Annotated in this window: 51 protein-coding genes, 1 rRNA gene, 1 pseudogene, 1 riboswitch and 1 other annotated feature; of the genes and pseudogenes, 13 read left to right on the top strand and 40 right to left on the bottom strand. The window is 31.5% G+C overall.

The window, feature by feature from the left end; all coding sequences use genetic code 11:
- Positions 1-63: 63 nt before the first annotated feature.
- Both ltrA and LGK97_RS15370 read right to left on the bottom strand, forming a co-directional pair.
- A complete protein-coding gene (gene ltrA, locus LGK97_RS15375) occupies positions 64-930 on the bottom strand; it encodes a group II intron reverse transcriptase/maturase (protein WP_413228444.1) in 867 nt (288 codons plus the stop codon).
- A 490-nt stretch (positions 931-1,420) separates the two neighbouring features.
- Positions 1,421-2,860 carry an NAD(P)/FAD-dependent oxidoreductase gene (locus tag LGK97_RS15370; RefSeq protein ID WP_226260630.1) on the bottom strand — a complete coding sequence of 480 codons (1,440 nt, stop codon included), beginning with the start codon at positions 2,858-2,860 and terminating at the stop codon, positions 1,421-1,423.
- 243 nt (positions 2,861-3,103) lie between these two features.
- Between LGK97_RS15370 and LGK97_RS15365 the strand changes: the two genes are divergently transcribed.
- Entirely contained in the window at positions 3,104-4,129 is a 1,026-nt protein-coding gene (locus LGK97_RS15365; RefSeq protein ID WP_226260629.1) for a DUF346 domain-containing protein, read from the top strand.
- Positions 4,130-4,228: 99 nt separating this feature from the next.
- Here LGK97_RS15365 and LGK97_RS15360 read toward each other — a convergent pair whose 3' ends face one another.
- The 14 genes from LGK97_RS15360 to LGK97_RS15295 form a co-directional block, all read right to left on the bottom strand.
- Positions 4,229-5,071: a class I SAM-dependent methyltransferase gene (locus LGK97_RS15360; protein ID WP_226260628.1), complete on the bottom strand. Its 843-nt coding sequence runs from the start codon at positions 5,069-5,071 to the stop codon at positions 4,229-4,231.
- 74 nt (positions 5,072-5,145) lie between these two features.
- The gene (locus LGK97_RS15355; protein WP_226260627.1) at positions 5,146-5,811 is read right to left on the bottom strand and encodes a YczE/YyaS/YitT family protein; all 666 of its coding nucleotides are present in this window, start codon (positions 5,809-5,811) and stop codon (positions 5,146-5,148) included.
- Entirely contained in the window at positions 5,811-7,181 is a 1,371-nt protein-coding gene (locus LGK97_RS15350; RefSeq protein ID WP_226260626.1) for an MATE family efflux transporter, read from the bottom strand. The genes LGK97_RS15355 and LGK97_RS15350 overlap by 1 nt, the downstream gene beginning before the upstream one ends.
- A 254-nt stretch (positions 7,182-7,435) precedes the next feature.
- Entirely contained in the window at positions 7,436-9,397 is a 1,962-nt protein-coding gene (locus LGK97_RS15345; protein ID WP_226260625.1) for a sensor histidine kinase, read from the bottom strand.
- Positions 9,375-10,076 carry a response regulator transcription factor gene (locus LGK97_RS15340; protein WP_226260624.1) on the bottom strand — a complete coding sequence of 234 codons (702 nt, stop codon included), beginning with the start codon at positions 10,074-10,076 and terminating at the stop codon, positions 9,375-9,377. Before LGK97_RS15340 ends, LGK97_RS15345 begins: the two co-directional genes overlap by 23 nt.
- Positions 10,077-10,125: 49 nt before the next feature.
- Positions 10,126-10,749 (bottom strand): hypothetical protein, encoded by a 624-nt coding sequence (locus tag LGK97_RS15335; RefSeq protein ID WP_226260623.1) that lies wholly within the window; start codon positions 10,747-10,749, stop codon positions 10,126-10,128.
- Positions 10,750-10,890: 141 nt separating this feature from the next.
- Complete coding sequence (locus tag LGK97_RS15330) at positions 10,891-11,424, bottom strand: HD domain-containing protein (RefSeq protein ID WP_226260622.1); 534 nt, start codon at positions 11,422-11,424, stop codon at positions 10,891-10,893.
- Positions 11,425-11,694: 270 nt separating this feature from the next.
- Positions 11,695-13,047, bottom strand: a complete 1,353-nt coding sequence (locus tag LGK97_RS15325) for a D-serine ammonia-lyase (RefSeq protein WP_226260621.1) — start codon at positions 13,045-13,047, stop codon at positions 11,695-11,697.
- A 155-nt stretch (positions 13,048-13,202) separates the two neighbouring features.
- The gene (locus LGK97_RS15320) at positions 13,203-13,595 is read right to left on the bottom strand and encodes a bacteriohemerythrin (RefSeq protein ID WP_226260620.1); all 393 of its coding nucleotides are present in this window, start codon (positions 13,593-13,595) and stop codon (positions 13,203-13,205) included.
- 147 nt (positions 13,596-13,742) lie between these two features.
- Positions 13,743-15,017: a serine--tRNA ligase gene (serS, locus tag LGK97_RS15315; protein ID WP_226260619.1), complete on the bottom strand. Its 1,275-nt coding sequence runs from the start codon at positions 15,015-15,017 to the stop codon at positions 13,743-13,745.
- A 355-nt stretch (positions 15,018-15,372) separates the two neighbouring features.
- Positions 15,373-18,306 carry an ABC transporter substrate binding protein gene (locus LGK97_RS15310; RefSeq protein WP_226260618.1) on the bottom strand — a complete coding sequence of 978 codons (2,934 nt, stop codon included), beginning with the start codon at positions 18,304-18,306 and terminating at the stop codon, positions 15,373-15,375.
- Positions 18,307-18,512: 206 nt separating this feature from the next.
- A complete protein-coding gene (locus LGK97_RS15305; RefSeq protein WP_226260617.1) occupies positions 18,513-19,361 on the bottom strand; it encodes a bifunctional 5,10-methylenetetrahydrofolate dehydrogenase/5,10-methenyltetrahydrofolate cyclohydrolase in 849 nt (282 codons plus the stop codon).
- Positions 19,362-19,482: 121 nt separating this feature from the next.
- Positions 19,483-21,159 carry a formate--tetrahydrofolate ligase gene (locus LGK97_RS15300; RefSeq protein WP_226260634.1) on the bottom strand — a complete coding sequence of 559 codons (1,677 nt, stop codon included), beginning with the start codon at positions 21,157-21,159 and terminating at the stop codon, positions 19,483-19,485.
- Positions 21,160-21,465: 306 nt separating this feature from the next.
- Entirely contained in the window at positions 21,466-21,921 is a 456-nt protein-coding gene (locus LGK97_RS15295) for a DUF441 domain-containing protein (protein WP_226260633.1), read from the bottom strand.
- Between the two features lie 299 nt (positions 21,922-22,220).
- Between LGK97_RS15295 and LGK97_RS15290 the strand changes: the two genes are divergently transcribed.
- Positions 22,221-22,847 carry a flavodoxin family protein gene (locus LGK97_RS15290; RefSeq protein ID WP_226260616.1) on the top strand — a complete coding sequence of 209 codons (627 nt, stop codon included), beginning with the start codon at positions 22,221-22,223 and terminating at the stop codon, positions 22,845-22,847.
- Between the two features lie 143 nt (positions 22,848-22,990).
- Here the strand turns inward: LGK97_RS15290 and LGK97_RS15285 are convergent, their stop codons facing one another.
- From LGK97_RS15285 to aroB, 6 genes are all read right to left on the bottom strand, one after another.
- Positions 22,991-23,488: a shikimate kinase gene (locus LGK97_RS15285; protein ID WP_226260615.1), complete on the bottom strand. Its 498-nt coding sequence runs from the start codon at positions 23,486-23,488 to the stop codon at positions 22,991-22,993.
- 6 nt (positions 23,489-23,494) lie between these two features.
- The gene (gene aroE, locus LGK97_RS15280) at positions 23,495-24,301 is read right to left on the bottom strand and encodes a shikimate dehydrogenase (protein WP_226260614.1); all 807 of its coding nucleotides are present in this window, start codon (positions 24,299-24,301) and stop codon (positions 23,495-23,497) included.
- A gap of 29 nt (positions 24,302-24,330) precedes the next feature.
- On the bottom strand, positions 24,331-24,597 hold the full coding sequence (locus tag LGK97_RS15275; protein WP_226260613.1) for a chorismate mutase: 267 nt from the start codon (positions 24,595-24,597) through the stop codon (positions 24,331-24,333).
- Positions 24,598-24,669: 72 nt separating this feature from the next.
- Positions 24,670-25,740: a chorismate synthase gene (gene aroC / locus LGK97_RS15270; RefSeq protein WP_226260612.1), complete on the bottom strand. Its 1,071-nt coding sequence runs from the start codon at positions 25,738-25,740 to the stop codon at positions 24,670-24,672.
- Positions 25,718-26,995 (bottom strand): 3-phosphoshikimate 1-carboxyvinyltransferase, encoded by a 1,278-nt coding sequence (gene aroA, locus LGK97_RS15265; protein WP_226260611.1) that lies wholly within the window; start codon positions 26,993-26,995, stop codon positions 25,718-25,720. The genes aroC and aroA overlap by 23 nt, the downstream gene beginning before the upstream one ends.
- Positions 26,996-27,016: 21 nt before the next feature.
- On the bottom strand, positions 27,017-28,069 hold the full coding sequence (gene aroB / locus LGK97_RS15260) for a 3-dehydroquinate synthase (RefSeq protein WP_226260632.1): 1,053 nt from the start codon (positions 28,067-28,069) through the stop codon (positions 27,017-27,019).
- A gap of 272 nt (positions 28,070-28,341) precedes the next feature.
- Here aroB and lexA point away from each other — a divergent pair, with 272 nt between their 5' ends.
- Positions 28,342-28,950: a transcriptional repressor LexA gene (lexA, locus tag LGK97_RS15255; protein WP_226260610.1), complete on the top strand. Its 609-nt coding sequence runs from the start codon at positions 28,342-28,344 to the stop codon at positions 28,948-28,950.
- A 139-nt stretch (positions 28,951-29,089) separates the two neighbouring features.
- On the opposite strand, the gene LGK97_RS15250 is transcribed toward lexA, so the two are convergent.
- Both LGK97_RS15250 and LGK97_RS15245 read right to left on the bottom strand, forming a co-directional pair.
- A complete protein-coding gene (locus LGK97_RS15250) occupies positions 29,090-30,370 on the bottom strand; it encodes an aminotransferase class I/II-fold pyridoxal phosphate-dependent enzyme (RefSeq protein WP_226260609.1) in 1,281 nt (426 codons plus the stop codon).
- 25 nt (positions 30,371-30,395) lie between these two features.
- Positions 30,396-30,602: a hypothetical protein gene (locus LGK97_RS15245; RefSeq protein WP_226260608.1), complete on the bottom strand. Its 207-nt coding sequence runs from the start codon at positions 30,600-30,602 to the stop codon at positions 30,396-30,398.
- Positions 30,603-30,916: 314 nt separating this feature from the next.
- Here LGK97_RS15245 and LGK97_RS15240 point away from each other — a divergent pair, with 314 nt between their 5' ends.
- Entirely contained in the window at positions 30,917-31,105 is a 189-nt protein-coding gene (locus tag LGK97_RS15240; RefSeq protein ID WP_226260607.1) for a hypothetical protein, read from the top strand.
- An 88-nt stretch (positions 31,106-31,193) separates the two neighbouring features.
- On the opposite strand, the gene LGK97_RS15235 is transcribed toward LGK97_RS15240, so the two are convergent.
- The 6 genes from LGK97_RS15235 to LGK97_RS15210 all read right to left on the bottom strand — a co-directional run bounded on the left by LGK97_RS15235 (position 31,194) and on the right by LGK97_RS15210 (position 36,469).
- The gene (locus tag LGK97_RS15235) at positions 31,194-32,315 is read right to left on the bottom strand and encodes a DegT/DnrJ/EryC1/StrS family aminotransferase (RefSeq protein WP_226260606.1); all 1,122 of its coding nucleotides are present in this window, start codon (positions 32,313-32,315) and stop codon (positions 31,194-31,196) included.
- 87 nt (positions 32,316-32,402) lie between these two features.
- Positions 32,403-33,584, bottom strand: coding sequence for a DegT/DnrJ/EryC1/StrS family aminotransferase (locus LGK97_RS15230; protein ID WP_226260631.1), 1,182 nt, complete (start codon positions 33,582-33,584; stop codon positions 32,403-32,405).
- A gap of 43 nt (positions 33,585-33,627) precedes the next feature.
- A complete protein-coding gene (locus LGK97_RS15225; RefSeq protein ID WP_226260605.1) occupies positions 33,628-34,830 on the bottom strand; it encodes a MerR family transcriptional regulator in 1,203 nt (400 codons plus the stop codon).
- Between the two features lie 192 nt (positions 34,831-35,022).
- A complete protein-coding gene (locus tag LGK97_RS15220; RefSeq protein ID WP_226260604.1) occupies positions 35,023-35,475 on the bottom strand; it encodes a DMT family transporter in 453 nt (150 codons plus the stop codon).
- A gap of 13 nt (positions 35,476-35,488) precedes the next feature.
- Complete coding sequence (locus LGK97_RS15215) at positions 35,489-35,911, bottom strand: DMT family transporter (RefSeq protein ID WP_226260603.1); 423 nt, start codon at positions 35,909-35,911, stop codon at positions 35,489-35,491.
- Between the two features lie 231 nt (positions 35,912-36,142).
- Entirely contained in the window at positions 36,143-36,469 is a 327-nt protein-coding gene (locus tag LGK97_RS15210) for a hypothetical protein (protein ID WP_226260602.1), read from the bottom strand.
- Positions 36,470-36,764: 295 nt separating this feature from the next.
- Here LGK97_RS15210 and LGK97_RS15205 point away from each other — a divergent pair, with 295 nt between their 5' ends.
- Positions 36,765-37,382: a DUF975 family protein gene (locus LGK97_RS15205; RefSeq protein WP_226260601.1), complete on the top strand. Its 618-nt coding sequence runs from the start codon at positions 36,765-36,767 to the stop codon at positions 37,380-37,382.
- A gap of 140 nt (positions 37,383-37,522) precedes the next feature.
- Here LGK97_RS15205 and LGK97_RS19965 read toward each other — a convergent pair whose 3' ends face one another.
- Both LGK97_RS19965 and LGK97_RS15195 read right to left on the bottom strand, forming a co-directional pair.
- On the bottom strand, positions 37,523-38,317 hold the full coding sequence (locus tag LGK97_RS19965; RefSeq protein WP_319001574.1) for a methyl-accepting chemotaxis protein: 795 nt from the start codon (positions 38,315-38,317) through the stop codon (positions 37,523-37,525).
- 137 nt (positions 38,318-38,454) lie between these two features.
- Positions 38,455-39,900: a DEAD/DEAH box helicase gene (locus LGK97_RS15195; protein WP_226260600.1), complete on the bottom strand. Its 1,446-nt coding sequence runs from the start codon at positions 39,898-39,900 to the stop codon at positions 38,455-38,457.
- Between the two features lie 360 nt (positions 39,901-40,260).
- Here LGK97_RS15195 and LGK97_RS15190 point away from each other — a divergent pair, with 360 nt between their 5' ends.
- The 6 genes and pseudogenes from LGK97_RS15190 (at position 40,261) to uvsE (ending at position 45,751) form a co-directional block, all read left to right on the top strand.
- Positions 40,261-41,313, top strand: coding sequence for a tRNA-dihydrouridine synthase (locus LGK97_RS15190; RefSeq protein WP_226260599.1), 1,053 nt, complete (start codon positions 40,261-40,263; stop codon positions 41,311-41,313).
- Between the two features lie 73 nt (positions 41,314-41,386).
- Positions 41,387-41,536, top strand: a pseudogene (locus LGK97_RS15185) (DNA-3-methyladenine glycosylase I); the annotation flags it as partial.
- A gap of 80 nt (positions 41,537-41,616) precedes the next feature.
- The gene (locus LGK97_RS15180) at positions 41,617-42,078 is read left to right on the top strand and encodes a DUF4342 domain-containing protein (protein ID WP_226260598.1); all 462 of its coding nucleotides are present in this window, start codon (positions 41,617-41,619) and stop codon (positions 42,076-42,078) included.
- Between the two features lie 177 nt (positions 42,079-42,255).
- Positions 42,256-42,939: a response regulator transcription factor gene (locus tag LGK97_RS15175; RefSeq protein WP_226260597.1), complete on the top strand. Its 684-nt coding sequence runs from the start codon at positions 42,256-42,258 to the stop codon at positions 42,937-42,939.
- Positions 42,932-44,422 (top strand): sensor histidine kinase, encoded by a 1,491-nt coding sequence (locus LGK97_RS15170; RefSeq protein ID WP_226260596.1) that lies wholly within the window; start codon positions 42,932-42,934, stop codon positions 44,420-44,422. The genes LGK97_RS15175 and LGK97_RS15170 overlap by 8 nt, the downstream gene beginning before the upstream one ends.
- A gap of 366 nt (positions 44,423-44,788) precedes the next feature.
- Entirely contained in the window at positions 44,789-45,751 is a 963-nt protein-coding gene (uvsE, locus tag LGK97_RS15165) for a UV DNA damage repair endonuclease UvsE (RefSeq protein ID WP_226260595.1), read from the top strand.
- A gap of 94 nt (positions 45,752-45,845) precedes the next feature.
- Here the strand turns inward: uvsE and tyrS are convergent, their stop codons facing one another.
- The 3 genes from tyrS to LGK97_RS15150 all read right to left on the bottom strand — a co-directional run bounded on the left by tyrS (position 45,846) and on the right by LGK97_RS15150 (position 48,813).
- On the bottom strand, positions 45,846-47,066 hold the full coding sequence (gene tyrS, locus LGK97_RS15160) for a tyrosine--tRNA ligase (RefSeq protein ID WP_226260594.1): 1,221 nt from the start codon (positions 47,064-47,066) through the stop codon (positions 45,846-45,848).
- Positions 47,067-47,141: 75 nt separating this feature from the next.
- Positions 47,142-47,421, bottom strand: a binding site (T-box leader).
- A 175-nt stretch (positions 47,422-47,596) separates the two neighbouring features.
- Positions 47,597-48,283: a DUF554 domain-containing protein gene (locus tag LGK97_RS15155; protein WP_226260593.1), complete on the bottom strand. Its 687-nt coding sequence runs from the start codon at positions 48,281-48,283 to the stop codon at positions 47,597-47,599.
- A gap of 110 nt (positions 48,284-48,393) precedes the next feature.
- Positions 48,394-48,813, bottom strand: a complete 420-nt coding sequence (locus tag LGK97_RS15150) for a hypothetical protein (RefSeq protein ID WP_226260592.1) — start codon at positions 48,811-48,813, stop codon at positions 48,394-48,396.
- 119 nt (positions 48,814-48,932) lie between these two features.
- Here LGK97_RS15150 and LGK97_RS15145 point away from each other — a divergent pair, with 119 nt between their 5' ends.
- Positions 48,933-50,954, top strand: coding sequence for a peptide ABC transporter substrate-binding protein (locus LGK97_RS15145; protein ID WP_226260591.1), 2,022 nt, complete (start codon positions 48,933-48,935; stop codon positions 50,952-50,954).
- Between the two features lie 83 nt (positions 50,955-51,037).
- Here LGK97_RS15145 and LGK97_RS15140 read toward each other — a convergent pair whose 3' ends face one another.
- The 3 genes from LGK97_RS15140 to LGK97_RS15130 form a co-directional block, all read right to left on the bottom strand.
- Entirely contained in the window at positions 51,038-51,178 is a 141-nt protein-coding gene (locus LGK97_RS15140; protein WP_226260590.1) for a hypothetical protein, read from the bottom strand.
- 122 nt (positions 51,179-51,300) lie between these two features.
- Positions 51,301-51,747, bottom strand: coding sequence for a DUF1499 domain-containing protein (locus tag LGK97_RS15135; protein ID WP_226260589.1), 447 nt, complete (start codon positions 51,745-51,747; stop codon positions 51,301-51,303).
- Between the two features lie 51 nt (positions 51,748-51,798).
- Positions 51,799-52,254: a MarR family winged helix-turn-helix transcriptional regulator gene (locus tag LGK97_RS15130; RefSeq protein WP_226260588.1), complete on the bottom strand. Its 456-nt coding sequence runs from the start codon at positions 52,252-52,254 to the stop codon at positions 51,799-51,801.
- 61 nt (positions 52,255-52,315) lie between these two features.
- A riboswitch (cyclic di-AMP (ydaO/yuaA leader) is annotated at positions 52,316-52,443 on the top strand.
- 3 nt (positions 52,444-52,446) lie between these two features.
- Between LGK97_RS15130 and LGK97_RS15125 the strand changes: the two genes are divergently transcribed.
- Positions 52,447-53,214 carry a LysM peptidoglycan-binding domain-containing protein gene (locus LGK97_RS15125; RefSeq protein ID WP_226260587.1) on the top strand — a complete coding sequence of 256 codons (768 nt, stop codon included), beginning with the start codon at positions 52,447-52,449 and terminating at the stop codon, positions 53,212-53,214.
- Positions 53,215-53,284: 70 nt separating this feature from the next.
- Here the strand turns inward: LGK97_RS15125 and LGK97_RS15120 are convergent, their stop codons facing one another.
- Together LGK97_RS15120 and LGK97_RS15115 are read right to left on the bottom strand one after the other, a co-directional pair.
- A complete protein-coding gene (locus LGK97_RS15120) occupies positions 53,285-53,785 on the bottom strand; it encodes a dihydrofolate reductase (RefSeq protein ID WP_226260586.1) in 501 nt (166 codons plus the stop codon).
- 293 nt (positions 53,786-54,078) lie between these two features.
- Positions 54,079-54,282: ribosomal RNA gene (locus tag LGK97_RS15115) — 16S ribosomal RNA — on the bottom strand; the annotation flags it as partial.

Here is a 54,282-nt window from a genome sequence, read left to right as displayed (position 1 = left end):
AAATCTCCACCTGCATGGCGATTTCGGAGGGCCTTCCTCCATCATCTGTATAGCACAGCTATATTAAGCCACTCTTACGAGTTGCTTACCACGCTTTCGTGGCGCACAGTCGTCGGCATACCTACAGAAATGCAGTCCCCGATTCTCCAATTCTTTATCCAATTCATTTAACATGATGTTACTAAGCAATGGCGAAAGATTGCCACCTTGCGGTACGCCTTTTTGAGAAGTATTGAAGATACCTTTTTCAATTACTCCAGCTTGTAGATATTTCCTTATGAGAGCTATTACCCTAACATCTTTTACTTCCCTATAAACCAATCCTATTAATTTGTCATGATTTACTGTATCGAAGTATTTCTCTAAATCAATATCCACTGCCCACTTGTAACCTTTATCCATGTATTCTTTGCATTTCAAAATTGCTTGGTGTGCGCTTCTATTCGGTCTAAATCCATAACTATTGTCTGAAAATTTCTCTTCAAATATTGGACTTAAGACTTGAGCGATAGCTTGTTGTATTACCCGGTCTACAGCTGTTGGTATTCCTAGTGGTCGTTTCTTTCCATCAGGCTTAGGTATTTCTACTCGCCTTACTGGGTTAGGTTTATACTTACCTTCCAATAGTGATTGCCGAAGGCTGGCGCCATTTTCTTTTAGGTACCGTAGAAGTTCATCTACCTTCATACCATCAATTCCATGACTGCCTTTATTGGCTTTAACTTTCTTAAATGCTTGATTTAAGTTGTTTCTGTCAATAATCCTTTCAAACAGTCCATTGGTGTATTTATTTTTGGCGTTCTGTTGTTTTTCTAACGTCAATGAAATGCTCGGCGCTCCTACATACTCTTCGAGTTCCACTCTATCCTTTTGTAGGTAACCTTCATTATGAAGTTGTCTGCTGTTATAACATTTCTTTGTGTTGTTCAAAATTTCAAAACCTCCTATCGTTCAGTCCTTCACCGAAGGTTCATGACCCCTCTGCTACTATGACCTCTGCTGACTTCTTAGATTTCAGCTTTACATCACTGTAAAGGTTGTTATTTCAAAATTCATTTCTATAACATATACCTAAGATCTCCCCAGGTAAGAACGCAATCTTTCACTCCATCTATCTGCTACATTTACACCGCCTGTTTCGAATAGTTTAGGGCTTCGTTTTGTATTGCAAACTTACCCACAGACATATGCCTTATATGTAGTTTCTGTTCGTCAGACCAGAGTTTTGCCGCCGACTTCCTTCAGATTCCACGTCACCATGGACACCCTTGTCTTAAGCTATGCACTTGGCACTATCAACCTGTGCTAGGGACTTTCACCCATTAGATTGCGCCCATGCTGGGCGCACTAAAAATAAAAAAAGTGGTTTTCACCACTTTTTTTATTTTAATTAAATTGTTAAATATCTATTTACTTATTATTAAAGTTTCCTAATTCCGCTTATTTCCACTTTGGTTGGCGCTTTAGAAACACCATCACCTCTTACCGTCACTTTATCTTCCATAATATTTAACTCTCTTGAAATTATATGTTTTACCCTGGCTTCACAGAAGTTCCCTTGACAAACACCCATTCCCGCTCTGGTTCGTCTTTTAATAGCATCTGTAGAATTAATAGGTATGTTTCTATGAATAGCATCTACAATCTCTGACTCTGTAACCTGTTCGCACCTGCATATTATATTTTTAGCTGGATTTTCATCATTTACTTTACCATGAAAATTATTATCCTTCCTCACCATTATAGCTTTTCTGCATGGATTAAAGTTTTCCTTCTCAACAAGCTTCAATCCCGATTTATTAAGTATATCTATTACCATTGTAGCTATTGCTGGGGATGCTGTAAGCCCTGGAGAATCTATGCCTGCAACGTTTATAAACCCTTTAACTACGCTTTCTTCAATGATAAAATCTCCTGAGATTGTTGTTGGCCTTATTCCAGAAAAGGTAGTTAATGCTTTTTTAATATCAAAGGCTGGTATTGATCTCCTAGCTGTCTTAACCACATATTTCAAAGAATCGGTAGTAGTTGCTACATCATCCTTGTGGCTAACTTCTTCAGCATTTGGCCCTATCATAAAATTGCCATGATATGTTGTGGTAACTAATATTCCCTTCCCTTTTTCTGTAGGCACTTGGAAGATAACCGTATTCACAAGATGTCCTTGATCTTTTCCCATAAGAATATATTGGCCTTTTTTTGGTATTATCTTAAAATCATTAATCCCTACCATATTGGCCACTTTGTCACTGTAACGTCCAGCTGCATTTATAATATATCTTCCTTCAACCTTATCTTTATTTGTATGCAAAATAAACTTGGTTTCTTCTTCATCTATAGATATTACTTCATTCAAAAGTTTAAGCTCGACACCATTTTCTATAGCATTTTCTACTAATGCAATGTTAAATTCATAAGGTGATGTTACCCCTACATTTTTAACGTAAAGTGCTACCATTACCTCACTATTTAAGTATGGCTCTATTTCTTTTAACTTCTCTCCTTTTATCATTTCTAAATCATCGCATCCGATTTTTAAACCATTTTTATAAAGCTCAATAATTTTCTTCTCATCTTCCTCTTCAAATCCAATGACTAAGGCTCCTGTCTTCCTATATCCAAAATTTAATTTATCATCAAGCTCTTCATACATCTTATTCCCTTTCCCGCACAATTGGCCTTTTAATGTTCCATATTTAGCAGCATATCCCCCATGAACAATACCACTGTTAGCTTTTGATGCTCCAGTTGCAACATCACATTCTTTTTCCAAAACACATATTTTTAAATCATATCTTGAAAGTTCCCTTGCTATAGCTGCTCCAACTACACCTGCTCCTATAATAATTACATCATACATAAACTATCCCCCTAACCCCATAATTTTATCATTTATAATTACTTGTTTTCCTCAATTACGTTACTATTATTATACTATACTATATTGTAATTTATTTGCTTAATCGTAGTTTTCATGCGACAAATCTTTATATTACAATTTGAATATTGTTCATTTCCTAAGTTTTTGTAACACTTTTTTTTATTAGGAATATTATATATTGATGAAGTTTTATTTACGCAACAGAATACAAGGAGGTTTTCAATGTATAATCCATTTTCTTATCCCCCTTATGCCAATGATTGTGCCGATTGTTCACAACAACCCTATTGTCCATTATTTAATGAACAAATGAGAAGTTTTGACAACTTTTATGATTATGATAAATTTAATGAAGCTGACTTATTTTATGAAGAAAGTTACTTTGATTACACTAGGTCGCCAGAACCTATGGGAAACATATTAGCTCCTCCATCCCGTGACAGATGGAGCGCTTGGGAAAATCTTGGTGGTGTTTTAACTACTGCTCCTACAGTTTCTTCTTGGGCGCCTAACAGACTTGATACCTTTGTTGTAGGTACAGATAGAGCCTTATATCATAAATGGTGGAATGGTTCTCGATGGAGCGAATGGGAGAACCTTCATGGAATACTAACCTCTGCACCTACGGCTGTTTCTTGGGGAAACAATAGAATTGATGTATTTGGTCGTGGTACAGACAACGCAATGTGGCATATTTTTTGGGATGGCTCTCGCTGGAGTGCTTGGGAAAGCCTCGGTGGAAACTTAACCTCTGCTCCTGCTGTTTCTTCATGGGCACCTAACAGGCTTGATACTTTTGTACGTGGCACTGATAATGCCCTTTGGCATAAATGGTGGAATGGCTCTAGATGGAGTGATTGGGAAAGCCTAGGTGGAAGACTAACCTCTCCTCCAACTGCCGTTTCATGGGGAAATAACAGGATTGACGTATTCGCTTTGGGCAATGGCAATTCTCTACTACATTTATGGTGGAATGGTTCTAGGTGGAGTCCATGGCAGAACATGGGCATAAGGTTAGGCTCCGTACCAGCAGTTTCTTCTAGAGGAACCAACAGGCTTGAACTTTTTTCAAGAGGAACAAATAATCAATTAGTAACCATGTCTTGGAATGGTTCACGCTGGAGTCCTTTGCGAAGTCTTGGTGGAAATATAACATTAAATCCAGCGGCTGTATCATGGGGTCCAAACAGAACAGATGTATTTGCTAGGGGTAGAGGTAATTCAATGTGGCACATTTGGAGGACTTAGCTCATATTTATACGTGTATATATACTAATTAAAAAAATCCCTATCTTAAGTTATTAAATAACTTAAGATAGGGATTTTATGTGTTGTATTCCATATTCACTACTTGCCACTTGCCACGTGGGTGGCACTTTTAGCTACAATAGTAAACGTCTTAGGAATACCTTTATCAAAGATATCAGATGATAAATTAGGTTCCTCTTCTAGGCTTTTAATTATAAACCCACTACTAGCAATACTAGTAACAACTTCCCCCAAATTCCATAAACGTAGCAACACCTTTTGTGCACTATCATTGTCGCTTGAATATTTTGAGTAAGACACTTCTTTTTCTTTTAATGTGGCGTCAAAATAGTCTCCCGTTACTTTGTGTTTACGCACCTTAGAAGTTGACCCCCTTGAAGTAATAAGTTTAGTAGAAACCGGATGAAAATCCCTAATAACAAATAATCCATCAGTTTTTAATAGTTTATATATTGTATCCATAAAAGGTTTTAAATCTGTAAAGTAATGCAGTATTCCCATTTCAGCAAATACAATATCAAAGTCGCCTGATAATTGTTCTTCTGTAAGCTTAAGCACATCAGATAATATATATTCTATTTTTACCCCTGCCTCTTCTGCTAGTTTCATAGCATACCGTTTATTTCCTTCTGAAAAATCAACTACTGTCACATCTGCACCTAATAAGGCTAGCGCTACAGCTTTAGTGCCATTGGATCCCATCAAATTCATTATTTTTTTCCCTTCAACATTTCCAAACTTACTATAAAGGGTTGAAATCATATTAGCTGGATCTTTACTGATCTTCTTAATTGCTTCACTTGGGTCTCCAAATCTATTTACCCATGCATCATAGGTTTCACTATTCCATGAGCATTGATTTTTATCAATACATATACCGTCTTCAATATCATAATTTTTCTCTTTGTTTAAGTTACTCATACTAGCTTTTCCTCCTATCTCATAAAAACAACCTACCTATAGCATGGAGCTATATGAAGGTTATTATAACATATTTATTCTTCAATCTGCGCATCTTTATCTCTAAATAACACCCTATATGTCATATCTAATGTTTCATGTTTGATCTTTGTTGGATCAAACTTTAACAGTTTAAAAGTTACCTGAACACAAAATCCTATTACAAATGCAGATATAATTGTCCCTATACCAATCATACCTCCTAGTTTCCAACCGACTAATGCTGCCAAAAGTTCAATTGTTCCTCGGCATACACCAACTGGGAGTCCCGTTTTTCGAGTAATTGCAACCATCAAACTGTCCCTTGGTCCAGCTCCAAATCCTGACCCAATGTAAAAATATGAAGCTAATGAAATTATAAACAATCCTATAATCATCATTAAAATTCCAATTAAGAAGTTATTTGTCGTCATAATTATATCTAATTTAAGAAGTACATCTAGAAACACACCGATAAGCAACATATTTAAAATTGTACCAATTCCAATTTTCTCTCCAAGCAGTACTGCTATTATTACAACAATTACACCGATTATAATTGAAGCATTTCCAATACTTATTCCTACAGTTTTTGAAATTCCAACATGAAAAATATCCCAAGGCGCATATCCTATATGAGCATTCATTGTAACAACAATTCCAAGTGCATATAAGAAAAGCCCACCGATTAATCGCAATAAACGAATATAAAACTGTTTCATTAAAAACTACCCCTTTCTATAAGTTTCTTTCCTTTTATTTCTGGATGCCTTAATAGTAATATGATAAACCAACTTGTAAGTATTAATCCTTTTATGATGCTGCTAATGCTTACGCTCCACCATACTCCATTAAGCCCTATAAACTTTGACAAGAAAAGAGCTCCTGGAATTCTCATAGCATTTAAAACAATTCCTACTATTGAAGGCGGAACAGTTCTTCCAAGACCATTAAATGCACCTGCTGTAGTTATTTCTATACACATAAAAAACTGCGAAACCCCAAGTATCCTTAAATACACTATTCCCTCCCTTATTACATCTTTCTCTTTAATAAAAACAGAAAAAATAGGTCCTGGCAAGAATATTAGAAGACAGGATGTCATTATACCAATAACCGCAATAACTCCTATTGCAGTAAAGTATCCCTTATATATTCTTTCCCACTTTTTCGCTCCAAAATTTTGTCCTACAAAGGCACTTAATGCAGTTTGAAAACCTCCAGCCGTCATCCAAGATATGGACTCTATTTGCGCTCCAACACTTTGTACTGCAATTGCAGTTGATCCCCATCTAGAAAGTATTCTTGCAATTATCATTCCTATAAAGGTAAACACTGCACTTTGAACTGCTACAGGCATTCCAAATTTAGAAATCTTCCTTATATGCTTCCAATCAGGTTTTTGCAGAAAATTTAGTTCATTAAAATAATCAGTTTTCTTTATAATAACAAATATATATGTTATTGTTACAACAAACTGAGCAAAAATTGTTGCCACAGCAGCTCCTGGGACTCCTAATTTAGGAAATGGCCCAACTCCTAATATTAAAAGCGGATCTAATATTATATTAACAATAAGTCCAACTACATTTATTCTAAAAGGTGTCTGACTATCCCCATGTCCATTGAATATTGCTGTAAAAATAGGAGGCATAAAGAAAAATACCATCCCCACTGAAACTATAGCAAGATAACTAGTTGCCATACTAACAATATCTTTACCCTGAATGTTAAAGAAACCTATGAGCTGTTTTCTAAAAATTAGCATTACAATCCCATACAACACTGCAAACACTAAGTTCATTTGTATTGAATGTCTAATATAGCTTTTAGTTTCTTTTATATCTTTTTTTCCTACAGACTGAGCTACTCCAACCTCTGCCCCTATTTTGGGAATTGTAATAAATGCGAAGGCAAGCCATGTGTAAAAGCCCACTGCTCCTACTGCAGTCACTGCCCTAGAACCTAATGCTCCAACCCATATCATATCTGTTAAACTATAAGCAGTTTGTATCAATGATGTTCCCATAATAGGCAATGCCAAAATTATAAGCTTTTTTAAAATGCTTCCTTTTGTCAAATCCACTTTCATTATCTAATCCCCCAACTTTCTTTTCTTTTGTATCATAGGCACACTAGTATTTATTTCGACGTCTACGTAATGTTTTCCTTTAAATCTTCATCTTCAATTGTATAACATTAACGGCTTTAAGATGTCATTAAAACTTATATATATCACAATAAATTGCCCCGAGATGTTATTCTCAGAGCAATCTTAATTGTATCTATATTTTAAATTAACTTTTAATCATCTCTTATACCTTTTGGATTTTAAAAGTTTCTCTGCTAATAATACAATTCAATTATAACCTTAAACATGTCTCCATCAAAATCAATGTACATCTTTCCGTCATGAAGTTCTACTATACTCTTAGCTATTGCAAGGCCCAGACCATTTCCATCAATATTAGAATTTCTGGATTTATCACCTCTAGTGAATCTTTCAAATATTTCTTCTTTGTGAAAATCTAATGCCGTTGAAGATGTATTTTTAAAGGATATTTTAATTCCTTTTTTAATCTTTCTTATCGGCAAAACTTCCTCAATTTCTATAAAAACTCTTGTATTATTTAATGAATACTTTAATGCATTATTTATCAGGTTTTCAAAGACTCTAGACATGTTTTTGCCATCTAAATTCAGTTCAATTTTTGTAGTATATGGCTTAAAAATAAAGATTAGATTCTTATCACTATAAATTTCAGAGTCTGAATACTCCGCTATAGCCTGAGATGCGAGTTCTATTAAATCAACATTCTCCATATTCAATTCAACTTTGCCACTGTTAATTTTTGATATTTCAAATAAGTCTTCTATAAGACTTTTAAGTTTCAACCCTTTTCTATTAAGGATATTTAGGTATTTTATTTTTTCTTCCTCTGAAATATTTTCTCTTAACAATATATCCGTATAATTAATTATTGAAGTTAGAGGAGTTTTTAAATCATGTGATACATTAGCTACTAATTCACTTTTTAATTTTTCATTTTTTATTTGATCTTCTATAGATACTTTAAAGCCTTTATTTAACTTATTTATGTTATAAGCTAGCCTAGAAAGTGAGTTATCTCCTTTTTCTTCTATAAAGTGATCTAAATCACCACTGGTTATTTTCTCAATTCCATCAGTTATTTCATCTATATACTTTGAAAACTTAAAAATTCTAGGAAATATAGCTATTAAATAAAACAATATCCATAGAATAAACATAATTATTAATTCATGAGTTAAGCTGGAACTACTTATTAGAACTATGAACATCAATAGTACTGATAATGTAAATAGAAAAAAAACAGTTAACTTAAAAAGTGTACTTCTATTTCCTAACCATCTATCTATATTTTGTACTATTTTCACTACAAAACTTTCCTTCATCCCGCGTATAATTCTTTCTTTACTAAGGAAATATAAGGCTAGAATCATAATCATAATTAAAACTAAATATATAAGAATTGAAATTTTATATTTTACCAAGTTACTTTTTACACTAACAATACCTTCATTACTAGACTTTATTATATTTTGTTGATTTAATTTTTCATTTTCAAGGATATTCCTTATAATAACCTCATCTTCCCCTAAATACTTATAATCCTTTGGAAACCAATAGGCCTCAACAAAATTATTAGGATTTTCAACTTCATAGCCTTCTTGATATTTATATGCTGGAGCAGTTTGAGAAGTGTAAGTTATGTTATACCACTTTCCTATGTTTGATACATACTTAAATAGTTCCCCACTCTCTTTAGAAAAGAGTTTAAGATTATCTTTTATAAACTTAATATTATTAATATCATTAGTTAGAAATGTATTTTTGCTTTTATCAATAACTATAAATTTCACTATATTGTTATAGTCAACTTGTTTTTTTAAAGTTTTATTACCTGCGCTTACTTTATTCAATTCCTCCTGTGTTTTTTCTGATAAAAGCTTTAAAAAATTTGTATTATCATATAAATAAGAGTTACCAGTGGTTGCACATTTACTTAACCATAAATCGTACGTAATCCAATTAGTATCATTATCATTCTTCTCAGATTTATTTACTTCTTCTAGTCTCTCCTTAGATTCTGATATTCTTAATTCAAGGTTACTCATTTGATTATTGCTAATACGTAGGTTTTGTAAGTTACTTATTATTGCAAAAGAAACAATAACAATTAATATAAATATTATAAGCACACTTTTTTCTAATACTTCCCATAACTTATTATAACTTAATATTTTACTTTTCAATTTTGTAGCCAACTCCCCATACCACCCTAATATATCTAGGCTCCTTAGTATTAATTTCTATCTTTTTCCTTAATCTTCTTATATGCACTGAGACTGTATTCTCAGTTTTAAAGGCAGGCTCATCCCAAACTCTTTCATAAATCTCTTGTGAGGAAAATACCCTGCCACGACTTTTAGCTAAAAGTAGTAATATTTTATACTCTATAGGTGTTAGTTTAACTTCGCTCCCCTCCAAAGTAACCACATGACTATCTTTGTTTATTATTAATTCACCTATAACTGTGTCGCCATCATTTACTGTTTTTGTAAAATTGCCTAAATCCACATAACGTCTAAGCTGTGATTTCACCCTTGCAACTAGCTCTAAAGGATTAAAAGGTTTTGTTATATAATCGTCGGCACCTATATTCAATCCTATAATTTTATCACTGTCTTCCCCCTTAGCAGATAACATTATAATGGGGATATTCTTTTTTTCTCGTATTTTAATACAAGTTCTTACACCATCCAGCCTAGGCATCATAATATCTAATATTATGACATGAACTTCATTATTTTCTAAAACCTGTAAAGCATCCAACCCATCAGCTACCTTTATTATATTTATATTTTCGATACTCCTTAAGTATATTTCAATAGCATCTCTAATTTCTATTTCATCATCTACTACAAGTACATTATAGCTATTCACATGAGCACCCCCTTCTAACCTTCCCCGCTCCTTTATATATGAAACCTTTCTATTTGTACATAAAAAAGCTAAAAGGTTCCTTTGTATTGCCATTAACATTTTCAACTTGTGCTATGTTTCTTAGGTGATATAAATTCCCCTTGTACTCATTTGCTTGATTATCACAAATATATGCATAATCATATACTCCTTGATCTTTCCACCCCATAAATATAAACGTATGAGTGGGGGCACCCATAGCTGTTAATCTTTCATCCGTAGTAAAACAAATATTACCTGGCTTTAACTTCTTATAGTTTTTTTCTTTTTCAAAGCCTTCTTTTTTCATTATTTCTAATAGTTGAGTTGTGTTACATACACTATCATCTATTTTTTCACCATTCATTCTTAAAACCTCAGCTAAAAAGTAAACACAAGTGTTAATAGGTTTCCCATTATTAAGAACTACTGCTCTATCAAAAGCTTTTATTCTATTATCTTTTTTACTCATGGAATAATATAATTTCCTTTCTAGATCACTACTATTAACTTTATCATTCGAATTGAAATTTAGTTCAACATACAATAGTGGTACAAAAAACAATAAGGCAGAAGCTATTAATATGTACTTAATGCTACTTATTCTTGGCTTTCTTCTTCCTCTTTTAACTCTTTTCCCTGCATTAATTTCCATGTGAATTCCCCCTCTTTATAAAAAGCTTGTACTTTTATTATAAAGTGAAGATATTACGAAAGTCTTATTAAAAAATGACGATTTCCGTACAATAATGGTACCAGATACCAAATATATAGTACCTTGTACCATTAAAATTACTTACTTAAAAACTTCATGCACTAAGTTTTTGAACTCTTGATATTCATTATATTCACAAAGGTAACTAAGGCTATCTACAAGACCGACATAATACCATTTGTGCTCATTCTTATCTTTAACATTAAATACTTCCCAAAGTTCATCGCCAATTCTTTGTAAATCTCTATGAATAGCTCTCATGTTAGAAAGTTTATCACCCAAAGCCACAATACCTACCTCTTCACTCTTTTCTTCTTTCAAAGATTTAAGAGTATGTGCTTTTCTATGTTTCCAACTCCTAGATTTATCTTCACTTTCAGAAAGAACTATATTAGCAATTCTATCATTGAACTCACTTTTTACCATATCTATTGTTACCTTTGTGTCTTCAACTACATCATGAAGTATTGCTGCGCAAATTAAATCTTCATCACAAGTTATTTGTGAAACAATTATACCAGCTTCTAATGGATGTAAAATATAAGGTGTATTTGAACCTTTTCTAAATTGATTTGCATGGGCATTTGTTGCAAAAATTATTGCTTTATTTATCATATATTATTGCTCCTTTTTTGTTTTTTCTTTGTTCTATCTATTAATCTCAGCTATTTTTAACGACATTTCAGAATGAAAGTCTCCTACTTCTACAAGTGGGAGTCTAAATCTCCTTCTGAAGCCGTTAATATTGCAGCACCGCAGGTGATGATTTAACTTTATTATACCACTAATAAAAGCTCCAAGATATTACTCTCGGAGCTACATTAACAACATTTCAGAAGTAAGTTTCCTACTTCTATAAGTGTTAGTTATCTACTATAATAAAATTTAAACTTTAGATAAACCATTCTCGTAATAACTTTCCATAATATTTTTTGGAACTAAATTACCTCCTGTAGCCCATACTATGTGAGTTGAATTATTCATTTTGTCAGATAAATTATGCTTTTGTATATATTTTTTTCCTTCTTCCATATTTATGAGAATTGGCCCCAAGAATCCTGCACAAGCAGAAGGTTCTAGATATATACTTTCTGTATCAGCTAAATTACTTAAAAATTCATATAATCTATTATCATCTATAGAAAATATGCCACTTAACAGCTTTTCAAAAGTCTTACCTACAAATCCCGAAGCTCTACCTACTGCCAATCCATCCGCAATTGTTTTATTATCTATACCAAAATCCTGCACACAAACATTATCATGTTTTTCTGTATACATTCCCAGGAGCATACAAGGCGAATGAGTTGGCTCTGCGAAGAAACAATGAACATTATCTTTATATAATAACTTTAGCCCATAGGCAACTCCACCTGGCCCTCCGCCAACTCCACATGGTAGATATACAAATAGTGGATGCTGACTATCTACTTTTATCTTCATCTCACTTAATTGTTTCTCCAACCTTTTAGCAGCTACGGCGTATCCTAAGAAAAGATCTTTAGAGTTTTCGTCATCAACAAAATGGCTTTTGGGGTTTTCATCAGATAACCTCCTACCCTCTTGAACTGCTTTACTATAGTCTGACTCATATTCTACTACTTCTACTCCTTTACTTCTAAGGAGTTCCTTTTTCCATTTTTGAGCATTAGATGACATATGAACAATTACTTTAAATCCGATTTTTGAGCTCATTATGCCAATGCTAAGTCCAAGATTCCCGGTAGACCCAACTTGCACAGTATATTGATTAAAGAACTTTCTATATTTATCATCTGCTAATAGAGAATAATTATCATGGATAGTTATCAAATTGTTAGCTAAAGCCAGGTCTTCGGTGTGTTTTAATACTTCATATATGCCACCCCTTGCTTTAATGGAACCTGCAATTGCTAGATGACTATCTTTTTTAAGTAAAAGTGATCCTTGAATATCAATATCATATAATTGATTTAACTTTTTCTTCATTGTGGGTATCTTAACTAAAGGCGATTCAATAATTCCATTTGTACTTTCTGTTTCTGGAAAATGCCTCATAATAAAAGGTGCAAATCGATTGAGTCTATGCTGTGCCTCTTTTACATCATCCTCACCTATGGTTAAGTCATTTTCTGCTATTTCAAAGGTGGTGTATTTAGAATTTATCCAAAACTGTTCTTTCAGCATAATAATCTCTTCTAGCAAAGGGTACTTTAATATCCATTCCTCCATGGAATATCCTAAAATAACTTTACTCATTAATCATCATCCTTTCATTATATATCTCCATTAATATCCATTCATTTAAATTACAAAACTGTATGCTTAATATAATTCAACACATATTTAGTATTCCCTTTAATTCACTGTGAAAGAGTAAAAACTCCGAGATATTATTCTCAGAGTCTTTAATTTTATTTTTCAACTATTAAGAAATCTTTCTCTAATATATGGTTAGTCAACCAACGATTTAAAAAAGTTAATATTCCCATTATAGCTTCATCTTGATTTTGATCAACTTTAGCTAAATTAATCTCATCTAATTTTTTAATAAAATTTGCATGGTCCATCTTTTGAGTAAATAATCTTTTATAATTTATGCTTTCCATATAGTCTTCTTCATTTTTAAAATGATAAGCTGTATAATCTCTTAACTCTTGGATTAACTCTACTATCCTGTCATATTTATCTGTTGCATATGTATCTTTTAATAATTGATAAGTTTGCTCACCTATTTCAAAAAGTTTTTCATGTTCCTTATCAATATTAGAAATACCTATCTTATATTCTTCTTTCATTTCAAACATATACATATCCCCCTTATTTATGTTGCAAATCCTCATACGAGTAAATTATCAGTGACATTCTTTGTTTACCGATAATGCTTATACATAAATAATACCATATTAAAATTATAAAATAAACATATTTCAAATTAACCCATAGATGAAGGATTATAATCTTTCTTTACCCATCCATTTTCTTAATACTTCTGGAATCATAATACTTCCATCTTCCTGCTGCATTTGTTCTACAATTGCAGGGAGTAATCTACTTGTAGCTAGTCCAGAGGCATTTAACGTGTGAACGTACTCCGTATTTTTACTATCATTTCTTTTAAACCTAATCATTCCTCGTCTTGCCTGATAATCTCTGGCATTTGAAGCTGAACTTACTTCCTTATACTCATTCATGCTAGGAATCCATATTTCAATATCATAAGTTTTCGCCATAGATGCACTACAATCCTTTGCTGCCAGTTTTGTTACCCTATAATGAAGCCCGAGCCCTTGAACTAGTTTTTCTGCCTTACTTAAAAGTTCTTCAAAGGCATCATCTGAATCTTCTGGCTTCGCATATTGAAACATTTCTACCTTATTAAATTGATGTCCCCGAATCATGCCTCTTTCAGATGCTCTATAGCTTCCTGCCTCCACTCTGTAACAAGGAGTATATGAAAAGTACTTCTTTGGCAATTCTTCTTCTTTAAGAATTTCATCCCTATGCAAGTTTATTAATGCTGTTTCAGATGTTGGAAGTAAAAACTGACTATTTTCTTTATCCTTCTTATCAGTTACATTAAAAACTTCATCCTCAAATTTAGGAAATTGTCCTGCTGTTAACCCACATTGGTAGTTTAATATATGGGGTGGAAGAATAAATTCATACCCATCTTTTATGTGTTCTTCTATAAAGTAATTAAGAAGAGCCCATTCAAGCATAGCGCCATCACCTCTATAAATCCAAAAACCATTCCCAGAAAGCTTTACTCCTCTTTCATAATCTACTAGATTGTGCGTTGTTACAAGCTCAACATGATCCTTAGGAACAAATTTGAAATCAGGTTTTTTGCCCCATTCTCTTACAACTTTATTATTTTCTTTTCCACCAGCTAACACATCATTATCAGGTAAATTAGGTAAGCCTTCTAAAAAAATATTTATTTTTTTTTCAAGTGGTGTCAAACTATCTTCAAGAATCTTTATATTATTTGAAACTTCTTTCATTTCTAAATATAAACTCTCAATGTTTTCTCCTTTTCTTTTAAGTTCTGGTATCTCTTTAGACACTTTATTCTTTCTACCTTTCAATATGTCAATATCGATTATTAACTTTCTTCTTTCTGCGTCCCATTCAAGAAGCTCAGTAAAATCAATATGGTCCATGCGCTTAGAGAGTGCCTCTTTAACCTTATCAGTATCTTTTCTAATTAAATTTAAATCTAACATAATACAATACCTCCCATTTCTTAATGTTAACAGTTTCATAGAACTGCCTTTAAAATATCTTTTAAAATAAAAAAACTCTCGTCTCTATACTTATATAGAGACGAAAGTTAAACTCCCGCGTTGCCACTCATTTTGTCATACATAAATTAGCATGACCACTTTATTGTGCGATAAAGGGCACTACCTTTCAATTAAATGGTATTGTTATGAAAGTGGAAGGATTATATTGCACGCTGATTTTCACCAATCATCAGCTCTCTTGAGTGCTTTAATAATCTTAATTCTCATAATTGTTACAATATTTTTTTAACTCATAATCTTATTCTTAATAGGATAACATTTTATTCATCTGAAATCAAGCTTTTTCTTTAAAACTTTTTTTGTATTCTATAGCATTTGGTTCTGTCATAGGTCTACTGAAAATATAGCCTTGTATTTTATCACAACCTTGAGTAGTAAGTACCAACTTCTGTTCTTCCGTCTCTACTCCCTCAGCTACAACCAATATTCCCATCCTATGTGCAAGCAAAATAATAATATCAACAAAGTTTTTATCAGCATTCTTATTTGCTATATCATCTACAAAGGATTTATCTATTTTCAGTGTATCTATAGGCAATTGATTCAAATAATTTAAGGATGAATAACCTGTTCCAAAATCATCCATAGCAATGCTTAGGCCAAAGTCCCTTAGCTTATTAAGTTTTTCAATATTCACGTCAAAGGATTCCATTAATGCAGATTCTGTAATTTCAATTTCAATAAGCTTTGGTAAAACTCCACTTTTACTTATAATATCTTTTACCTTGTCAACAAATTCATATTGCATAAGTTCAATTGGCGAAATATTTACTGAAATAACATATTGATCTTCCTCATTAATATTGATCTTTTTACAAAACTCACAAGCTTCTTGTAATACCCATCTACCCAAGTGAACAATTGTTCCATTTTCTTCTGCTAGTTTTATGAATTTATCTGGCGACACAAAGCCATGCTTTGGACTTATCCATCTTATTAATGCTTCATAACCAGATAGTCTACCAGTTAAAACATCAATCTGAGGTTGATAGTATAACACAAATTCATTATTTTCCAGAGCTTTTCTTATACCTCTTTGTAATAGTATTTTATCTCTTATGCTATCGTTCATAGAGTGCTCAAAAAACTTATAACAATTCTTTCCTGCTTCCTTTGCCTTATGTAATGCTGTATCAGCATTCTTAAAAAGTTCTTCTACTGTAACTCCATCTTTGGGAAATTCAACAATCCCCATACTGATGGTTATGTAAAGTTCATTTAAGTCAATTACAAACTTTTCTTCAAATACTTTTAAAATTCTTGTAATATATTCACTTATTTCTTTACTATTTTTTAGTTCCTCAATAATAATAACGTATTCGTCGCCACTAAATTTAGATACAAATACTTTATTATTTTGCTCAAAGGCGTTTTTAAGTCTATCGCTTATATAAATAAGTGCTTTGTCACCTGTTTCATGGCCAAAAAAATCATTTATCAGACTAAAATTGTCCAGACCAATAAAAATAGTTGCCCCATAAAAAGATTTTTCTTCGCAATTAAGTGTTATGGACTTAAGTTTTTTATTTAAATAAGTTCTATTGGGAAGTCCTGTCAATATATCATGATATGCTAGCTTTTCAATTTTAATCTGTTGAAGCCTTCCATCTGTTATATCTGTATGCGAGCCTGCAATCCGCTCAATTACACCCTTGTCATTACGTAACACTATGCACTTTTCTATAAAATAGCTATATTCACCAGCGCTTGTTTTAATTCTATATTCACAGGAGTACTTATCTTTTGATGTCCCTTTAATTGATATTTGATAGTTTGAAAATACTTGTTTATCTTCAGGATGTATTCGTGCTACCCATTCTTTTATATTGAAAATATTGATTTCTGAAAGCCCATATTTGTTATACCAACTTTTAGTAAACACCCTTACATTTGCTTTTAAATCAATATCCCATGTCCCACCTGTACTTGCTTCGCAGATTAATCTGTAACTTTCCTTAACATGAATTAATGCTGTGTCTTGAATTTGTATCTCATCAAATTGTGCCCTTAATTCCTCTGAGGTTGCTTCTAACTCCTCATAAGTGGAACCTAGTGTCATGTTTGCCTCCACTAAATCTATTTCAGCCTTTTTCCTAAATTTTATATTTATTAATAAGTATGAAATAAAAATAACCATGATAATAAAAATAACGGAAATAGACCATATATAATTTTTATAGCTTTGATAAAAAGATTCCTTTTTATTTAGTATTAAACTATCAATTGGAAGTAATTTTTTATCAATATTAAATTTCCTAAGTTGCTGATTGTCAAATATAAATTTATTAGGACTCTTCTCTATTATTGGTATATCTGATATTTTAGTTCCTGAAAGTATCCTTTTTACCATTCCAGCAGCAATTTTTCCTTGTTCTAAATGACTAACTACCTTTCCACCTAAAAGACCACTACCTATGCCATGAAGATATAGGTCGAATAACGGCTCTTTACAATTTACCTGCACAAGGCTAACCCCCGATTCGAAATCAATTGGATCTCCATATAAATCTCGAAAAGCAGCAATAAAAATTACAATAGTATCCTTATCTATATTTTTTAACTGAGTTTTAAAATCTTCCGTTGTCATTTGGCCTAAATTTATATCTGAAAATTTAAGATTACTAAAATGTTTTTGCTCATCATAAAAACTTCTTACATCTTGAACACCAGTTTCTGTAGTATCGCTAATAGCAACAACTTTTGTAGCATTAGGTTTTATTTTCATAGCAACTTTTAAAGTATCTTCAACGGAAACAGCTTCTGCTAATCCAGTAACCCAAGGATTACCTTTTGCTTTTATTGCTTTTTCAATATCATTAATGCCAAAAAATACAATTGGAGTATCTTTGAATAACTCAATTTGATGTTTTAGAGCGAAATCATAGGCATTATCGTCACCTACAATAATTGCATCGTATTTATCTGGATTTTTCTCCATTTTATATTTTATTAAATTATAAAAATTATTAATATTTTCATCATTAAAAAACCTTTTACTGTCCATAAATTCTAAATCAACAATATACTTTTCCTTTGTTAAAATAGAATTAATTCCATCAATTTGTTGAAAAAAAACCGGAAATGAAGAATTATAGGAACTAATAAACAATATTCTGTTTTTAGGTTCCATGGCGTCAACCCTATTAAACGGAAAACTATTAAAGGTTAGAAACATTACAAAAAAGAAAGCTCCTATTATTCTCTTCATATTAAACCTCTTTTCTTATATCATTACTAATATTATAACATCATTGTAATACAATACCAATCCATATTTTCTGAAAATTCAAAAGTAAAAGGTATCACGTACTTGTCGATATATGTTTAAACATTCGACAGGTAAATGATACCTTGTTTTAGTTTTAAATATCCCCTAGCGCCTTATCAAGGAGTACTGCTGGGTAATTAGATAAATTAAGCATTGTTTTTACACGCTTCTACAACATGTTTTAATAATAAATTAGTTGTAACACTTCCAACTCCACCTGGTACAGGCGTAATTGCAGCAACACTTTCTTTTACTAATTCAAAATTAACATCTCCACAAATTTTTCCTTCTCCAGCATCATTAATACTTACATCAATCACTATTGAATCTTTGTTGAAATAGCTAGCATCTAACATATTTGCCCTTCCAATTGCGGTTACAACAATATCAGCCTTTGAAGTTATCTCTGCTAAATTCTTGCTTTTCGAGTGACAAATCGTTACCGTTGCATTTTCTGCTAAAAGCATCATGCTTAGCGGTTTACCAACTACCATGCTTCTGTTTATAACAGCAACATTTTTACCTTCTAAATTGTAACCATAAAACTTTAATATTTCCATTACAGCCTCTGGAGTACATGGCATAACCCCATCCATCTTACCTTCAAAAAGCTTCTCTAAATTCACAGGATTCATACAATCACAATCTTTATCTACGCTAATAAGTTCATTAATTACTTTAGCATTCAAATGCTTTGGAAAAGGTCTAAAAGTTAAAATACCGCTTATAGCCTTGTCTTTATTTATATCCTCTACTATATGAGTAAACTCATCCATTTCAATGCATGAATCCAGCGTAAATAATTTAGTTTCAATACCCATAGTAGAACATCTTTTTAAAATGCTGTTTTCGTAGGAGACATCGTCTGTTCGATTACCAACGCGAACCACTGCTAATGTAGGTGTTATGCCTTTTTCATTAAGCTTTTCAATGTCTTTTATTAAAGTGTCTTTTATTGCATCTGCAACTGGCTTTCCTTTTAAGATTATTGCCATATTTGTACCTCCGATTATCATTTATTCTACGCTTATAAATATTTTATAACCGTAATATTAATTAGTACATTAATATTGCACCAAACAAGCTATTTTACCTAATAGCTTACTAAATAATCCATTAAAATAATCCAGATATTTTTCCTGAATTGTCTACATCTATCTTTTCTGCTGATGGAATTTTAGGAAGTCCTGGCAATGTCATAACTTCCCCTGTCAAAGCTACTATAAATCCTGCTCCAGCTGATACTTTTACATTTCTTATAGATATTTTAAAGCCCTCTGGTCTTCCCAATTTAGTTTGATCATCAGATAATGAATATTGTGTTTTAGCCATACATATTGGTAAGTTTCCAAAACCCAATTCTTCAAGTTCCCTTATCTGTTTTGAAACATTTCCAATAAAATCTACACCGATGGCTCCATATATTTTAGTTGCGATTTCATTTATCTTTTCTTTTATTCCAAGGTCAGAATTATAAGCAAACTTAAAGTTATTGCTTTCCTCAACTAGTTTAACAACTTCACTAGCAAGTTCAATTCCACCTTCTCCACCTTTTTCCCAAACTTCAGATAAAGCTACCTTAACATTAAGATTTTCACATTCTGCTCTTACTAAGTCAAGTTCTGCATCTGTATCCGTTGGGAACTTATTAATTGCAACAATAGCTGGCAATCCAAAGTGCTGGGTAATATTTTCAACATGCTTTAACAAGTTAGGTATCCCTTTTATTAATGCTTCAAGGTTTTCCATATTTAAATCAGCCTTTAGTACCCCACCATGTAATTTTAGTGCTCTTACAGTTGCAACTATGACAACTGCATCTGGTCTTAATCCACTTAACCTACACTTAATGTCTATAAATTTTTCTGCTCCCAAATCTGCACCAAACCCAGCTTCAGTTACTACATAATCCCCCATCTTTTGTGCCATTTTTGTTGCCATTACGCTATTACATCCATGTGCAATGTTGGCAAAAGGTCCTCCATGTATAAATGCCGGAGTGTGCTCTAATGTCTGAACAAGATTTGGCTTTAACGCATCTTTAAGTAACGCTGCAACTGCTCCTTGTACCTTTAAATCTCCCCCAGTTATTGGTTTTCCTTGTCTTGAATAGCCTACTATTATATTCTTTACTCTCTCTTTTAAATCATCTAAGTCATTTGACAGACAAAGTATTGCCATAATCTCTGATGCCACAGTAATATCATAGCCATCTTCTCTTGGCACTCCATTTGCCTTTCCACCCATACCATCTACTATTGACCTTAATTGTCTATCATTCATATCAACGCATCTTCTCCAAGTTATCCTTCTCACATCTATATCTAAGACATTACCTTGATGAATGTGGTTGTCTAACATTGCTGCAATAAGATTATTAGCAGCCCCAATAGCATGCATATCTCCTGTAAAATGAAGATTAATATCTTCCATTGGTACAACTTGGGCATAACCCCCACCAGCTGCTCCGCCTTTCACTCCAAACACTGGTCCCAGTGAAGGTTCTCTAAGTGCTATTACAACTTTCTTATTTAATTTAGCAAGAGCATCTCCAAGTCCTACAGTTGTAGTAGTCTTTCCCTCCCCTGCAGGAGTTGGGTTTATTGCTGTTACCAATATAAGCTTTCCGTTTTTTTTATTATCTAACTGCTTTAGATAATTATAGTCAATTTTTGCTTTATACTTTCCATACCCCTCTATGTATTCTTCTGGTATACCTACCTGCTTTGCAATTTCAGCTATTACTAAAGGTTTAGACTCCTGTGCTATTTCAATGTCACTCTTGAACATAATTTTTTCCTCCTTAAATTTAAAATTAATAACTCTACAAACTATTCTAAGTTTACATTAAAAACATAATCATTAATAGGGTTTTTGCTTAAAACATCTTTTATTTCACCTGCAAGTCTTTTTATAGCAGTATATCTCACGCTACAAGCATCCACACCATATTAAATTTGAATTTATAGGTTAATTATATATATAGGCGGTGTTAATTGCAAGAATAGTTAGAAAACTAATTGGATTTTAATTCTAATTCCAATTTTTCAGTCAATTACTCGTGGATTTTCCTGCATGTAAAACTTCAGAAACTTGTTATTATTTATTAAATAATTTAATTCCTAGAGCAAGTATTCCCGAAGTAATAAATGGACCCACAGGCACTCCCCCTAAAAAGGCAGCTGCTATTACTGACCCTATTATTAGAGAAGGCATTATTTCACTATGTCCTTGCAGCGTAAGATATTCTAATCCAAGGCCACTTAAATAAGTAGTAAATAAAGATAGAACTAATGCTATAATCCCAGTCCACGAAGTGAAAACTCCTTTTAGATTTACAGCCGTAATTTTTCCACTTGCAACAGGAATTAAAATTGCAGCTATAAGAATTACTAATCCCCAAAACACACCGTTTTTTTCAACAGTTGGGAAAATATATTTGTCTAAATTTAACAACCTAGTAATTAAAAGTAGACAAGTAGCAACAGCCACTGAGTTTGCTCTTCCAAGCACTGCAGCTACTAAAATGCCTAAAAGTATAATATTTGATTCTATAATAACTCATCTCCATAATAATTTTTATACAAGCCCCTAATATTAATATTATTAGCTAGATATATATATTATGATATATACCATTTAAAAACAAAATAGTAACAACTATATACTACTTCCTTCCAATAGTATCACCTTAGGTATTATAGGGTAAAAAGGTGCGTACTTGTTGTAATAATGCTTATACTCTATACTGATATCAAGTAATAAAATTATTATAATAAGAATTATGCATAAGTCTTGTTGAATACTAATAATACTAAGTTGTAATAAGTCTAAAATTAAAGTGAGGTACAAAAATGAAAGTATTACTTATTAATGGAAGTCCGAGAGTCAACGGATGTACTTATACCGCCTTATGCGAGATAGCAAAGGAGCTAGAAAAAGAAAATATTGAAACAGAAATCTTTCATGTTGGAAACAAACCTATTCGTGGTTGCATGGCTTGCGGTGGTTGTTCTAAAAATGATACTGCTAAGTGTGTATTTAATGACGATACTGTAAATATTGCTTTAGAAAAAGCTAAAGAATCCGATGGCTTTATTTTTGGTTCTCCTGTTCATTATGCAGGTGCATCCGGTCAGATCACTTCTTTTTTAGATAGATTCTTCTATGCTGGAGATGGTTTTCAGTATAAACCTGGTGCTGCAATTGTAAGTTGCCGACGTGGTGGCTCAACAGCTGCATTTGATCAGTTAAATAAGTACTTTACTATTTCAAATATGCCTATTGTATCTTCTCAATATTGGAATATGGTTCATGGAAATACTCCTGAAGAAGTAAAACAAGATTTAGAAGGAATGCAAACAATGAGAACCTTAGGCAAGAATATGGCTTGGCTTTTAAAATCCATAAACGCAGGTAAAGAATTTGGTGTTAAATTGCCAGAAAAAGAAACTAGAATAGGAACCAATTTTATACGTTAATATTAAAATGTACAAGGTTCTCATGCCCGAAAGAATGTTAATGTTGATAACAATTCTTTCGGGGGTTTCATTTTTTTATCTCCGCACCTTACATTTATCAATTTGCATTTTAAACTTAAACACATCTTATTTTTTGTGTAACTTCAACTTAAAATATGCAATATCTCATCTATGGTTTCTTTTATACTTTCCTTGTATTTTATTTCAAAATCACAGTACTTTTTATAAAGAGGTAGACGTTGCTCATAAATCATATATATTTTTGACAAATCTTCAGATAAGAGTGGGCGATTACTCACATCAATATCTTCTGCAATTGCCTCTATATTTCTATTTAAGAATACAATGATAAAATCCTCTCCAAAATGCTCCATATTCTTGGGGTCTTTAACCACACCTCCTCCAGTAGCAATTACCTTGTAACCACCCTTATTTACAATTTCCTCTAAAGCTAAGCTCTCTATTTTTCTAAAGTATTCTTCCCCATTTAAAAATATGTCCTTTATACTTTTTTCTTGTCCTTTTTCAATATACAGATCTACATCATAAAAAAGCAATTTGAGTTTTTCCGCCAGAAGTTTACCTATTGTTGTTTTTCCACAACCACTCATACCAATTAATGCTATGTTTCTATTCTCCATATTCTTCTACCTCAATTCCTCATAAACACTATTAATAATTGACTTATCTATTTTTTTATCCTGCCATATTTCCTGAGCTGCGATAGCCTGACCTATTAGCATATACAGTCCATTAACAGCCTTTTTATTCAATTCTTTTGCATGCTTTAGAAGTAAGGTTTCTTTTGGATTATATATTAAATCAACAACTGAAGAAACCTTAGCTATGCTACTTTTTTCAATGGGACAGTTATCTACACTTGGATACATTCCACAAGGCGTACAGTTTATAATAATATCTTTATCTTTCAAGTAAGGCATCTTCTCATAGGGTATAATATTAAATTCTTTTTTATCTTTTATTCCCTCACTTTCATTGATACTCCTACTCACAATTGTTATTTCTGAAATTCCATTATCTATAAGATACTCTATCACTGCCTTTGCGGCTCCACCATTACCTAAAATCACTGCTTTTTTATTATTAGTATCTATATTATTATTTTTTAACAACATTCCAAAACCAGTATAATCTGTATTGTATCCAATTGTTTTCTTATTCTTAAAACAAATTGTATTCACTGCTCCAATTTTCTTTGCTGTGCCTATGGTTTCATCTATATATTTCATAATTGTTGTTTTATATGGAATCGTCACATTTACTCCTACCACGCCCATATCTTTAAATGTATTTATAGTATTTTTCACTTCTTCCTTTTGAGTCTCAAATAACTCATAAGTCCCTTCTACCATTATCTTCTTAAGAATTATGGAATGTAACCTAGGAGAAATACTATGTTTTAAGGTTTCACCTAAAAGTCCATATATACCCATAAATTTTACCACCTCACCTAAATAAATTTCTATAACGCTCCATTTTGTACCTCTTTGCTTATTTCCATAATGCATTTTAAAAACTTATGGAGGGCTACTTTAAGATTTTTATTGCAGAGCTTTCTTTCACCTCTTGCTATGACCTCTTGTTCTCTACTTTCATTTAATATATCCATATTGTTTTCTTTCTTGTACTTTGCAATGCTAAGAGCTACTTTCATCCTCTGTTCAAATAGCTCTATAAGCTTACTATCGATATCATCAATTTCACTTCTTAATACTTTTAAATCATTCATTTTATCTCCCCTTAAAAACTAAATATCATACATATAAACCCTAAATGTTTCTTAACTGATTTTTTTATGATTTTATAATAGATCTAGAATAACCATTGCTGTCACTGCTTCAACTACTGGTAGTGCTCTTTGAACTATGCAAGGATCATGTCGTCCCGATACACTTATTACCGTGTTTTCTCTCTTGCCTATATCAATGGTCTTTTGAGGCTTTCCAATTGAGGCCGTTGGCTTAAACGCAACTCTGAAAACTAACGGCATTCCATTTGTAATTCCTCCTAAAATACCCCCATTATGATTTGTAAATGTTTTAACCTTATCTTCCTCTATATAAAACTCATCATTAGCCTCTGAACCATTCATTTGTGCCATTTCAAATCCTGTTCCAAATTCTACACCCTTTACCCCAGGTATAGAAAACAAAAGATGTGCAAGCAAACTTTCCACAGAATCGAAGAAAGGTGAACCTAGTCCTTCTGGTAAATTCACTGCAGCACATTCTATCACACCACCCACAGAATTCTGTTCTTGTTTTGCATTAGAAATAGTAGTTATCATTTTTGCGCCTTTATTCTCATCTACAACTGAAAATTTACGCTTGCCTATTATTTTAAATAGTTCTGAATTTATACTTACTTTATCAAAGGGTGTATCATATATGTCAGCAATTTGATATATATGCCCTCCTATTTCGATTTCCTTTTCTTTTAAAATTTGTTTTGCAATTGCTCCAGCAAAAACTAGTGGTGCTGTTAACCTTCCTGAAAAATGTCCTCCACCCCTATAATCATTAAATCCAGAGTATTTAACACTTCCTGTATAATCTGCATGACCTGGCCTTATTGCGGTTTTAATTTCTTCATAATCCTTTGAGTGCATATCCTCATTCCATATAATTGCACAAAGTGGAGTTCCCGTGGTTTTCTCATTAAAATATCCACTTATAATCTGAAACTCATCCTTTTCTTTTCTTTCTGTAGATATTTCATTTTGACCTGGAGCTCTTCTCTTCATTTCAACATTAATAGCATCTAAGTCTAGTTTTATGCCAGCAGGTAATCCATCTATGTTGATTCCTATACCTTTTCCATGTGATTCACCAAAAATAGAATACTTAATTTTATTTCCCCAAACTCCACTCATTTATTTTGCCTCCTAATCTATTAAAATCCTCATAAAATTTCGGATAAGACTTTTTTATACAGGAACTATCAGTAATTATTACTGGCTGATTGCATCTTATGGAAGCTATAGATAAAGCCATTGCAATACGATGATCATTATAGCTGTCCACAGTTCCTCCACTTAAATTTTCTTTTCCACGAATAATAAGTCCATCTTTTGTTTCCACCACATCTCCACCAAGCTTATTTAGTTCTGTAGCCATAGCTTTTAATCTATCACATTCCTTTATACGAAGTCTTCCTGCATTTACTATCTCCGTCGTTCCGTTGCTTAAAGAAGCTAGCACCGCTAAAATTGGAACTAAATCAGGACAATTTGCTGCATCAATGATAATTCCCTGTGTCTTTGACTTTTTAGTTATAATTTTGTCACCATCTATATATATATTACCACCCATTTTCGAAATAAAATCTATAATTGCTAAATCTCCTTGAAGGGAGTTTATATTCATATCTTGGCACTGAATTTCTCCACCTAATATCCCTGCTACAAGCCAAAATGCTGCTTGAGAGAAATCTCCTTCTACTTTGTAATCGCTAGATATATACTGCTGATTACCTAGAATGTTAATTTCCTTATATCCCACATTTTCAATTTTCACAGAAAATTTACTAAGTATATCTATTGTTAAATCAACATATGCTTTTGATTGAAGCTCTGTAGTCAAAACAATCTTTGAATCCCCATCCAAAAGCGGGAGAGCGAAAATAAGTCCAGTTATAAATTGAGAACTTATATCTCCTTGTACTCTATATATACCAGACTTAAGTTTACCTTGCACTGTAAGAGGCAATCCTTCCTTACAACTATACTTTATATCTTGCTCTCTAAAAATTTTATAGTAAGGAGTAAGTGGCCTTTTAGAAAGTCTTCCTTTACCTGTAAAAGTAAATTCTTTTCCAATCAAAAGTACTATAGGAATTAGGAATCTCAAGGTGGATCCGGATTCTCCACAATCAATTTTATTTTTAATTCCCTTTGAGAAGTTATCACCCTTTATTCTTATACTATTATCATAATTATTGATTATTACCCCTATGTCCCTCATTGCATTGCAGGTAGCTAAAATATCTTCAGAAAACACTACATTTTCTATATTACAATTCCCATTTGCAAGTCCAGCAGCGATAATAGCCCTATGGCAAAGACTTTTCGAAGGTGGAACTGAAATTTTACCCTTTAGCACAGCTGGTGTTATCCTAATAGTGTTCATTTAGATTTCTTCCTCCTTAGTTCAATCCACATATTTATCTATGTGATTACGATTTACCTTTTTTATAAACCCACACCCTATTTTTTTAAGTAGAATCAAGTTTATATCTTCATTAATGTTTTTTTTGTCTAATAAAAGGGCTTTAAAAAACTCATCTCTATCCATACTTGGTAATTCGCTATAAAGATTATATTTATTTATAAGTTTTATTAAAAGTGCCGCAGAACCTTTTTCAGTAATGCCAAGAGTTTCACTGTTTTTTGTAATTGCTATCATTCCCATTGCAACTGCCTCGCCATGAGTAAAGGTTTCGTAATTAAACATTTTTTCTATAACATGACCTATTGTATGTCCAAAATTAAGAAGCATTCTCTCTCCCATATCTTTTTCATCTACTTGCACAACATTCTTTTTAATATTACAGCAAATATAGATGATTTCTCCTATATCATTTATGAGAGTTTCCTTTGTTTCATACTGTAAAAGACTATAAAATAACCCTTCATCTTTAATTGCAGCACATTTTATTACCTCTGCCATCCCATCATTAAACACTCTTTCGCTTAAAGATGTTAATAAATCAGGATCAATAAATACAGCTTCTGGCTGATAAAAACTACCTATTAAATTCTTACCATTTTTAGAATTTATAGCTACCTTGCCTCCAACACTACTATCAACTTGAGCAAGAAGTGTTGTTGGAATTTGTATAAATGCAATTCCTCGTAGCAATATAGACGCAGCAAAACCACCTAAGTCACCAACTACGCCTCCTCCAAAGGCAATAATTAAATCTTCCCTTGATAATCCAAATTCTAAAATCTCTTCGCAAACACTCCGTAAAGCTTCAAAAGATTTGCTGTTTTCCCCTGGTTCTATCAAAATTTTCTTTACAATAAAGCCTTCTTTTTTTAAAGTACTTTCTATTTTATTACCATATAAGAATTCAACATTATTATCTGTGATAATAAATATTCTTTTATTTACATATATTTTTTTTATCTCAAGTCCTATGTTTTGGATTAATCCTCTCTCTATGTAAATAGGATATTGTTTTTCTGGAAGATTTACCATTATATTATACGCCTTTTTCACTATGTTAGCTCCCTTCTCCTCAATCCTAAACTTTTAACTTCAATTCTTATATCAGATTAGTTTTTCTCTATTATATCATTTTTTATTACTTTTATATTTTCTTCAAAAATTTAAACTTAATATTTTTTGATTTACATGTGAATACATTTATTTTTCCAAATCAGGTATAATTTTTATACAAAAAGCAGAACATAGGTTTGATGTTCTTACATTTATATGGTATAATTCAAATATGAATGAGAGGTGTTTCTATGTTAACTGAGAAAAAAGACAAACAAAGTGAAATATATAACTTTATAAAGGCTCAAATTCAATTAAAAGGATATCCACCTGCAGTAAGGGAAATATGCCAGGCTGTAGGATTAAAATCTACGTCAACCGTTCATGGCCATTTAGAAAGATTAGAGAAAAAGGGATATATTCGTAGAGATCCTACTAAGCCACGTGCAATTGAATTAATAAAAGATTCTGTTACAAGAAAAGAACTAATTGATATTCCTATTATAGGTAAAATTACAGCTGGTCAACCTATTTTAGCTGTTGAAAATGTTGAAGATACTTTTACTCTGCCCTTAAACTTCACTAAAACCAAAAATGAATTATTTATGCTTAGAGTTTCTGGCAGTAGTATGATTGAAGCAGGAATATTAGATGGTGATCTAGCTATAATTGAAAAAGTTAACACTTGTAAAAATGGAGAGATAGTAGTAGCTCTTATTGAGAATGAAGCGACTATTAAACGATTTTTTAAGGAAAACGGCCATATAAGACTTCAACCTGAAAATTCAACTATGTCCCCTATAATAGTTGATGATTGCTCAATTCTTGGCATACTTGTAGGCATTTATAGAAATTATTAAACCCTTATCTGCCTATTAGTTATATTAGAAGGAAATTTTATCTCTTAAACACAACTAAACAAAATATTTGAATATTTGACCAAACACTAGAGCCTGCAATGTCTATATTATTGCAGGCTCTAGTACTTTTATTATTTCTTTAGATTACCTTTGAAAGTGCTATCATTATTCCAATTTTGGCATGATCAAAAGTTAGCCCACCTTGCAAATATGCTATATAAGGCTCTCTAATTGGAGCATCTGCAGATAACTCTATTGATGAACCTTGAATAAATGCTCCTGCTGCCATTATAACCTTATCTGCATATCCTGGCATATCCCAAGGCTCACACTCAGCAAAAGAATCAATTGGGGAACCAGCTTGTATTCCCTTGCAAAAATTAATCAATTTTTCTTTATCATTAAATTTAATGGCTTGAATTATATCACTTCGTCTATCTGTATATTTTGGAAGAACTTCAAAACCAGCAAGTTCCATAATTCTTGCACAGAAAATAGCGCCCTTTACTGCTTCCATAGCTACATGTGGCGCTAGAAATAGTCCTTGAAATAAAGTACGCATAACTCCAAAAGTAGATCCACACTCTCCCCCTATACCTGGAATTGTTAGTCTATAAGAGGCTTGAACTACATATTCTTCCCTACCTGCAATGTATCCTCCAGTAGGTGCAATACCTCCACCAATATTCTTTATCAGTGACCCAGCAATTAAATCAGCACCAACATCTGTAGGCTCATTAACATCAATAAATTCACCATAACAATTATCTACAAAACAAATTACCTTTGGATTTATAGATTTTGCCGCTTTTATTATCTCTTCTATTTCACAAATTAGTAGTGAATTTCTCCATCCATAGCCCGTAGATCTTTGAATATGAATCAGCTTTATTGACTCATCTTCAAGAAGTGTCTTTTTCATAAGGTCAATATCAACTTTAGAGTTACTGTTTAATTCTAATTGTTTATAGTTCACACCATAATCTTTTAATGTACCTATGTTTTCTGTAATGTTAATACCTATTATATTATGAAGTGTATCATAAGGCGTTCCACATACCGTAAGCATTGTATCATTGGGTCTTAAATTACCAAACAATGCTGCCCCAATTGCATGAGTTCCATTTACGAAGTGTGGTCTAACCAATGCACTTTCACAATTAAAAATTCTCGCATATACTTTATCTAAAGAATCACGCCCAATATCCCCATACCCGTACCCTGAAGAATTTGTAAAATGAGCGTCACTTATTCTTTCATATTGTAGTGCTTCCAAAACCTTAAGTTGATTAAACTCTCTTATTTCATCCAAAATTTTAAACTGCTTTTGCACATCTTGTATTGCTATATCATATAATTCTAGAGTTTTTGAACTAATTTTATACTTGCTTTGAAGTAATTCTTTTGTTATATCTATCATGCTACTAGGTCTCCTTTTTTGTTCATTATTTTTCTTTATCCGAAGTTTTTTTTCCATAAATCTTATGCAATATCATATCATATTGCCCCAACTTGTCTGCTAACATGTGCCAATTCTTATGCTCGGCATTTGCCACATCACTTTGATTCTTTTCAATATTTTCAAGTCTTAAACTAATATTCTTGATGTCCTCTTGCATTTGTATTAACATTTCTTTAATCTCGTTATCCATAATTATCTCCTTTTCTGCCCCTGTGTTATATCTAAATCTATTATACATTATTTTATACATATGACCTAACGTTACTAGCATAAGATTTTTATTTATTTTTTTAATATATGTTCATCACTTAATGCCAAATTTAACATATTATAACTAATACAGATAAATTTTAGGGGGTTATAATTATAATTAAAACAATAAATTTAAGTCACCCCAGAAAAGCCTTAGTAGATAGAATTAATAATGCTATCTTCGAAGCAAAACTAAAAGATATTAAGTTTAAAACATCTCCCGCAATAATAGGTTGTGTACTGGGCTGTATTTTGCTAAATCAAGACTACGTATATGCTAAAGCGGCTGCAAAGGAAAGTACAGAGGTTGTCAATTCTTTATATAACCTAGGCCCTCCAACATTACTAACAGCAGTAGAAGTTTATAAGGTAAGATCTCATGTGAAAATGTATGTTAAAAACTTAAAATTATGCTTACATCAAACTCCAGCATCAACATAAATTAAGTTACAGTTATGTTAATTAAAATTCACAACATGCCACTTGCCACGTGGGTGCACTAAAAATAAAGGGGTCCCTAAGGACTCCTTTATTTTTTATAGAATTTCTTTATAGTTTCACATACAAATTCTACTTCTTCCTCGGTTATCTCTGGATATATAGGCAGTGCAATGATGTTTTCAGCTACCCTTTCAGATACTGGGAAATCACCTTTTTTGTGTCCCAAATATTCAAAGCACTTTTGAAGATGAAGAGGTATTGGATAGTATATGCTAGTTCCTATTTCATTTACTTTTAAGTATTCTGAAAGTTCATCTCTTCTTTGCGCTAATACATTAAATACATAATAAACAGGCTGTTGAGCTCCTATGATTTTAGGTATTTGAATAAACTCACACTCTTGCAATCTGTCCATATATAATTTTGCAATATGCTCTCTCTTTTTAATTGCATCCTTTATATACTTCATTTTAACTTGTAATATAGCAGCTTGAATTGAATCCAGTCTTGAATTGTATCCAATATAATCATAATGATACTTCTTAGAAGCTCCGTGAACCCTATACATTTTAGTAGTACGTGCTAATTCTTCATCATTGGTTACGATCATGCCTGCATCACCATAGGCTCCTAAAGTCTTTGTAGGGAAGAATGAGAAGACACCAAAATCTCCTATAGTTCCTGCATGTTTGTAGTCCTCTCCGTTTCCCTTCCATCTCATACCAAAAGATTCTGCAGAGTCTTCTAAGACCTTTAAATTATGTCTACTAGCTATATCCATAATTTTATCCATATCACACATTTGTGAAAATAAGTGAATAGGAATAATTCCAGCAGTATTTTTTGTTATTTTTTCTTCTATCTTACTAGCATCTATACCAAAAGTTTCTTCATTTATATCAACAAACACAGGCTTTGCATTATGCTTTGCAATACAAGATGTAGACGCTAGGAAAGTAAAGGGAGAAGTTATTACTTCTTTACCATCTTTAAACCCTAGTATATCAGAAGCCATTACTAATGCATCTGTACCTGATGCCACACCAATTGCATATTTTGCTCCAGTAAATTCTTGAACTGCCTTTTCAAAGTCAGTTACCTCTTTGCCAAGCATTGATATTCCTCTTTCCATAACTCCTAAAACCGCACTGTTAAACTCTTCCTTCTTCTCATTATATTCTCTTGTTGATGTATAAAACCCAACTTTCATGTTTGTTACCTCCACTTTAGTATTTTCCTAAACAGTTAAGAAATGATTGATTACTTGTTTTTGACCCAAATACAACTACCTTAACTATTAATTATTGCTCATTATCTCTTCCACGCATCTTATTACTTCACCTGCAACATATTCTGCATCTTCTAACTTAAGCGTTGAGTATACTGGAAGTGTTATTTCATTTGCATACTGATTATATGCATTTGGATAATCCTCTATAGAATATCCAAGATTTTTATACAGTGTAAACATTGGCAGTGGTGTAAAATGAACATTAGTAGCTATGCCTATACTTGCAAGTTTTTGAATTAATTCATCTCTTTGCATCTCACTAAATCCTTTTAATCTTAAAGCATATAGATGATATGAGGTCTCCATATTTTCATCCTTTTCAAACGGAACAATAGCCCAGCTTGTGCCTTTAAGAGCCTTGGTATACACATCAAAAATAGCTCTTCTTTTTTGCAGCATTCCTTCATATCTTTCAAGCTGTGCAATACCTATTGCTGCATTAATGTCTGTCATATTACATTTAAAGCCATCTGTTATAATATCATATTTCCAAGCTCCTGCCTTCATCTTAGATAGTGCATCCTTTGACTGTCCATGAAGTGATGCAATTTTAAACTCTCTCTTCAAATCTTCTTTACCTTTAAAATTGTTATCATTAAAGGTTATAGCTCCACCTTCTGCTGTTATTAAATTCTTAACTGCATGGAAAGAATAAACGTGGAAATCCGCTTGTGTTCCAACTTTTTTACCTTTATAAATTGCTCCAAAGCAATGAGCTGAATCTGATATAAATATGATGTCTTCTCTATTTTTTTCCTTAAGTACCGCTTTTATAGCATCGTAGTCTACTGGAACACCTGCAAAATCTACAGTTATAATTGCTTTAGTTCTAGGTGTTATTGCCATGGCTAATTTTTGCTCATCTATTAAAAAACTATCTTCTTTAACATCAACAAAAGTTGGTTTAATACCTCTATGAAGTATTACATTTGCTGTAGCTGTATAAGTATATGGCGTTGTAATAACTTCGTCCCCTTCGCAAATGTTATAAACCTTTAATATAAGTTCAAGACCTGCAGTTGCACTTGAAAGAGCTACCGCATTATTGGCTTCACAATAGGTCGCAACCTTATCTTCAAACTCCATAGTCTTAGGTCCCGTTGTAATCCAACCTGAATCTAAAACCTCCATTACAAGTTTTTTCTCAGCATCTGTTATGTCTGGTGGTGAAAAAGGAATATTCTTGATTTTCATATGTATCCTACCTTTCAAATTAAATTTTATTTTAAAGTTATAAACTTTTTTGACCCTTAAAAAAACCTGTATCCTTTGTTATGTGAATTCCGCCTTCTATGGCAATTTCATCTTTTAAATACTTGTTGAGTTCGTAAAGCCTCTGTTTATTAAAGCTTTCTCTTACCTTCCCTGGCATTGAGAATATATAATCAACAATAGCTGATGATTCTGTTACAATTAAATTATCTTCATATGGCTTCATTTCTATACCATCAAACCATTTTTCTAGCTTTTCCATAGCGTTTTCAAGCTTAAACCGCGAGGTAATATCTGAGCTTTTAATGTCCATAGTTTCTGATTTAAACTTGTTCATAATGTCTCTAATCTCAATCATATGATTTTGTCCAACCGTTGAGCAGTAAAAATATCCCCCTGGTTTTAGCACTCTATATATCTCCGACAAAGCTTTTTCAATATCATCCACATGATAAAGCATATGGTTTGCTATTACCACATCAAAACTGCAATCAACATATGGTATCTCTTCTGCGTTTATAATTTCAAACTTAAAAGTCTCTGCCTTTTTCCCTAAGTTAATCTTGGCATCACTTAGCATTCCTTTAGAAAAATCACTTAAAGTAATATCTAATCCTTCAGGAATTCTATCTTTATTTTTCTTCCAAAGGTTGGCATCTCCACAGCCAAGTTCGAGAATTCTGTGGTTTTTAGTTAAGTTTAATTCATCAAAATACCATCTCATCCATCCATGTTTATTTACACTGAACATTTCATGAATACTTATTCTAGCTCTTAAGTTTGAGGCATTCTCATATTGCTCAAATAACATTTTATCTGAATTAATTACATTTATGATATTGGTAAACTTATCCCAGCTTATATCTTCTTTATTCTCCATATCAATAGCTTCATCAATAGCCTTTATTACCTTAAAGGTATGCTGAACTCTTTGCTTCATGATTTTTTTTTGTATTTCCAAGGACTTTATAAAATTTTCATCAGTTACATCACTTTGAGTTATTTTTTTAATCTCATCAAGAGAAAATCCAATAAATTTTAAAGTTAAAATTTGTTGAAGTCTTGCAAAATCTTGATTACTATACAACCTGTGGCCTGCCTCACTATAAGAACTAGGTTTCATTAAAGATATTTTATCATAATACCTAAGTGTTCTTAAGGTAACGCCTGCCTTTTGCGCAAACTCACCAATGGTGAAAAAACGCAATTCATTATCTTTCAAAGTAATCACCCCTATATATGGAACGTAAATTATAAGTATTCCTAAATTAATTGCTCTATAAGTATATTAATGCATTACGTTACGTCATATGCAATAGTTTTTTTAAAATATTTCATAATTTTTTCTAAAATTACATATTTCCAAATAAAAAAACTAAGTGATTTTGAGTTTATCCCTCTAATCACTTAGTTTTTATAATTTGTTAATAACTAATTCTTTCTTATCAACATTAGAATTATATATTAGGCCTATTAGAATTAATAATCCCCCTATAATCTTTCCCTTTGAAACAAATCCTATCCTTAAATAATCAATTAGTATCCCTGTAAAAAGCTGTCCAACAAATATAAGCAAGCTAGTGTATATAATAGGTATCTTAGGAATTATAATATTAGAACTGGCAACAACCATTACCCCTACAATTCCACCTAGAAAAGCCCAAAATGGTATTTTGCCAAAACTATCTAAAGAAAAACTTAAAGAATTGCCTACTATAGCAAATAATAATATAGTACTTAATAAACCTACTATATAATTCATAAGAGTACCTTGGAAAACTCCTATCTTTTTAGCTAAATACGAATTTATAATCATAGCTACTATAGTAATACATCCACCTAAAACTGCTAAAATTATATATAACATAACTTCCCCCCATCTAATATTTTATCATTGTAACTAGCCCTAAAAATACTATGGCAAACCCAATGATTTTTTTCTTTTTAAACTTATAAATATCCATACCAAATAGGCCATAGTGATCTATAAAGGATGCCAATACTAATTGTCCAAAGAGCCCCAATGATAATGTTAAAGATGCTCCAAGATAACTAAAACATAAATTATTTAAAAACACTACCAAAACTCCAATTGACCCACCACTAAATAGATAAAGCGGAATATTCCTATGTAGCTTAATCTTCTCCCTTTTAAACATTAAAATAATAATTATGGCCATAAGCCCAACTATATGAATTATTAATATTGACACATATTGTCCTGTGGAACTTGCTAAAACTCCATTAAATGTAACCATTATAGTAATTAATATACCTATAAATACAGCTGATGCTTTATACATTTGATTCCCTCCATTCCTTAATTATTCCTTCCTTATAAGCCTAACATATAAATTTGAGCTTCTATATGACACATGTCCTATTTAAATAAAATTTATTTGGAATTAATGAAGGGTGCATATTGTACTAAGTTTAATCACTTAATGCATTATACACCCTTTATTTGAAGTTTAAATCAAGTATTCTAACTTTATATAACTTCAGTTTCTTCATTGCTACTTAAAATAGCAATATTACTTAATTCCATTTACTTTACCTTTTAATGCTTTAAATCTTCCATTCACATAATTAATAAGTTCATTTCTATTGTCTTTAATTTCAGCAGGCGCACTAGTAACCATACTGATTATATCTAATTTATTACCTTTTATTTCTTTGGCAACATCATAAGCTAAGCACTTATTCTTCATTTTCCAATAGGCAATGTTAAATTGATCTGCTTGTCGTTTATTATAATATCCTTTTTCAATGCCAAACTGAAATAAATCTGCTGCTGATTCTAATTCTTCTAAATCTTCAACCTCTAAAGTCTCATTTACTAATTCTTGAAATGTTTTCATTGTAGCACTCCTTTTTAACAGATAATATTACTTCTAACAATACATTCTCTATATTATAAAACATGTATTATGATTGAACTACACAATATTATCTATTTGTTTGTTTCTAGAAAATCATTCTTAACTAAATCTTTCCCACAACTTTTATATTTTAACACATATTAAAGAGTATTTATATTGTATTTTTCAACATTTTTTATTTTTCTCTATCTTTATATTTTTTAACATAAGTCAATGTAATTATTAGTAGAATATAAAAGAAATAATTATTTGACTATTTTAAAGGAGGAAACCTATGCAATTTGACAATCAATTTGTGAAAACAAACGCTAACATTAGGACCTTAGCAAGAAATCAACTTAAGGGAAATTGGGGAAGTACTATTTTATTATGCCTAACGTTCTCAATATTATGTGGCATACCGGCTTATATTCCTTATCTTGGAATAGTTATAGGTATTATATTGTCTGGACCTCTTACACTAGGCCTTTCCACCTGTTTTTTAAAGTTTGTTAGACATGAATCCTTCGTATTTGAAAATCTATTTGATGGTTTTAAAAGATTTTCTTCTTCCGTAATAGCACAACTATTAACAACCATATTTACTCTTCTTTGGACATTGATTTTTATAATACCAGGAATAATGGCATCTTACAGCTACTCCATGATCTTCTATATATTAAGCGACAATCCAGAATTAAGTGCAATGGAGGCCCTAATAAAAAGCAAAGAAATGATGATGGGTTTTAAATGGAAGCTATTTTGCTTACATTTAAGTTTTATAGGTTGGTCACTACTTTCAATAATTACCCTTGGAATAGGTTTTTTGTGGTTAACTCCATATATGTATAGTTCAATTGCAATATTTTACGAAGATTTAAAAATTGCTCAGTTAAATAAAATTCCCCATTAGTATAACCAAAGAATTATTTGCACCTACATTTTAAGATGCAACAACAAAAACCAAGTTAGGTATCCGTAGATCCAACTTGGTTTTTATTATAAATGGCTAACTATGTATTATAAGTTAATTAAATTACTTACAAACTCTGCTTAACTAATAGTTTCTTCTACCAATTTACTCACAGCAAAATTAACCTTTTTTGATGCTGCTATTTGAATATCTGATTGCTCGTCAATATGGTTAATCTCATTATTTATATTTGTTATCTCTTCAGATAATTTTGTCAAAATAATATTTATTTCCTTAGCAAATTCTCCGCTGTTATTTGCTAACTTTTGGACTTCCATAGCAACTACAGAGAAGCCTCTTCCATGTTCCCCTGCCCTAGCAGATTCGATAGACGCATTTATACCCAAAATCTTAGTTTGCTTAGATATATCATTAAAATACTTAATAATCTTATCACTTTCAGCAATATGTTCCTTTGACAAGTTTATTGATTTCAATAAACTACTACTAACATCATGAATATTATTTACAGATGAAGAAATCTCATTTAACTCATTTTTAATTATTTCTGAAGTATCTTTGATAATGCTTACATCTTTGCTTATTTTTTCATTTCTCTGTGCATCCTTTTTAACTAGCATACTTAATAAAAGCGCTGCTTTAGAATCAATTATAGTGCACTTATCTTCGAATTTTTCTTTTAAAACGTTCTTTAAGTTCTCGCTTCCTGTAACTTCAATAATAATATCTGTATTGTTTACATTTATATCATCTAATTTTTGAGAATGTGCAATTTTAAAAGTTTTGGCTAGTTCTATACCTGGAGCATTCGGATTTTTATCAATAATCATTTGGACCTTTGCATTCTCTAATCCCATTAGTGAGCTTAACATGTCGTATCCACCCATACCCGCACCAACAATAACAATATTCAAATTAACCCCTCTTTTCCCTTTCAGTTATTCCAAAATTAATTTTGTATAACCATATAAAATATACTATTATTGTATCATGTAATGGTTATATTCTCAATAAAAAGTAAATTATTAAGAAATAATTTTATATTTATTGGTTATTTGTTTGCCTTCTCTACTCTTATGGATTTTCCCTTTATTGTTGATTTTTTAAGGGTTTCGAGTACTAGTTTGCCCTTACCTCCCATAATGTCTACATGAGAGAAATTATCTTGAATATCTATAATACCTATATCTTCAGCGCTAACACCCTCAATATTGCATATAGTCCCAACAATATCAACAGTTCTTATTTTTTTCTTTTTACCCGCACTTATATATATTTTCATTATTTCCTTACTAAAATTAGATGCTTTAGTCTTTTTAATAACAGGTTTAGCATCATTTTTTTGATAAAATTCATCTTTGTATGGCTCAGATTCTTCCTTTGATGGAATTGGCTTTTTAGGTATCTCCATGCCAATATAGTTTTCTATGTTTTGCAAAAATCTCTTCTCATAGTGAGTTGTAAAAGTTATAGCTTTTCCTTTTTTTCCAGCACGCCCTGTTCTTCCTATTCTATGCACGTAATTTTCTTTTTCTAGTGGTAAATCATAATTTATAATATGAGTTATATCTTCCACATCAATCCCTCTAGCAGCAACATCTGTAGCAACTAAAAATCTAAATTCACCTTTTTTAAATCTTTCCATGGCATCCAATCTATCACTTTGAAGCATGCCTCCATGTATTTTAATACATGAATAATGACGATTTTTCATTTGGCTAGTTATAGAATCAACATTTTCTTTTGTCCTACAAAATACTATACAAGAATCTGGATTTTCAATATAAAGTGTTCTCTTAAGAACACTCATTTTCTTGTCTTCTTCTACTTCATAGCATACTTGATCAATTTTTTCCACGGTTAATTTCTCAGGGCTTATTTCTATTTTAACAGGGCTTATCATGTATTTAGTACAAATAGCTTCAATAGATTCCGGAATTGTAGCTGAGAACAACATAGTTACTCTATTTTTAGGCACAGCCTTAATAACCTCTTCTACTTGCTCTATAAATCCCATACTTAGCATTTCATCTGCTTCATCCAAAATTAAATATTTTATTTTATCTAGATTAATTGTGCCTCTTTCGATATGATCTAAGGTTCTTCCTGGAGTCCCTACTACTACATGCACTCTTTGCTTAAGCTGTTTCTTTTGTAGCTCTATAGGCTGCTTTCCAAAAACAGCTACAGCTCTAATCTTTTTATATCTACCAATGTGCGTTATGTCTTGACTTACCTGAAGAGCTAGCTCTCTAGTAGGTGTTAATATAAGTGCTTGAGGCTCTGTTTCCTCTATATCTGCACTTTCACAGAGTGGAATAGCAAAAGCTGCGGTTTTCCCACTACCTGTTTGTGATTTTACTATGATATCTTTTCCTTTAAGAGCTACAGGTATTACTGCGACTTGGACCTCTGAAGGACTTTTATATCCTAAATTATCAATTGCTTTTAGTATCTCTTCACTAATATTAAATTCCTCAAATTTCATGTTACTCATTTTAACTTCCTCTCATTGTTTCATATATAATTTTTAAGCATAGCCTAAACATATTTTTAACTCATAAGTTTTCATTATACCATGTTTGAATGTATAATTTCTATAAAAATATATGTTTGTAGTATATTATTTTTATCAAGGCCTACCTCAGTTAGTTATTGTTGCTATAATGCATAATTATATTATAATTAATATTAAGAGTCCTACTTTAGGAAATTTTAATAATTCTAATTTAATTTTAGGAGTGATTTATTTGAATTCTTTATTTAAAAATGAAGAACTGTCTTAACTTTAAAAGAAAATCTACAGGAAACAACTAGTAGTTGCTTCTTAATTCCAAACTAAATGGGAGGTATTTCTATGAATAACTTATTTTCAAATATAACAATCAAGGGCCACCAAGTAAAAAACAGGATAGTAGTTCCACCTATGGTTTGCTTTGGATGGTCTGATGAAAGTGGCATAACTTCAAAAGCTCATATTGAGCATTATGAAAATTTGGCTAAAGGTGGGGCTGGACTTATTATACTTGAAGCCCATAGCGTACAAAAAAATGGCCGGCTTTCAAACACACAACTGGGCATATGGAGTGATGATCACATTGGGGGATTAAAATTAATTGCTGATGCCTGTCACAAGCATGGCGCAACAGTTCTTGTACAAATCCATCATGCAGGTTTTAAGACCCCTAATGATGTAACAAGTGCAGCAGTGGCACCTTCTTCCATTGATAAAAATGGACAGACTGCTAGAGAACTCACTGGTCAAGAAATATATGAAATACAAGAAAACTTTGTTAATGCTGCTAAAAGAGCTGACCTTGCCGGTTTAGATGGTATTGAGTTACATGGCGCTCACGGTTATTTAATTGACCAATTTATATCCCCTGTTATAAACAAAAGAGAAGATAAATATGGCGGAACCTTAACAAAGAGAATGACATTTGTTAGTGAAATTATAGATAAAATTAAAACAGTAGTTTCAGAAAACTTTATACTCGGTTATAGAATAGGTGGAAACGCTCCTACGTTAGACAAAGGTATAGAAGTCGCAAAAAATTTACAGAGTCTTGGAATCGACCTACTACATGTGTCTGCTGGAATATCTGATGGCACTACTCCTGAATTACCTAAGGACTTTCCTTATAATTGGATCGTCTATCTAGGCACAGAAATAAAAAAGCATGTAACTATACCAGTAATAGCTGTAAACGGTATACGCACTAAGGCTGAAGCTGAATTCATTTTAGACAGCCATATGGTAGATTTTATAGCTTTAGGCAAAGCACATCTTGTGGAACCTAATTTTGCTAATAAAATTAAAATAGATTTAGAACCTATTTCATGTCTAGAATGTAAAAAGTGTCAGTGGTTTGTTAATGGTTCTAAATGCCCAAGGCTTTTAAATGTTTAAGACAATATGTGACTGATGCGGAAATGACCCGCTATATATGAAGTATCACGATGAGGAATGAGGGGTACCAGTCCATGAGGGCAGAAAGCATTTTGAATTTCTTGCTCTTGAATCTGCCCAAACTGGACTAAGCTGGATTACTATACTCAGAAAAAGAGAAAATTATAGAAAAGCTTATGATGATTTTGATTTTAATTCTAATGTAATTCTAATGTTGTACTAATAAATTTCTAATCCTCCCCTTCTATAATAAAAATATAGAGATTAGCCAATAAAATGGTTAATACCTGAGGAGGAATTTATATGTCAATAAATTTAGACCAAGTTGATGAATTAAGAAAAAGAGCTAATGTAAGTTATGAGGATGCTAAAAATGCTTTAGAACAATGTAATGGGAACCTTATTGAGGCTTTAGTATTTCTTGAAAAACAAAACAAAATCAAGCCTGAGAAGGACAGTTGCAGACAAAATAGCTTTTTAAATGTTATAAAAAAACTTATAAAAAAAGGTAATGAAATGAAATTAATAGTTAAAAAAAATGATAGTGTGGTGCTAAATATCTCTTTAACTATACTCACAATACTGACAGTAGTAGCGACTCCTATAGTCATTGCAGGATTTATATTACTCTTAGTTACTAACCATAAAATACGAATACAAAAGAAAGATCATGAAGATTTAGAAGTAATTAATGTTTTTGATAAAATGTCCACTGCTTTTAACAAAGCATCCGCAAAAATCACCGAAGAATTAAAATCTGAGTAGCTCCATAATAACCTGCATTTTACTAATGTAGGTTATTTTTTATATCTTTTAGCATTTAAAATATAAATATAATTTTCTGCAATTATATTTAAAATAATATATAATAAAACTAATATAGTAAATTTAAAAACATAGTATTTAGTTTTTTGATATAGTGCTTTTGGGGGGTTACGGTGTATGAGCGGACAAAAAATTTTAATAATTGAAGACGAAATAAAAATAGCTCGCTTTCTCGAACTAGAGTTAACCTACGAGGGTTATGCAGTTAGTCAGTGTCATGACGGACGCGAAGGGCTAACCCTTGCTATAAATCAAACTTTTGATGTGATAATTCTTGATGTTATGCTACCTTCTATAAATGGTCTAGAAGTATTGAGAAGATTAAGACAATTATCTGCCGTTCCTGTTATCATGCTAACTGCCAAGGATGAAATAATGGATAAAGTTATGGGTCTTGATATTGGTGCTGATGATTATATGACAAAGCCATTTGCTATTGAGGAACTACTAGCAAGGATAAGAACAACTCTAAAAAAGACGCCAATATTTAAAAGAACCACTAATTTGTTATCCATTGGAGAACTTTCTATTGACCTAGATCAACATATGGTCACTTTTGAAAACATACCTATAGAATTAACTAAAACGGAATTTGATTTATTAAAATATTTGATGGAAAATAAAAATATTGTTCTTACAAGAAATAAAATCATAGATACTGTATGGGGATATGAATATATGGGGGATACCAATGTGGTAGATGTATATATTAGATATTTAAGAAGCAAAATAGATGATAGATTTAATAAGAAATTTATCCATACTGTAAGAGGGGTGGGATATCTTTTAAAAGATGAATAACTCAAAGATTTTTTTTGAATTTATATCACAATGCTTAAAGTTTCTTTTTAAAGCAATAAAAATAATATTGGGTATTCTGCCAAAATTATTAGAACAATTAACTAGTAACATTCAAAGAAGATTAAGATTTTCAATTAGCTTTAAAATGACTGCAGTCTACACTCTGATTTTTTCTACTATACTATTTTTATTAAGCACTAGTTTAATTATTGGCTTTAGGTATTTTCTTTTAAAGCAGGTGAATGATGAGCTTACTAAATATAGCTTACTAGCTACTAATTATGCTAAATCAGAGAAAATCCTTGAAAATCTAAATGTTGATAATTTTTCTAACATAAAATATATAACCTTAAGTATTTTTGATGAAAAAGAAGCTCTTATTACTTCTACTCAAAAGGATAAGAAAAATCTTTCTTTTTATAAGGAGGATTCTAATACCCCTTTAATTAATGAAATAAACCAAAATCTTATCTTTGTTACTAGTAAAGTAACAATCAGTGATAAAATTCTTTTTCTTCAACTTTCTAAAAGCATTGAAAAAGAAAATGAATATTGGGTAGCTTTTATCTTTATTATCTTCTTTATAAATATATTATCTTTAATTTTTACATTAAGCATCGGTTCTAAATTCAGCAAAAAAATGCTTCTACCTATAAAACATATGACAAAAACTACAAAAGCTATTTCAATTAATGCTTTAGAAACTAGATTGAACGTTAGCAATTCATATGATGAGTTAAAAGATCTAGCAATCACCTTCAACGATATGTTAGATCGAATACAAAGTTCCTATGAAATTCAAAATCAATTTGTTTCAGATGCCTCACATGAACTTAGAACTCCTATATCTGTTATACAAGGTTATGCAAATATGCTTCATCGTTGGGGAAAAGATGACAAAGAGGTTTTAGATGAATCTATAGCTGCAATTAAATGTGAATCTGAAAACATGCAGCAATTAGTAGAAAAGCTTCTCTTTCTTGCAAGAAGTGATAATCATACTCAGAAAATAGAAAAAGAAATGTTTCATATCAATGAACTTGTAAATGAAATTATAAAAGAAACAAGACTCATTGACTTGGAACATAGCATTTTATCCAATATCAATGAAAATATAGCTATCTATGCAGATAAAAAATTATTAAAACAAGCACTAAGAGTTTTTATTGATAATAGCATAAAGTATACACCAACAGGTGGAAACATTGAATTAAATGCCTATGTTAAAAAGAAGGATTTAGTACTTGAAATTATAGATAACGGAATGGGTATTCCTAAAGAGGATCTTCCTTATATTTTTAATAGATTTTATAGATGTGACAAATCAAGGGCCAAAGAAAGCGGTGGAACAGGCCTTGGTTTATCAATTGCAAAATGGATTATTGGAAAACATAATGGTTCCATTGTAGTTGAAAGTAACCCTAATGTAGGAACAAAGATAATCATTGGTATTCCAATAAAAGGAATAGATTCATTTTATTGAACAGCTACTCTTTGAATTATTAAACTCCTAACTTATTACTTTCTATATTTCATGACTATCTGTAGTGCAATTCCTCACAATTTGTAAATATTTATTTGATTATTTGTATATTATTTTACACACACTATACAAATGTGGTATAATTGAGTTTGTGCTTGTTCTAACATATATTCAAATATTATATTTATTTAATAAGATGTTTTTAAAAAACATTTAAAATATTGTTTATGCTTAATCACATGAAAATTTATACATTATTTTTTTATATGATTAAGTAATATTTAAAATATATTAAAGAATGTCAGTTAGTAAAGATGTTTTAATTTATATTCATTGGTAAAACTATATTATATGAGGAGTGATATCATGCAAATAAGATTAGGCTATGTGGCTACGGCTTTAAAGCTGGGAAAAGTAACTTCTTCCAGTACAGTAACTTATTCTACATATACTAAACAATCCACGGATAGAGATAAGCTTGAAAAGCTACAAAAGGTGGCAGTATCAAACGTTAATGATTTGTATAAGATTCTAGAGTACACAGTAAAAAACAATATCCACTTTTACAGAATAACTTCCGCTTTAATTCCTTTAGCAAATCATCCCGAAGTTACAGATTGGGAATTTAGAAGAATTTTAAAAATGGATTTTGAGTGGCTTGGAAATTATATTAGAAATAACGACTTAAGAGTGGATATGCATCCTGACGAATCCAATGTCTTAAATACTTCTAAAGAAGAAGTGTTAAAAACTACTATTAAAAATCTACAATATCATTCAAATCTTTTCCAAGATATTAATTATCCTTTAGGTAAAATGGTATTACATATCGGTGGAAAAGAAGGCGGAAAATTAGCCGCTACAGAAAGATTTTATAAAAACTTTAATAACTTACCACAAGAACTATCGAATCTATTAATATTTGAAAATGATGATAAAAGCTTTACTACAAAAGAAGTACTAAATATTTGTAAAGACATAAATAAGCCTATGGTACTAGATGTACATCATCATCTTTGCAATAATGGTGGCGAAGAACTAGAACCTATGTTAAAAGACATATTTGATACTTGGGAAGGTGAGCCTCTTCCACCTAAAGTACATTTTTCAACACCAAAGGCTGGAGATAAAGATAAAAAACATGCGGATTTCATTGACGCAGCATCTTTCATCGAGTTTATTGAAATGTGCATTCCTTTAGGAATAGACTTTGATGTAATGCTTGAGGCAAAACAAGCTGATTTAGCTTTATATCAACTTGTAGATGATATAAAGAGCCTTAAACCTGATTGGAACTGGCTTGATACTAGTACTTTAGAAATTAAGTAACCTAATAATATATAAGTAAAAGGACTTCAAGAATATTAATATTCCTGAAGTCCTTTTATTTACATATTTCACATTAAAAAGAGTTATGTCGCTTCTATTTCATAACAATTTTCACAAAATTCCTTTTACCACATTGAATTATATCCTCATTCTTTAATTCAATAGTTTCTTGTAATGATATCCTTTCTCCATTTAATTTTACCCCGCCCTGTTCAACTAAACGCTTTGCTTCTCTATTGCTATTAGCAAACCCCATATCAGCTATTATTTTAAAAATAGAAGCTTGTTCTTTTATATTAGAGTTATTTATAATCTCTATTTCTTTAATATCCTCTGGAATATCCTTCTTTTGAAACACTGCTTTAAAATACTCTTCGGATTCCACCGCTACGATTTCACCATGATATAACTTAACAATTTCCTTAGCTAGTTTCATCTTTATATCCCTAGGATTAACTTTCCCGTTTTCTAATTCTTTTTTAATTTTTTTAATTCCATCTGGATGAATATCCGTTACCAGCTCATAGTATTTTATAATAAGCTCATCTGGTATAGTCATGACTTTGCTATACATATCATTGGAACTTTCATCTATTCCGATATAATTTCCAAGACTTTTACTCATCTTTAAAGTTCCATCTGTCCCTTCTAAAAGAGGCATGAATATTGCAATTTGCTTATCTTCATTATATTCCTTTTGAAGAGTTCTTCCCATTAAAATATTAAACCGTTGATCAGTTCCACCAAGTTCAATATCAGACTTTATGGCTATTGAATCATATCCCTGCATTAAGGGGTACATAAACTCATGAATTGCAATGGGCTGTTGTGCTTTAAATCTATTTTTAAAATCTTCTCGTTCTAGCATTCTAGTCACTGTGTATTTCGACGCTAAGTTAATAACATCTTTAAAATTAAGTTTTGATAACCAGTCACTATTAAACATAACTTCTGTTTTATCTGGATCAAGTATTTTAAACATTTGTTTTTTATAAGTTTCTGCATTTATCAATACTTCCTCCCGGGTAAGCTCCTTTCTTGTTTTTGATCTTCCCGAAGGATCTCCAATCATGCCAGTAAAATCACCAATAATTATGATAACCTTATGTCCTAAGTCCTGTATTTGCCTTGCTTTTCTTAAAACTACTGTATGGCCTAGATGAATATCTGGCGCTGTGGGGTCTAGCCCAAGTTTAACTGTAAGCTGCCTATTGCCTTCCTCTGCCTTTGTAAGTTTTTGTTTTAATTCTTCCAAGTCAATTATTTCAGCTTCACCTTTAGATATTATTTTAATTTGTTCATTAATGTTAATCATTATAATTCCTCCTTCTTTCAACTTATAAAATATATAGTTTTAAATACAACAAAAAACTCCCATCCTCTAGAAAATCTAGAGGACGAGAGTAAAATCCCGTGTTACCACCCCAATTTATTAATACGTTGCCATATTAACCTCTTCAAGTACGACACATAATATGCGTTTATACTCTAGCACTTTAACGGATGCAAGGATTCCGGCAACAGCCTACTACCACATAAATATAAATCTTAAATGGATTTGGTGTGCAACTCAGAGATGTATTCATAATACTATTCTTTGCTCTTTCTCAGCTATGGGAGCTCTCTGTAAAAGAAACTGTTTTACTACTGGTTCTCATCACAGTTTTTGTTATTTACATTATTAATATAAAATAGAAAACTAATATCTTAAATCTTATTTACAAGTATAATACTGTTTTTTTAAAAAAGCAAGTTTTTCAGCTAAATAAATTATTCTATTTAGCTCTTCTCATGGTATTCTATACCTTTTTTTATTTTAATGCTTAATACAATTTTAGGATTATGCTAAAATCCAAAAATAGACCTAAGTATGTAATATATAAGCGGAATGAAAATAGCTGGGAGCATATTCCCAACTCTTATTCTTTTAATTTCTAGCATGTTTGCACCAATTGCTACAATTAATAATCCTCCAATAGCAGACATTTCATTTACTACAGAAGCTATTAAAAATGGTTTCATAAACGCAGCTGTTAAAGTTATTGTCCCTTGATATATAAAAACCGAAATAGCGGAAAAGCATACTCCTATTCCTAAGGAAGATGCAAAAATAACTGCAGATATACCATCTATTAAAGACTTAGCCTTTAGTATATCATGTTTATTAGAAAGTCCGCTCTCCAAGGCGCCCATTATAGCCATTGCACCAACGCAATATACTAAACTAGCTGTAACAAATCCATTAGCGAGACCGCCTTGCTTTGCGAATTTACTTTCTAGACAAGTACCTATCTTTTCCATTCCTTTTTCAATCTTCAACATTTCGCCAATTAAAGTTCCTATTGTAAGACTAATAATTAATAATAATATATCATTAACTTGTAGTGCACCCTTTAGTCCAATCAGAATTACAGAGAGTCCAAGTGCTTTCATAATCGTCTCATTATAGGCAGTAGAAATCTTATTTTTAAATAAAGAACCAATAAGCCCTCCAACTAATATTGATATTGCGTTTATAATTGTACCTAACATAAATAAGCCCCCTAGTTCCATGATATTCATACTAATTATAAACGTTTAGGTTATTACTTTCCACTAAAAAGCATCAGCGTATTAGATTTTTTTCAAATAAGCTGATATTTTTAGTTTTTATTTAATTTGTTCCAATCCCACCTTCTTTTAGGTCTATCTATTTCTCGCTGTATTTCCTTTTGAATAGACATAAATATTAAATATGCAAACACAAAACAAACATACCCCACTATAATTGCTGTGTTTACATCTTTCGAATATTCTAGAACAGTTTTTTCTAACATCTCTATCATTTGTTCTGTCATACCAGATGGTGTTTCTAATCTAGTTAATATTTGCACAATGCCAAAACCTTCCCATACACTTATTAAAGAGCATAATAAGGAAATAACTATTAAAAGTATATCTCCTACATTCTTAAATCCATTATCACTTCCCTTATAGTCTACTAAGAAGTTTTTAATGACAAATATTACACTACCAACTGCTAGAATAATTCCTAGGATGATTATAATTGTGAACTTAAACATAGAAACCCCCTTTAAATATAAATGAATCATACGTTACAATCATAAAGCCTCTTATGTAATATTGTAACATTTAATGAACAGTGTTACAATACTCATATATATAGGAAGGAGTTGTAACAATGAAAATCAAATTTAAAAAACTATCTAATGCCTTATTATGTTTTGTGATGTTATTAACTATTAATTTGGGACTTAGCATCAAGGTAAATGCACTACCTGAAAAATCATTACCTTCAATATCAAGCTCTGAGATTATAGATACTAATAATTTGCTCATTACTACAAAAAACTATGAGGGTATGGTTCAACATCAAATATTTTATATAGAAGAAAACACTAAGAATGTCAACTGGAGTTTAATAACAGTTCCAGGTATGCTATCCGGATGGACAACCCCTCAGCCTGGAGCTAATTTAACTAAAATTGATTTATCTTATCTAAAACTAAAACCTTCGCACTATCGATTTGCTATACGAGTAAAACGTGCAGGTGAAAAAGGCATGTATTCCAATAAATATGGAGAATATGATGATGCCTATCCATTAAACTTTAACCTAGAAAACATTCCCTCAAAGGTACCTCAAGTATTAAATACTAGCATAAACTTTGATCCAAGAACTCTAGATATTTCACTTGCAACAGATAATAACAGCAATCAAATAATAAGTGAAATCTACGAGGGACTTACTAGGATGCAGCAGAGAGAAGATGGAATAAATTACATTGCTCCTGCTGGTGCTTTTAAATGGGAATGCAACGAAAATGGTGATGTATGGACTTTTCACCTAAGAGATAATTATTGGTCAGATGGTGTGAAGGTTACAGCACAACATTATGTGGATAGTATACTTAGAAGTCTTGACCCTACAAGTGGTTCTATGTACTCCTTCTTATTATTACCAATAAAAAGTTCTGTGAGTTATAACAGTGGAAAATTAAATAATAAAGATGAAATTGGAGTAAAAGCTCTTGATTCTAATACACTTGAGATAACTTTAGAAAAACCTTGTCCTTATTTCTTAGAGCTTACTTATCTTAATATTATGAAACCTCAGAGATTAGATGTTGTAGATAAATATAAGGATACTTACGGACAAGAAGTAGATACACTAGTATGTAACGGTCCTTTCTTACCAACAAGTTGGATACATCAAAATAAAATGGTTTTAGAAAAAAATCCTTACTATTGGGACAACAGTAGCGTTAAATTACAAAATATAAATTTAAGTATCATTAGAGAGGTCAATGCCAAAATGAATGAATTTTCCCTTGGAAATATAGACGTTATAGAAAATACTCTACCCGAATGGAATGAAAAACTTCAAAGTACTGGTAAATATAATTCATTGAGTGTGGATAAGGGTGTAGTGAACTATACTATGTTTAATCAAAAAGATAGATACTTAAAGAATTCAAAAATAAGAAAGGCATTAATATTAGCTGAAAATAGAACTGAAAAAGTTAAAGAGCTATATAATGGAATAGCTGAGCCTGCTTATGGCTTCTGTCCACCATCAATTCAAATATCAGGTGAAAGTTTCAGAAAAAAAGTAATTAAAGATCCTGTTATAAAGCTTATTGAAGAAAATAAAGATCCTAAAGCATTACTTATCGAAGGTTTAAAAGAAATTGGCGAAAACACTAATCCATTAAAAATGGATATAACTTTACTAATGTCTGGCACTTCCCCAAAAGATATTAGCTTTGGCGAGTTTATGCAAAAAAGTTATAAGGATATTTTAGGTGTAGACCTTAAAATCCAATATGAAGAGTGGGCTAGGTGTATAAAAAATACAGATGAAGGGAAATATCAAATATTTCAATCTGCATGGATGGGCGACTATAATAATCCCCTCACTTATCTTGACATATGGACTGCATCATCTGAGATTTTTAATACCGGTTTTGTCAACAAAGAATATGATGAATTAATTTTAAATGCAAACATCACTATGGATTCTAAGGAAAGATTTGAATATTTAAAGAGAGCAGAAGATCTTCTAATATATGAAGAAGGAGTAATTTCACCTAGCGTATTCACAAATTCTCAATTCTTCTACAAAAAAGAAATCAAAAATTTAATGTATAATAATTTTAATAAATTTGAATTTAAATATGTAGAAATCAACTCTCCTTCATAAGAAATCAAAGAACCAAGCTCTACTAAGGAGCTTGGTTCTTTGATTTGAAACATATAACTTATAGTCCTATTTGCAGTAAGTCCTCATTTTTCTTTAGGATAGTATTTTTTAAAAGCGTCTTCATAACCTTCTGGTTTATGGAACTTCTGCACTTCACTAATATAAGCTCCTTTTCTTCCCTTCTTCTTCTCTCTAGTTACCTCTCTATTATTACTTTTTTCCAAAATAACGCCTCCTGTGCTTCTCCTCGTTAAATATTTATTATATTGTTTCTTTTATACTTATAGTATTTGCAAATTCTTAAAAAACTATATGTAACTTAAGATATTTATTTTAGGGAATCATTCTATTTATAATAAGCTTCTCTTAATTTATTATACCTTTCCCTATTTAATCCCATATCTGAATATCCAATTCTTGAAGCTGACCTAAAATGGATAAGATTTTCACTTTCATCAAAGTAAAACTCTACGTCATCATGAAATTTCATTTTTCCAGTGGTAAATACCGCATATATATAATTATTTTCATTTTTAATTATTTTAGCATCTCCATAACTTTCAATTGTGCTAATAACCTTTTCCTTTGAAGCCTCTAAATTTCCTTTAAACTCCATAGCTGCAACTTTTTTATCTTTTTCATAAGTTTGAGAAGATACAGCACTTGGTTTGTTCGGCATTTTAACTAATTTTCCGTTATTCGCCCCTAAATTTCTTGGTGATATATTGTTCTTAAGCACCATATAAACTACAATTGCCCCCATGGCAGCCACTACTCCACTTATCCTGTTCATATTAACATCTCCCCTGTTCAACTTCATTATTTTCAATTTTATAGTTTAACCCTAGTACCTATATTTCTCAACTTCATCTAATTTCCTAAGTAACTCATCAAATTCTTTCATGTACCTCAAATATTCCTTCATTGAAAGATTTGCGGTACAACTTATTTCGTTGGGTACACTTAATGCTTTCTCTTTAAGCTTTATGCCTTTCAATGTAATATGAATATAAATCTTTCTGTTATCATTTTCGTCTTTTATTCTACATAACCGTCCCTGACTTTCTAAGTTATTTAGGATAGGAGTTAACGTTCCAGTTTTCATCTTTAAATTATTACTCATATCCTTAAAGGATATCTTTTCAAACTCCCATAAAATTAACATTACTAAGTATTGCGGATAAGTTAAGTTTAAATTCTGCAAAATTGGTTTATATAATCTAGTCATAGCCTTAGAAGCAGAATAAATTTTAAAACAAAGTTGATTATCTAACTTTAATATATGTGCTCCCTGTACCATACACTACCATAAGTACCAGTGTTTTAATATAGATAGATTAGTTCTTCTCTGTTACAATGGTAACCATACATTGCCGAATCTCCTAAATGGGGAACGGGGGATATCTTATGGGGTGAATCTCTTATTTAGAGTAGGGTACCTTTAACCCGAATCCGTCAACTAACCTCGTAGGCTACTAAAGGAGGATTCATTATGCTTAAATTAAGTTTAAGAAATACTTTACTAGCTTTATCCATAGTTTTAGTCAGTAGTAAAGCAGTACAAGCTGCTCCATATCAAGTTAAACCAGGTGATACCTTATTTAAAATCAGCAGCGCCTACAACACAACTACCAATGTTTTGGTTAAAAATAATAAACTATCAAACTTTAACATATATCCTGGACAAGTCCTAGACGTACCAACAAATACTTATAAGGTAGTTAGCGGAGATACCCTTTACCTTGTAGCAAAAAAATATAACATTTCATTAGATAAAATAAGAATTGCAAATAATAAATGGAACAATACTATTTACCCTGGACAAATTCTAAATATTCCAATTTTCCCAACAAGTGTACAAGCTACACCTGAGAAAGCCCCTGGAGTTATTCCGTACACTTCTAGTGACATAGATTTATTGGCTAGGCTAATAACTGCTGAGGCAGGCGGTGAGAGCTACAACGCTATGCTCTGCGTAGGAGGTGTAGTAATTAACAGAGTTCAAAGTCCGTTGTTCCCAAGCAGTATTAAGGGAGTAATTAACGAGATAAGTTCTGGTTACTACCAATTCACTCCAGTAATGAATGGTACAATTAAAAATCCAGCTTCTCGAAGTGCAATTGCTGCAGCAAATGAAGTTTTAAAAGGAGTGGACCCAACTAAGGGAGCATTATATTTTTATGACAATACAGTAACAAACAAATGGTTAACTTCAAAGCCAGTAGCTGTTTCTACTGGAAATATGACATTTGCTTATTAAGGATTTAATTATGACTTTTTTATAACCAAAATAAAACTTCCACAAGATTTGCGGAAGTTTTATTTTTATATTACTTATTATTGTTTTTTACATAAGTATTAAAATTATAATATATTCCTTCTCTAAATTCTTCCCTTTTACTAGTTGAAACTTTTTCCCAATGATTATGGTTATCCAAATTCACTAATACTTTATCATGTACACACTCTTTATATATTTTAGTTATAAATGCCTTGTTACAATACGGAAGTAGCTGTGAATATATTTCTTCTCCACCTATTATAAATATATCTTCATCATTGTACTTTTTCAATTGCTTAAAAAGTTCTTCTAAGGAGTGGCATAAAATCACTCCTTCACAGTTATAGTTTTTATTTCTAGTAAGCACTATGTTAATTCTTTGAACTAAAGGATTACCATTAGGCAAAGTTTCAAATGTAGTTCTACCCATAACAATTACCTTTCCTAAAGTTTTTTCTTTAAACTGCTTCATATCTTCTGGTATCTTCTCTAATAATTCGCATTTGTACCCAATTCCCCAATTTAAATCAACCGCTGCTATTAAATTCATTTGCTTCTCCTTATAAATGATTTATAATCATTATTACCTATCTTTATTCTTTTATTCTTATAAACACTCTATAGATATTATATCAAAGTATATCTTATATAACAAAAAAATAAAATGAGCAACTATATACACTAAATAGTGCTTATACAGTTGCTCATTACATCTTTTAGACTATTAGTCTCTCAAAATTAAACAGAGAAGTAGGTACGATTAATTACGATAGATATATTTAGTCTGAAGAATAATTAAATTCTTCTGTTACGAAGACCGAAGTCTTTGTACCGACTCCCTAGAAAGGAGGTGATCCAGCCGCAGGTTCTCCTACGGCTACCTTGTTACGACTTCACCCCAATCACTAATCCCACCTTCGGCCGCTGGCTCCTTACGGTTACCTCACGGACTTCGGGTGTTACCAGCTCTCATGGTGTGACGGGCGGTGTGTACAAGGCCCGGGAACGTATTCACCGCGACATGCTGATTCGCGATTACTAGCAACT

Source organism: Clostridium sp. CS001 (assembly GCF_020443565.1).
Lineage (GTDB): Bacteria > Bacillota > Clostridia > Clostridiales > Clostridiaceae > Clostridium_AD.
Note: the sequence above shows the minus strand (reverse complement) of the source record. Positions and strands in the feature narration are given on the sequence as shown.

Bases quoted from the DNA above. Each gene is read 5' to 3' on its own strand.
- LGK97_RS15350 (WP_226260626.1), bottom strand. From the start codon at position 7,181: ATGAAAGTGGATTTGACAAAAGGAAGCATTTTAAAAAAGCTTATAATT.
- LGK97_RS15205 (WP_226260601.1), top strand. From the start codon at position 36,765: ATGCAATTTGACAATCAATTTGTGAAAACAAACGCTAACATTAGGACC.
- LGK97_RS15305 (WP_226260617.1), bottom strand. From the start codon at position 19,361: ATGGCAATAATCTTAAAAGGAAAGCCAGTTGCAGATGCAATAAAAGAC.
- LGK97_RS15370 (WP_226260630.1), bottom strand. From the start codon at position 2,860: ATGTATGATGTAATTATTATAGGAGCAGGTGTAGTTGGAGCAGCTATA.
- LGK97_RS15150 (WP_226260592.1), bottom strand. From the start codon at position 48,813: ATGTTTAAGTTCACAATTATAATCATCCTAGGAATTATTCTAGCAGTT.
- aroC (WP_226260612.1), bottom strand. From the start codon at position 25,740: ATGAGTGGAGTTTGGGGAAATAAAATTAAGTATTCTATTTTTGGTGAA.
- LGK97_RS15120 (WP_226260586.1), bottom strand. From the start codon at position 53,785: ATGAATTTAATAGCAGCGGTTGATTTAAATTGGGGAATTGGGTACAAA.
- LGK97_RS15250 (WP_226260609.1), bottom strand. From the start codon at position 30,370: ATGATAGATATAACAAAAGAATTACTTCAAAGCAAGTATAAAATTAGT.
- LGK97_RS15220 (WP_226260604.1), bottom strand. From the start codon at position 35,475: ATGTTATATATAATTTTAGCAGTTTTAGGTGGATGTATTACTATAGTA.
- LGK97_RS15210 (WP_226260602.1), bottom strand. From the start codon at position 36,469: ATGAAAACATTTCAAGAATTAGTAAATGAGACTTTAGAGGTTGAAGAT.
- lexA (WP_226260610.1), top strand. From the start codon at position 28,342: ATGTTAACTGAGAAAAAAGACAAACAAAGTGAAATATATAACTTTATA.
- LGK97_RS15125 (WP_226260587.1), top strand. From the start codon at position 52,447: ATGCTTAAATTAAGTTTAAGAAATACTTTACTAGCTTTATCCATAGTT.
- uvsE (WP_226260595.1), top strand. From the start codon at position 44,789: ATGCAAATAAGATTAGGCTATGTGGCTACGGCTTTAAAGCTGGGAAAA.
- tyrS (WP_226260594.1), bottom strand. From the start codon at position 47,066: ATGATTAACATTAATGAACAAATTAAAATAATATCTAAAGGTGAAGCT.
- LGK97_RS15335 (WP_226260623.1), bottom strand. From the start codon at position 10,749: ATGGAAATTAATGCAGGGAAAAGAGTTAAAAGAGGAAGAAGAAAGCCA.
- LGK97_RS15155 (WP_226260593.1), bottom strand. From the start codon at position 48,283: ATGTTAGGTACAATTATAAACGCAATATCAATATTAGTTGGAGGGCTT.
- LGK97_RS15325 (WP_226260621.1), bottom strand. From the start codon at position 13,047: ATGAGTAAAGTTATTTTAGGATATTCCATGGAGGAATGGATATTAAAG.
- LGK97_RS15215 (WP_226260603.1), bottom strand. From the start codon at position 35,911: ATGTATAAAGCATCAGCTGTATTTATAGGTATATTAATTACTATAATG.
- serS (WP_226260619.1), bottom strand. From the start codon at position 15,017: ATGTTAGATTTAAATTTAATTAGAAAAGATACTGATAAGGTTAAAGAG.
- aroE (WP_226260614.1), bottom strand. From the start codon at position 24,301: ATGGGTATATATGGACTTTTAGGTGAAACCTTAAAACATAGTATTTCT.
- aroA (WP_226260611.1), bottom strand. From the start codon at position 26,995: ATGAACACTATTAGGATAACACCAGCTGTGCTAAAGGGTAAAATTTCA.
- LGK97_RS15170 (WP_226260596.1), top strand. From the start codon at position 42,932: ATGAATAACTCAAAGATTTTTTTTGAATTTATATCACAATGCTTAAAG.
- LGK97_RS15330 (WP_226260622.1), bottom strand. From the start codon at position 11,424: ATGATAAATAAAGCAATAATTTTTGCAACAAATGCCCATGCAAATCAA.
- LGK97_RS15310 (WP_226260618.1), bottom strand. From the start codon at position 18,306: ATGAAGAGAATAATAGGAGCTTTCTTTTTTGTAATGTTTCTAACCTTT.
- LGK97_RS15180 (WP_226260598.1), top strand. From the start codon at position 41,617: ATGTCAATAAATTTAGACCAAGTTGATGAATTAAGAAAAAGAGCTAAT.
- LGK97_RS15130 (WP_226260588.1), bottom strand. From the start codon at position 52,254: ATGGTACAGGGAGCACATATATTAAAGTTAGATAATCAACTTTGTTTT.
- LGK97_RS15235 (WP_226260606.1), bottom strand. From the start codon at position 32,315: ATGAAAGTTGGGTTTTATACATCAACAAGAGAATATAATGAGAAGAAG.
- LGK97_RS15245 (WP_226260608.1), bottom strand. From the start codon at position 30,602: ATGGATAACGAGATTAAAGAAATGTTAATACAAATGCAAGAGGACATC.
- LGK97_RS15145 (WP_226260591.1), top strand. From the start codon at position 48,933: ATGAAAATCAAATTTAAAAAACTATCTAATGCCTTATTATGTTTTGTG.
- LGK97_RS15195 (WP_226260600.1), bottom strand. From the start codon at position 39,900: ATGAGTAACATGAAATTTGAGGAATTTAATATTAGTGAAGAGATACTA.
- LGK97_RS15365 (WP_226260629.1), top strand. From the start codon at position 3,104: ATGTATAATCCATTTTCTTATCCCCCTTATGCCAATGATTGTGCCGAT.
- LGK97_RS15290 (WP_226260616.1), top strand. From the start codon at position 22,221: ATGAAAGTATTACTTATTAATGGAAGTCCGAGAGTCAACGGATGTACT.
- LGK97_RS15320 (WP_226260620.1), bottom strand. From the start codon at position 13,595: ATGTTTGAAATGAAAGAAGAATATAAGATAGGTATTTCTAATATTGAT.
- aroB (WP_226260632.1), bottom strand. From the start codon at position 28,069: ATGGTAAATCTTCCAGAAAAACAATATCCTATTTACATAGAGAGAGGA.
- LGK97_RS15360 (WP_226260628.1), bottom strand. From the start codon at position 5,071: ATGAGTAACTTAAACAAAGAGAAAAATTATGATATTGAAGACGGTATA.
- LGK97_RS15190 (WP_226260599.1), top strand. From the start codon at position 40,261: ATGAATAACTTATTTTCAAATATAACAATCAAGGGCCACCAAGTAAAA.
- LGK97_RS15285 (WP_226260615.1), bottom strand. From the start codon at position 23,488: ATGGAGAATAGAAACATAGCATTAATTGGTATGAGTGGTTGTGGAAAA.
- LGK97_RS15275 (WP_226260613.1), bottom strand. From the start codon at position 24,597: ATGAATGATTTAAAAGTATTAAGAAGTGAAATTGATGATATCGATAGT.
- LGK97_RS15175 (WP_226260597.1), top strand. From the start codon at position 42,256: ATGAGCGGACAAAAAATTTTAATAATTGAAGACGAAATAAAAATAGCT.
- LGK97_RS15355 (WP_226260627.1), bottom strand. From the start codon at position 5,811: ATGAAACAGTTTTATATTCGTTTATTGCGATTAATCGGTGGGCTTTTC.
- LGK97_RS15135 (WP_226260589.1), bottom strand. From the start codon at position 51,747: ATGAACAGGATAAGTGGAGTAGTGGCTGCCATGGGGGCAATTGTAGTT.